This is a genomic window from Pseudomonas sp. RT4P38 (assembly GCF_054897765.1).
This window is the reverse complement of sequence record NZ_CM142703.1, coordinates 4975220-5032890: the sequence shown is the minus strand read 5'-3', so window position 1 is coordinate 5032890 and position 57671 is coordinate 4975220. Positions and strand designations below refer to the sequence as shown.

At 59.1% G+C, this 57671-nt stretch carries 36 protein-coding genes, 2 tRNA genes, 3 rRNA genes and 5 pseudogenes (2 of these 46 running past the window's edge); 29 read left to right on the top strand and 17 right to left on the bottom strand.

The genetic code is table 11. From position 1 onward, the window contains the following. A protein-coding gene (soxR, locus tag ACYZT7_RS23305; protein WP_462038394.1) for a redox-sensitive transcriptional activator SoxR crosses the window boundary here: on the bottom strand, nt 1-338 show its 5' portion. 109 nt of this gene lie to the left of the window's left edge; 338 of the gene's 447 nt are visible here — the first part of the coding sequence; its start codon is at nt 336-338; its stop codon lies off the left edge, out of view. A 95-nt stretch (nt 339-433) separates the two neighbouring features. Here soxR and ACYZT7_RS23300 point away from each other — a divergent pair, with 95 nt between their 5' ends. Continuing rightward, nucleotides 434-799, top strand: coding sequence for an antibiotic biosynthesis monooxygenase (locus ACYZT7_RS23300; protein ID WP_462038393.1), 366 nt, complete (start codon nt 434-436; stop codon nt 797-799). On the opposite strand, the gene ACYZT7_RS23295 is transcribed toward ACYZT7_RS23300, so the two are convergent. From ACYZT7_RS23295 to ACYZT7_RS23285, 3 genes and pseudogenes are all read right to left on the bottom strand, one after another. Further along, nucleotides 796-1899 (bottom strand): sigma-54 interaction domain-containing protein, encoded by a 1104-nt coding sequence (locus tag ACYZT7_RS23295; protein ID WP_462038392.1) that lies wholly within the window; start codon nt 1897-1899, stop codon nt 796-798. The two genes, ACYZT7_RS23300 and ACYZT7_RS23295, sit on opposite strands and share 4 nt — an antisense overlap. 14 nt (nt 1900-1913) lie before the next feature. After that, a pseudogene (locus ACYZT7_RS23290) lies at nt 1914-1985 on the bottom strand (hypothetical protein); the annotation flags it as partial. An 81-nt stretch (nt 1986-2066) separates the two neighbouring features. Next, a pseudogene (locus tag ACYZT7_RS23285) lies at nt 2067-2156 on the bottom strand (NAD(P)H-dependent oxidoreductase); the annotation flags it as partial. 326 nt (nt 2157-2482) lie between these two features. On the opposite strand from ACYZT7_RS23285, the gene ACYZT7_RS23280 reads away from it, so the two are divergent. The 4 genes from ACYZT7_RS23280 to ACYZT7_RS23265 all read left to right on the top strand — a co-directional run bounded on the left by ACYZT7_RS23280 (nt 2483) and on the right by ACYZT7_RS23265 (nt 6696). Beyond that, nucleotides 2483-2752, top strand: coding sequence for a hypothetical protein (locus ACYZT7_RS23280; RefSeq protein WP_462038391.1), 270 nt, complete (start codon nt 2483-2485; stop codon nt 2750-2752). A gap of 94 nt (nt 2753-2846) precedes the next feature. Next, complete coding sequence (locus ACYZT7_RS23275; protein ID WP_462038390.1) at nt 2847-3461, top strand: LysE family translocator; 615 nt, start codon at nt 2847-2849, stop codon at nt 3459-3461. A 203-nt stretch (nt 3462-3664) separates the two neighbouring features. Beyond that, a complete protein-coding gene (locus tag ACYZT7_RS23270; protein WP_462038389.1) occupies nt 3665-4822 on the top strand; it encodes a cysteine desulfurase family protein in 1158 nt (385 codons plus the stop codon). A gap of 65 nt (nt 4823-4887) precedes the next feature. After that, nucleotides 4888-6696, top strand: a complete 1809-nt coding sequence (locus ACYZT7_RS23265; RefSeq protein WP_462038388.1) for an aminopeptidase P family protein — start codon at nt 4888-4890, stop codon at nt 6694-6696. 54 nt (nt 6697-6750) lie between these two features. Here ACYZT7_RS23265 and ACYZT7_RS23260 read toward each other — a convergent pair whose 3' ends face one another. Continuing rightward, a complete protein-coding gene (locus ACYZT7_RS23260) occupies nt 6751-7341 on the bottom strand; it encodes a 2-hydroxychromene-2-carboxylate isomerase (RefSeq protein WP_462038387.1) in 591 nt (196 codons plus the stop codon). 36 nt (nt 7342-7377) lie between these two features. After that, the gene (locus ACYZT7_RS23255) at nt 7378-8106 is read right to left on the bottom strand and encodes an SDR family oxidoreductase (protein WP_462038386.1); all 729 of its coding nucleotides are present in this window, start codon (nt 8104-8106) and stop codon (nt 7378-7380) included. A 92-nt stretch (nt 8107-8198) separates the two neighbouring features. Here ACYZT7_RS23255 and ACYZT7_RS23250 point away from each other — a divergent pair, with 92 nt between their 5' ends. Then, a complete protein-coding gene (locus ACYZT7_RS23250; RefSeq protein WP_462038385.1) occupies nt 8199-8759 on the top strand; it encodes a TetR/AcrR family transcriptional regulator in 561 nt (186 codons plus the stop codon). A 15-nt stretch (nt 8760-8774) separates the two neighbouring features. Here ACYZT7_RS23250 and ACYZT7_RS23245 read toward each other — a convergent pair whose 3' ends face one another. After that, complete coding sequence (locus ACYZT7_RS23245) at nt 8775-9056, bottom strand: hypothetical protein (RefSeq protein ID WP_041069802.1); 282 nt, start codon at nt 9054-9056, stop codon at nt 8775-8777. Nucleotides 9057-9223: 167 nt separating this feature from the next. Then, nucleotides 9224-10111 carry a threonine/homoserine exporter RhtA gene (rhtA, locus tag ACYZT7_RS23240; RefSeq protein WP_462038384.1) on the bottom strand — a complete coding sequence of 296 codons (888 nt, stop codon included), beginning with the start codon at nt 10109-10111 and terminating at the stop codon, nt 9224-9226. 660 nt (nt 10112-10771) lie between these two features. On the opposite strand from rhtA, the gene ACYZT7_RS23235 reads away from it, so the two are divergent. The 6 genes and pseudogenes from ACYZT7_RS23235 to ACYZT7_RS23210 all read left to right on the top strand — a co-directional run bounded on the left by ACYZT7_RS23235 (nt 10772) and on the right by ACYZT7_RS23210 (nt 17614). Next, nucleotides 10772-12310 (top strand): 16S ribosomal RNA (locus tag ACYZT7_RS23235). A 161-nt stretch (nt 12311-12471) separates the two neighbouring features. After that, a tRNA-Ile gene (locus ACYZT7_RS23230) sits at nt 12472-12548 on the top strand. A 30-nt stretch (nt 12549-12578) separates the two neighbouring features. Then, a tRNA-Ala gene (locus tag ACYZT7_RS23225) sits at nt 12579-12654 on the top strand. Nucleotides 12655-12903: 249 nt separating this feature from the next. Next, a 23S ribosomal RNA gene (locus ACYZT7_RS23220) occupies nt 12904-15795 on the top strand. Between the two features lie 173 nt (nt 15796-15968). Further along, a 5S ribosomal RNA gene (gene rrf, locus ACYZT7_RS23215) occupies nt 15969-16084 on the top strand. The 16S, 23S and 5S rRNA genes sit together here with 2 tRNA genes alongside, the layout of an rRNA operon. A gap of 448 nt (nt 16085-16532) precedes the next feature. Further along, nucleotides 16533-17614: pseudogene (locus tag ACYZT7_RS23210) on the top strand (penicillin-binding transpeptidase domain-containing protein). A gap of 12 nt (nt 17615-17626) precedes the next feature. On the opposite strand, the pseudogene ACYZT7_RS23205 reads toward ACYZT7_RS23210, so the two are convergent. Together ACYZT7_RS23205 and ACYZT7_RS23200 are read right to left on the bottom strand one after the other, a co-directional pair. After that, nucleotides 17627-17875: pseudogene (locus ACYZT7_RS23205) on the bottom strand (LysR substrate-binding domain-containing protein); the annotation flags it as partial. 35 nt (nt 17876-17910) lie between these two features. Next, nucleotides 17911-18819 (bottom strand): LysR family transcriptional regulator, encoded by a 909-nt coding sequence (locus ACYZT7_RS23200; protein ID WP_462038383.1) that lies wholly within the window; start codon nt 18817-18819, stop codon nt 17911-17913. Between the two features lie 116 nt (nt 18820-18935). Here ACYZT7_RS23200 and ACYZT7_RS23195 point away from each other — a divergent pair, with 116 nt between their 5' ends. From ACYZT7_RS23195 to qhpG, 7 genes and pseudogenes are all read left to right on the top strand, one after another. After that, nucleotides 18936-19121: a hypothetical protein gene (locus tag ACYZT7_RS23195; protein WP_462038382.1), complete on the top strand. Its 186-nt coding sequence runs from the start codon at nt 18936-18938 to the stop codon at nt 19119-19121. 3 nt (nt 19122-19124) lie between these two features. Continuing rightward, a complete protein-coding gene (locus ACYZT7_RS23190) occupies nt 19125-20213 on the top strand; it encodes an SDR family oxidoreductase (RefSeq protein ID WP_462038381.1) in 1089 nt (362 codons plus the stop codon). Nucleotides 20214-20230: 17 nt separating this feature from the next. Continuing rightward, nucleotides 20231-20805, top strand: a pseudogene (locus ACYZT7_RS23185) (histidine phosphatase family protein). A gap of 490 nt (nt 20806-21295) precedes the next feature. Next, nucleotides 21296-23200: a sigma-54-dependent Fis family transcriptional regulator gene (locus ACYZT7_RS23180; RefSeq protein ID WP_462038380.1), complete on the top strand. Its 1905-nt coding sequence runs from the start codon at nt 21296-21298 to the stop codon at nt 23198-23200. Then, on the top strand, nt 23200-24918 hold the full coding sequence (locus ACYZT7_RS23175) for an ABC transporter ATP-binding protein (RefSeq protein ID WP_462038379.1): 1719 nt from the start codon (nt 23200-23202) through the stop codon (nt 24916-24918). Before ACYZT7_RS23180 ends, ACYZT7_RS23175 begins: the two co-directional genes overlap by 1 nt. Beyond that, nucleotides 24908-25585, top strand: coding sequence for a subtilisin-like serine protease QhpE (qhpE, locus tag ACYZT7_RS23170; RefSeq protein ID WP_462038378.1), 678 nt, complete (start codon nt 24908-24910; stop codon nt 25583-25585). The genes ACYZT7_RS23175 and qhpE overlap by 11 nt, the downstream gene beginning before the upstream one ends. Further along, nucleotides 25582-26907 (top strand): flavin-dependent monooxygenase QhpG, encoded by a 1326-nt coding sequence (gene qhpG, locus ACYZT7_RS23165; protein ID WP_462038377.1) that lies wholly within the window; start codon nt 25582-25584, stop codon nt 26905-26907. Before qhpE ends, qhpG begins: the two co-directional genes overlap by 4 nt. A 134-nt stretch (nt 26908-27041) precedes the next feature. Here the strand turns inward: qhpG and ACYZT7_RS23160 are convergent. Both ACYZT7_RS23160 and ACYZT7_RS23155 read right to left on the bottom strand, forming a co-directional pair. Then, nucleotides 27042-28222, bottom strand: a protein-coding gene (locus tag ACYZT7_RS23160; RefSeq protein ID WP_462037539.1) for an IS3 family transposase whose coding sequence is annotated in 2 segments (ribosomal slippage) — nt 27042-27958 and nt 27958-28222 — 1182 coding nt in all. Because the reading frame shifts where the segments join, the coding sequence is not laid out codon by codon here. Nucleotides 28223-28353: 131 nt separating this feature from the next. Beyond that, a complete protein-coding gene (locus ACYZT7_RS23155; protein ID WP_462038376.1) occupies nt 28354-29844 on the bottom strand; it encodes an aldehyde dehydrogenase family protein in 1491 nt (496 codons plus the stop codon). Between the two features lie 478 nt (nt 29845-30322). Between ACYZT7_RS23155 and peaA the strand changes: the two genes are divergently transcribed. From peaA to peaD, 4 genes are all read left to right on the top strand, one after another. After that, complete coding sequence (peaA, locus tag ACYZT7_RS23150) at nt 30323-31903, top strand: quinohemoprotein amine dehydrogenase subunit alpha (RefSeq protein ID WP_462038375.1); 1581 nt, start codon at nt 30323-30325, stop codon at nt 31901-31903. 80 nt (nt 31904-31983) lie between these two features. Then, nucleotides 31984-33414 carry a quinohemoprotein amine dehydrogenase maturation protein gene (gene peaB / locus ACYZT7_RS23145; RefSeq protein WP_462038374.1) on the top strand — a complete coding sequence of 477 codons (1431 nt, stop codon included), beginning with the start codon at nt 31984-31986 and terminating at the stop codon, nt 33412-33414. Nucleotide 33415: 1 nt separating this feature from the next. Next, nucleotides 33416-33739, top strand: coding sequence for a quinohemoprotein amine dehydrogenase subunit gamma (gene qhpC / locus ACYZT7_RS23140; protein WP_462038373.1), 324 nt, complete (start codon nt 33416-33418; stop codon nt 33737-33739). 23 nt (nt 33740-33762) lie between these two features. After that, nucleotides 33763-34881 (top strand): quinohemoprotein amine dehydrogenase subunit beta, encoded by a 1119-nt coding sequence (gene peaD / locus ACYZT7_RS23135; protein WP_462038372.1) that lies wholly within the window; start codon nt 33763-33765, stop codon nt 34879-34881. A gap of 140 nt (nt 34882-35021) precedes the next feature. Here the strand turns inward: peaD and ACYZT7_RS23130 are convergent, their stop codons facing one another. Together ACYZT7_RS23130 and ACYZT7_RS23125 are read right to left on the bottom strand one after the other, a co-directional pair. Then, nucleotides 35022-35423, bottom strand: a complete 402-nt coding sequence (locus ACYZT7_RS23130) for a lysozyme inhibitor LprI family protein (RefSeq protein ID WP_462038371.1) — start codon at nt 35421-35423, stop codon at nt 35022-35024. Between the two features lie 60 nt (nt 35424-35483). Continuing rightward, entirely contained in the window at nt 35484-35882 is a 399-nt protein-coding gene (locus ACYZT7_RS23125; protein ID WP_462038370.1) for a GFA family protein, read from the bottom strand. A gap of 218 nt (nt 35883-36100) precedes the next feature. Here ACYZT7_RS23125 and ACYZT7_RS23120 point away from each other — a divergent pair, with 218 nt between their 5' ends. Continuing rightward, entirely contained in the window at nt 36101-36589 is a 489-nt protein-coding gene (locus tag ACYZT7_RS23120) for an SRPBCC family protein (RefSeq protein WP_462038369.1), read from the top strand. Between the two features lie 585 nt (nt 36590-37174). Here ACYZT7_RS23120 and inhA read toward each other — a convergent pair. Next, a complete protein-coding gene (inhA, locus tag ACYZT7_RS23115; protein ID WP_462038368.1) occupies nt 37175-37870 on the bottom strand; it encodes an isonitrile hydratase in 696 nt (231 codons plus the stop codon). Between the two features lie 92 nt (nt 37871-37962). Here inhA and ACYZT7_RS23110 point away from each other — a divergent pair, with 92 nt between their 5' ends. Beyond that, nucleotides 37963-38946, top strand: coding sequence for a GlxA family transcriptional regulator (locus ACYZT7_RS23110; RefSeq protein WP_462038367.1), 984 nt, complete (start codon nt 37963-37965; stop codon nt 38944-38946). Nucleotides 38947-38985: 39 nt separating this feature from the next. Here ACYZT7_RS23110 and ACYZT7_RS23105 read toward each other — a convergent pair whose 3' ends face one another. After that, nucleotides 38986-39375, bottom strand: a complete 390-nt coding sequence (locus tag ACYZT7_RS23105) for a hypothetical protein (RefSeq protein WP_462038366.1) — start codon at nt 39373-39375, stop codon at nt 38986-38988. Between the two features lie 333 nt (nt 39376-39708). After that, nucleotides 39709-41535 (bottom strand): glycoside hydrolase family 15 protein, encoded by a 1827-nt coding sequence (locus tag ACYZT7_RS23100; RefSeq protein WP_462038365.1) that lies wholly within the window; start codon nt 41533-41535, stop codon nt 39709-39711. Between the two features lie 336 nt (nt 41536-41871). Between ACYZT7_RS23100 and ACYZT7_RS23095 the strand changes: the two genes are divergently transcribed. The 4 genes from ACYZT7_RS23095 to ACYZT7_RS23080 all read left to right on the top strand — a co-directional run. Next, nucleotides 41872-43044 (top strand): MFS transporter, encoded by a 1173-nt coding sequence (locus ACYZT7_RS23095; protein WP_462038364.1) that lies wholly within the window; start codon nt 41872-41874, stop codon nt 43042-43044. A 60-nt stretch (nt 43045-43104) separates the two neighbouring features. Then, nucleotides 43105-43839: a thioesterase II family protein gene (locus ACYZT7_RS23090; protein WP_462038363.1), complete on the top strand. Its 735-nt coding sequence runs from the start codon at nt 43105-43107 to the stop codon at nt 43837-43839. A 241-nt stretch (nt 43840-44080) separates the two neighbouring features. Continuing rightward, entirely contained in the window at nt 44081-55072 is a 10992-nt protein-coding gene (locus ACYZT7_RS23085) for an amino acid adenylation domain-containing protein (protein ID WP_462038362.1), read from the top strand. After that, nucleotides 55072-57671: the beginning of an amino acid adenylation domain-containing protein gene (locus tag ACYZT7_RS23080; protein ID WP_462038361.1), read on the top strand. Its footprint extends 9163 nt past the window's final position; the window shows 2600 of its 11763 coding nt (coding positions 1-2600); the start codon lies at nt 55072-55074; the stop codon falls past the right edge of the window. Before ACYZT7_RS23085 ends, ACYZT7_RS23080 begins: the two co-directional genes overlap by 1 nt.

The following is a 57671-nucleotide window of genomic DNA, read 5'->3' as shown; positions in this document are numbered from 1 at the left end:
TCCCGCAGCAAGGTCAGCTGATTGATCCGCTCATCCAGATCCCGACTCCATTGCGCCGACAACACTTTCCAGTCCGCTGCCGTCGGCGCCCGATTGTCTGGCAGCGATTTCAATGCCTCGCCAATCTCCGCCAACGGAATACCCAATCGCTGAGCCACTTTGATCAACGCCACCCGCCGCAACACTTCCCGTGGATAACGCCGCTGGTTGCCTTGGTTGCGATTGCTTTTGATCAAGCCCTTGGACTCGTAAAAGTGCAGCGCCGTGACCGCGACGCCGCTGCGCGCAGCCAATTGGCCGACGGTGAGTTCCTTATGCAGATTTTCCGAGGTGATCATTTAAAAAATGCCTCTTGACCTCTAGTTAACTCAAGGTTTTACCCTGCAGGCCTTCGGATCGCAAGATCCGGCTTACACGTAAGTGGGGACTATTCATGCAACCGCTAGAGAAAAATCGCAGTTTCACCCAACTGATCGAATTCGAGATCGAACCCCATCAACAGCCCGCGCTGGTGTCGGCGCTGTCGAAGCAGACCGAGCGTCTGGCTCAGGACTTCATAGGGTTTCTGAGCGCCAGCATCCAGGCCAGCGACGATGGCCGGCGAGTGCTCAACTACCTGCAATGGCAAACACGCGAGGCGGGAGAAGCCGCGTTTCAAAGCTTTGAAAGCGGCGAGCATGATTTTTGGCAGCTGATCCGCGCCCATCAGGCGAAAACCGTGACCTTCGGCTCGTTCCAGGTGCTGCACAGCCTGGAACGCAGCCACGACAATGCACTGCACTGCAATCTGGTGGGTTAGATCGACAACTGCATGACACGCTCGCCCTGGCGGTTTTCCGTGGGGCGGCGCTTGTTCACCGTCAGCTCGCCGATCTTGATAAGTCGCGTGCGCGTTACGTTGCGGCTCAATCCCAGCAACGTAGCGGTGTGCACCTGGTTGTAATGGCTGAAACGATAGGCCGCTCGCAGCAAAGCGTCTTCGACTTTTTCGTGCAGCGCCCCGGCCTGTTCTTCGAAGAGCTTTTGAAAGGCTCGATCAAGCAGGGCTTCCGGTGAGTCATCGACGTTGCTGTGGTAATCGTCCTGACGCTCGATGCGTATGTTCGACAGGCGCAAGTCGTCGCGTTCGATTGCACCGTTTCGGCAGATCAGCAGGGTGTGGTGAATGACGTTTTCCAGTTCGCGGATGTTGCCCGGCCAGCTGTAGCTGCGCAGTTTCAGTTCGGCTTCTTTGCTGAGGGTGATGGTGCCGTAACCGAGGCGCTGGCTGTAGGCGTCGACGAAGTGTCGGGTCAGCGGCAGGATGTCGCCGGGGCGGTCGCGCAAAGGGCTCAATTCCAGGCTGACCACGTCGAGGCGATAGTACAAGTCCTCACGGAAATGCCCGGCGTTGATGGCTTTCTCCAATTGCACGTTGGTCGCTGCCAGCACGCGCACATTGATAGGAATGCTCTTGCGCGAACCCAGTCGCACCACTTCGCGCTCCTGCAACACCCGCAACAACTTGACCTGAATCGCCATCGGCAAATCGCCGATCTCATCGAGGAACAACGTGCCGCCGTCGGCCTCTTCGAACCAGCCGGCCTTGGCGCTCAGCGCACCGGTAAAGGCGCCCTTTTCATGGCCGAACAACTCGGCCTCCACCAGGGATTCAGAGAACGCGCCGCAGTTCACCGCCACAAATGGCCGGTTGCGCCGGGCGCTGAGGTTGTGGATATGCCGCGCCACCAGCTCCTTGCCGGTGCCGGTTTCACCGATGATCAGCACGCTGGCTTCACTCGGTGCTACTTGTCGAATGTGTGCGAGCAAGGCTTGGGATTTAGGGTCTTCGAACACCTGCGCCGTGGCGCGGATCGAGGTGGCCAGGGCGGGTGAGGGCGGTGAGGTCAGCAGTTGCATGGGCAGGCTCCATGCGGGCGTGTGCCCTGAGTGGTGCCCAGGTAATGGCCGTCGCCGTGAGTCGGCAGAAACCAGAAAACATCCATGAAGAAATCCTTTTGCGATTCTCAGCAGATTTTTGGGGTGCACGCCGAACAACGGTGCGGCGCGTTGTGCAGCAAGACGTTCAGATGCTTGAGCAGTCCAGGGTAGGAGTCGCGATAAATCGGCGCGGCGACGATCAGCAGGTCGGCGTTCTCGATCGCTTGCAGCTCGGCTTCTGTACCAATCCCTCGGAGCCCAGATTTACCGGCTTTCAGCGCGTTGGCCGGTAGACGCTGTTCGATTAGCAGAACTGTTTGTTGAATGACTGTTGCCTGGCGAACAGTTGTGCGTGAAGCGCTGGCGTTGTTATAAAGGCTCTGTGTTATTCCGTAAAAGACTAAAAATTAATATTTATAGATCATTTTGAGCTATAAAATGGTCTGCCTGAGCGGAGTGAACCAAAGTCGATAGCCACTATCGAGAGCGTTGATTTCTGCTGTTCGGATACCCGGCGTAGCCTGTGTTCATTGCCCCCAACCCAGTTGCCAGGACGTCAACCATGAAACCTCTAATTGCCACTTTCTTGCTGCTTGCAGTCTCCGTTCTCGCCGGATGTGCCAGCCATGTTTCCCCGGAACTACGGCCCTACACAGCGGAAGAAACCAGGGAACTGGCACTTGAGGACTTGAATCGTCGCGGTCTGTCTTTCGAGGAGTACCACGCGAAGAAAGCCGAATTGCTCGGCCAACCGCAGAAATCGTTCAATTTTGACAAGCAAGGGGAAATGAACGCTGAACGTGCTGTACAGCTTCACGGACGTCCTAGCTGAAACTGTACGGCTCGAAGTTTTACGTAACTGTCCATGGGTTTCCCTCAAGGCGTGCGATAGGGTCAACACCTGACTGACCTGATGGACCGCTGCCATGACGCTCTCGCTCGATTTGCTGCTGGGCTTCGCCCTGTTTGCGCTTGTTACCTCGATTACTCCCGGCCCCAACAACACTATGTTGCTGGCATCGGGTGTGAACTTCGGCTTTAACCGCACCATTCCCCACATGCTTGGCGTCACCTGCGGGTTCTTCGTGCTCGTGGTGGCGGTAGGTTTCGGGTTGGGCGCAGTGTTTCAAACCTATCCGTTGCTCTACACCGTGTTGCGTTACGTCGGTGCGACGTATTTGCTGTACTTGGCGTGGAAAATCGCCCATTCAGGGCCGGTCTCCGAGAGCGAAAAGGGCGAGAGCAAGCCGATCAGTTACTTGGGCGCGGCGGCGTTTCAGTGGGTCAATCCCAAGGCCTGGATCATGGCCATCGGTGCCATCAGCACTTACACGCCGATGCAGGGCTACTTCACCAACGTGATCGTGATTGCGGCAGTGTTCGCCTTGATCAACCTGCCGAGCGTCGGTGTCTGGGCAGGTTGCGGCACGTTGTTGCGCAACGTGCTGAAGGATCGCCGCTGGTTGCGGCTGTTCAACTGGGGCATGGCCTTGCTGCTGGTGGCTTCGCTGTATCCGTTGTTGCTCGAAAGCTTTGACTGACGCATTGCTTCAACCGGTTGCCCGATGCCTGTTAAGCTCGACTTCAGGAGCGTTCCTACGCACTTTTAAATGAAGTTGTTCTTCTTTAACGGCCTCCGATCAGGTATTTCTAACGCTCTGAACGATCGGCGCAGCTCACGAGGCTGCGTTTGACGTTTCAGTGACGAGCTTCCTGATCCCGGAACACGCTCTGCGAGTCTTTCATGAATAAACGTCCGTTGTATTTCGACTACGCCGCCACCACGCCGGTGGATGAGCGAGTCATCAAGGTGATGGTCGAGTGTCTAGGTTTTACCGGCAATTTCGGCAATCCGGCGTCCAGCTCCCATGCGTTCGGGCAACAGGCCCGGCAATCGGTCGAGCAGGCGCGGCGACAGGTCGCCGAACTGGTCGGCGCTCAGGCGCAACAGATCGTCTGGACCTCCGGCGCCACCGAATCGAACAACCTTGCCCTTAAGGGCGTGGCCCAGGCCCGCGGCGTTTCTGGCGGCCACATCATCACCAGCCAGATCGAACACAAAGCGATTCTCGACACGGCAAAGCAGTTGCAGGACGCCGGTGTTGCGGTGACTTATCTGGTGCCTGACGCCGAGGGTTTGATTACCCCGCAAGCGGTCAGCGAAGCGATGCGCGAAGACACCTTTCTGGTCTCGCTGATGCTGGTCAACAATGAGCTTGGCACCCTCAACGACATCCCGGCCATTGGTCAGGTAGTGCGTGATCGCGATGCGTTATTCCATGTCGACGCCGCTCAGGGCGCGGGCAAAGTGGCGATCGATCTGGCCAAGTGGCCGGTGGATCTGATGTCGTTTTCCGCCCACAAACTCTATGGCCCCAAAGGCATCGGCGCGTTGTATGTCGGGCCTCGCGCGCAACAGCGCTTGCAAGCGCAGATCCATGGCGGTGGTCACGAGGGTGGTTTGCGTTCCGGCACCCTGGCGACTCACCAGATCGCCGCCATGGGTGTGGCGTTCGCGTTGGCGGCGGCCTCGTTCGATGAAGAGAAGGCCACGATCGTGCATCTGCGTGAACGCTTGCTTGAGCACCTGCTGAGCATTCCCGGGGTTCGGCTCAACGGCAGCCCGACCCAACGCATTCCCCATACCCTGAGCCTGACCTTCAACGAAGGCGAGTTCAACTCTGCGGTGCTGAGCCATTCGATTGCGTTTTCCGCGACCTCGGCCTGCAACTCCGCCAGCAATGCTCCCTCCCATGTGCTGCTGGCCCTGGGGCATGACGCCCGCTCGGCGAGTCGCACCATTCGCTTGAGTCTCGGCCGGTTCACTACCGAGCAGGACATCGACCAAGCGGTACACCTGATTCAAGCGGCCTGCGCCAGTGCTCCGGCATTCTGGCAATAAGGTCTGAAAGTGCCGGCGTTGATCGGCACTCAACAATAATGATGAAGTGATTAGCAGGAGACACGATGAGTACGCAGCCTTCAATCAATGGATCGGTGCCCCAACGCCTGGCGCAAACCCGCGAACTGATGAGCCGGGAGGGCATTCACGCTCTGCTGGTGCCGTCGGCCGACCCGCATCTTTCGGAATACCTGCCGGGTTACTGGCAAGGGCGGCAATGGTTGTCGGGCTTCCATGGGTCGGTCGGCACGCTGATTGTTACGCCGGACTTTGCCGGTGTCTGGGCCGACAGCCGTTATTGGGAACAAGCGACCAAGGAACTCAAGGGCAGCGGTATCGAACTGGTCAAGCTGCAACCGGGTCAACCCGGCCCGCTGGACTGGCTGGCCGAGCAAACCCCTGAAGGCGGCGTCGTCGCGGTAGATGGTGCAGTGATGGCCGTGGCTTCGGCGCGTACTTTGGGCGGCAAGCTCGAAGAACGCGGCGCACGCCTGCGCACCGACATCGACTTGTTGAGCGGAGTCTGGAGCGACCGTCCGACGCTGCCGAATGAACCGATCTATCAACACCTGCCACCTCAGGCGACTGTCAGCCGCGGCGAGAAACTGGCCAAGCTGCGTGAGGTTTTGAAAGATCGCGGTGCCGACTGGCACTTTATCGCCACCCTCGATGACATCGCCTGGCTGTTCAACTTGCGCGGCGGCGACGTGTCGTTCAATCCGGTGTTTGTTTCCTTTGCTTTGATCAGCCAGCAGCAGGCAACCCTGTTCGTTGCCCTGAGCAAGGTCGATGCCGAACTGCGTGCAGTCCTCGAACAGGACGGCGTGACCCTGCGCGACTACAGCGAAGTGGCTGCCGCCTTGCGCGCCGTACCGAGCGGGGCGAGTCTGCAAGTCGATCCGGCGCGCGTCACGGCAGGCTTGCTGGATAACCTGGATAGCGGCGTGAAGTTGGTCGAAGGCCTGAACCCGACGACGTTGGCCAAATCGCAAAAAAGCCTGGCCGATGCCGAGCACATTCGTCAGGCCATGGAGCAGGACGGCGCGGCGCTATGCGAGTTCTTCACCTGGCTGGACACTGCACTGGGTCGTGAGCGCATCACCGAATTGACCATCGACGAACACCTGACGGCGGCGCGTACCCGACGTCCGGGATATGTATCGCTGAGCTTCAACACCATTGCCGCATTCAACGCCAATGGCGCGATGCCGCACTACCACGCCACCGAAGAAGAACACGCGGTGATCGAAGGCGATGGTCTGTTGTTGATCGACTCCGGCGGCCAGTACCTGGGCGGCACCACCGATATCACTCGGATGGTGCCGGTCGGTACGCCGACCGATGAGCAGAAGCGCGATTGCACGCGGGTGCTCAAAGGCGTGATTGCGCTGTCCCGTGCGCAATTCCCGAAAGGCATTCTGTCGCCCTTGCTGGACTCCATTGCCCGCGCGCCGATCTGGGCTGAAAGCGTTGATTACGGTCACGGCACCGGTCATGGCGTCGGCTACTTCCTCAACGTGCACGAGGGCCCGCAGGTCATCGCCTACCAAGCCGCCGCCGCGCCACAAACTGCAATGCAGCCGGGCATGATCACCTCCATCGAGCCGGGCACTTACCGTCCGGGACGCTGGGGTGTGCGGATCGAGAACCTGGTGTTGAACCGCGAGGCGGGCACAAGTGAATTCGGTGAGTTTCTGAAGTTTGAGACCCTGACGTTGTGCCCGATCGACACTCGTTGCCTGGAGCCGTCGCTGCTGACGGATGACGAAAAACAGTGGTTCAACGCCTACCACGCCGAGGTGCGCGAGCGCTTGAGCCCGTTGCTCGACGGTGCAGCCCTTGAGTGGTTGATCACCCGCACTGCGGCTATTTGATCGGTTGGAGTGCAGGCGCTTCATAGGGCGCCTGGCTCATGTGGTCGTCGAATTTTAACTCAGGGCTTCAAGGACGAAGTCCAGGCGATCCTGACCGAAGAACAGCTGATTATCGACAAACATGCTCGGGGCACCAAATACGCCTCGTTGCACGGCTGTCTCTGTGTTGTCCTTGAGAGTGGCTTTGACTTCCTCATCGGCAGTCAGGGCCAGCACCTCATTTGGATCGAAACCGTTCTGTGTCAGAACTGTCGCGACAGTCGCCGGATCAACAAGGTCGCGGCCTTCAACCCAAAGCGCGTGAAACAGGCAATCGATGAACGCCTGAAAGCGTTCGGGATGGCGCAACTGCATGCCGGTGATGGCGCGCATCAACATCAGGGTGTTGATAGGGAAGTGCGGATTGAACTTCAGCGGCACGCCGTAGCGCTTGGCATAGCGATCCAGGTCCTGAAACATGTACCTGCCCTTGGTCGGGATGGTTGCCGGAGACGCGTTGCCGGTGGCTTTGAAGACCCCACCCAGCAACATCGGCTTGTAGATCAGCTGGCTGTCGGTCTGCTCGCAAATCTTCGGCAGTTGGGTATAAGCCAGGTAGGTGGCTGGGCTGCCGAGGTCAAAATAGAACTCCACGGTTTTGCTCATGGTCGATGCGCTCTGCTTATTATTTTAGGGGTGGGTTTACCAGCGTTCGCTCCAGGGGCGCAGGTCCAGCTCGAAGGTCCATGCGTCACGGGGCTGGCTGTGCAGGTACCAATAGTTCTCGGCGATGTGCTCAGGATTGAGAATGCCGTCCTGGTCCTTGGTCGCGTACTTCTCGGGGAAACTCTCGCGGATAAAATCGGTATCGATGGCACCGTCGACTACGACGTGGGCGACGTGAATGTTCATTGGCCCCAGTTCTCGAGCCATGCTTTGCGCCAGGGAGCGAATCCCGTGCTTGGCGCCGGCAAAAGCCGCAAACCCTGCTGCACCACGCATGCCTGCGGTGGCACCGGTGAACAAGATAGTGCCCCGTCGACGCTTGGCCATGCGCTTGGCCACTTCACGAGCGTTGAGAAAACCTGAGAAGCAGGCCATTTCCCAGATCTTGAAATATTTGCGCGCGGTTTCTTCGAGAATGCTGCAAGGCACATTGGCGCCAATGTTGAAAACGAACGCTTCGATTGGGCCAATCTGGCTTTCGATCTGCTCAACCAACGCAATCACGTCCTCTTCCTTGCGCGCATCGCAGGCAAACCCGTGGGCTTCACCGCCATCGGCGTTGATGGCATCCACCAGCGGTTGGAGTTTGTCCGCGCTGCGGCGGGTGACACAAGCCACAAATCCTTCCTGCGCAAAGCGTTTTGCAATGGCGCCGCCTGTGGCATCCCCTGCGCCTACAACCAGTACGACCTTCTTGTTATTCATGGGTAGATCCCTTTGCTAAACGATCGTTAACTAAACGTACGTTATGCTACGATTCGGCAAGCGTCAAGGCGATCAATCCTGAGGGCAAGGCAATGCGTTACTCGGCCAATCACAAACTTGAAACCAAAGAGAAACTACTTGAAAGCAGTGCGGTGTCGGCCAAGAAGTCAGGTTTTTCAACGGTAGGTGTCGACGGTTTGATGAAGGCGATCGGCTTGAGTGGCGGAGCTTTCTACAGTCACTTTTCTTCAAAGGATGAACTGTTCGCCTCAATCGTCGAGCGTGAGCTGTGCCAAAGCCTGGAGCGTTTAGGGGCGGACCAGAATCGTGACAAGCTCGAGCGCTGCCTGAAACACTACCTGAGCATGGCCCATGTCGAGCACCCGGAATCCGGTTGTGCTTTGCCGGCATTGGGGGCTGAGATTGCCCGCTCAGACGTGATGATTCGTCAGCAGGCGGAGAACTGGATTTGTCGGCTTCAGGAGAGTTGGGCGCGAGTTCTGGAAAGCGACAGCCTGGCCTGGGCGATTCTGTCGCAATGTATTGGTGCGTTGGTCGTGGCACGGATGCTGGCCACGCCAGACATTCAGCGCGCGGTGCTGAAGTCCAGTTACGATGAGATTGGCCGCCAGATTGCGGTTCCACGAACCTGACAAGGCGGTATCAACCTATTTGCAGATGACAATCATGCTGCGGCTGGTATAGCCGGCAGGGTTGAGGCCGAACGGGTAGTCGCCTGGTTCTTCCACGGCGTCCCCTGACTTGGCGATGACCTTGTAACCTTTGGGTGCGCACGAGTTGGCAGCGCTGGTGTAGCACTTGTCCCAGGATGACGAGAGTCCGGAACAGTTGATATGCAGCCCTTTCTTGCCGTGTTTTACCTGGGTTTTCGATGTCGCCGCGCAGCCCGCAACCGCAAGTACGGCGATCAGTATCAAAATTCGTTTCATTGGTGTCCTTATAGCGTCCCGGATCTTTGCGCCCGGGTCTGGCTGCATTCGCTTTCGCTTGAAGCGTTCTGATATCCCTATCTGAAAAATCCATGTTTGACACTGGGTTACGGGCCTAAACATGGCCTAATTGCGATGCAAATACCAGACCCTCGTCAAATCCTGTCTCAATCTGCAACGACCGCAGGCTTTGCCGCACTCCCCATCGTCATGGTTGCGCCTATGGAAGCCAGAATGATGCACATGATGGCCATCCATTGTGACAGTGAGAGGTACTCATGGAGAAACAACAGGCCTGACAGTGCGCCGAACGCAGGTTCAATGCTCATCAACGTGCCGAAGGTCCGGGTCGGGATTCGGGTGAGGGCGACCATCTCCAGCGTATAGGGGAGGGCGGTGGACAGAATGGCGACACCGATGGCAACGGGGATCAGTGACGGAGTGAGCAGCGCGGCGCCAGCATGGACGATGCCAATAGGGGCTACAAAAAGTGCTGCAATCATCACCCCCAGTGCCGCGGTCTGCACGCCATTGTCGGCGCCGGCCTTTTGGCCGAACAGAATGTACAGCGCCCAGCAGACACCTGCGCCCAATGCATAACCGGCACCTACCAGATCGATTCCCGTCGTCGTTTCTCCCGTAGGTATTAACAGCAGCAAACCGATGGCGGCCAGGGCAATCCACAAAAAGTCGATCGCGCGACGTGACGCAAAGATGGCTACCGCCAGTGGGCCGGTGAATTCCAGTGCAACCGCGATCCCCAGGGGGACGGTTTGCAACGACATATAGAAGAGGAAGTTCATGCCGCCTAACGCCATCCCGTAGACGATGACGGTGCGCAGGGATTTTGCGGTGAGCTTCGCTCGCCAGGGGCGCAGTATCAGCATCATGATCACGCTGGCGAAGATCAGTCGCAGGGTGGTGGTCCCTTGCGCGCCGATAATGGGGAACATACTTTTAGCAAGGGAGGCTCCCGACTGGATCGACGCCATGGCTATCAATAGCAGGCCAACCGAAAACAGAGTCGAGGCAAAGCTGCGGGGCTGGTCTTTCATTGCGTGGCATCGTCCGAAGTAGAAAGCGAGAGTGTTGTTGGGCAATATACTGCGCATTCGTTGCAGGCGCGTCTATATATAGCAGCGATTTTGAACATCCTTATAGAAAAGCGTAATTAGGTGTTGACGGCAGATTCTGGACGTCTATAATTCGCCCCACTTCCGGCGCAGTCGAAACGGAAAACTCCTTGGTAAACAATGAGTTGCGCAGTTTTCGACAGCGAGTTGCTTCAGGTCATCGAAGCCCAGAAGGAGTTGAAAGAGCGGGGTTGTTTGGCTCTTTTAACGGTTCGATCTTCTCGGTCGAAAGCGGTGTAAAAGAGGTGTTGACAGCAGCGAGTAACGCTGTAGAATTCGCCTCCCGCTAACGAGAGATCGAAAGCGCAAGTGGTTGAAGTTACAAAGGAAACTTTGAAAACTTCTGAAAATAACCGCTTGACAGCAACAGAGGCTGCTGTAGAATGCGCGCCTCGGTTGAGACGAAAGATCTTAACCAACCGCTCTTTAACAACTGAATCAAGCAATTCGTGTGGGTGCTTGTGGAGTCAGACTGATAGTCAACAAGATTATCAGCATCACAAGTTACTCCGCGAGAAATCAAAGATGTAACCAACGATTGCTGAGCCAAGTTTAGGGTTTCTTAAAAACCCAAAGATGTTTGAACTGAAGAGTTTGATCATGGCTCAGATTGAACGCTGGCGGCAGGCCTAACACATGCAAGTCGAGCGGCAGCACGGGTACTTGTACCTGGTGGCGAGCGGCGGACGGGTGAGTAATGCCTAGGAATCTGCCTGGTAGTGGGGGATAACGCTCGGAAACGGACGCTAATACCGCATACGTCCTACGGGAGAAAGCAGGGGACCTTCGGGCCTTGCGCTATCAGATGAGCCTAGGTCGGATTAGCTAGTTGGTGAGGTAATGGCTCACCAAGGCGACGATCCGTAACTGGTCTGAGAGGATGATCAGTCACACTGGAACTGAGACACGGTCCAGACTCCTACGGGAGGCAGCAGTGGGGAATATTGGACAATGGGCGAAAGCCTGATCCAGCCATGCCGCGTGTGTGAAGAAGGTCTTCGGATTGTAAAGCACTTTAAGTTGGGAGGAAGGGCATTTACCTAATACGTAAGTGTTTTGACGTTACCGACAGAATAAGCACCGGCTAACTCTGTGCCAGCAGCCGCGGTAATACAGAGGGTGCAAGCGTTAATCGGAATTACTGGGCGTAAAGCGCGCGTAGGTGGTTCGTTAAGTTGGATGTGAAATCCCCGGGCTCAACCTGGGAACTGCATTCAAAACTGTCGAGCTAGAGTATGGTAGAGGGTGGTGGAATTTCCTGTGTAGCGGTGAAATGCGTAGATATAGGAAGGAACACCAGTGGCGAAGGCGACCACCTGGACTGATACTGACACTGAGGTGCGAAAGCGTGGGGAGCAAACAGGATTAGATACCCTGGTAGTCCACGCCGTAAACGATGTCAACTAGCCGTTGGGAGCCTTGAGCTCTTAGTGGCGCAGCTAACGCATTAAGTTGACCGCCTGGGGAGTACGGCCGCAAGGTTAAAACTCAAATGAATTGACGGGGGCCCGCACAAGCGGTGGAGCATGTGGTTTAATTCGAAGCAACGCGAAGAACCTTACCAGGCCTTGACATCCAATGAATCTGCTAGAGATAGCGGAGTGCCTTCGGGAGCATTGAGACAGGTGCTGCATGGCTGTCGTCAGCTCGTGTCGTGAGATGTTGGGTTAAGTCCCGTAACGAGCGCAACCCTTGTCCTTAGTTACCAGCACGTAATGGTGGGCACTCTAAGGAGACTGCCGGTGACAAACCGGAGGAAGGTGGGGATGACGTCAAGTCATCATGGCCCTTACGGCCTGGGCTACACACGTGCTACAATGGTCGGTACAGAGGGTTGCCAAGCCGCGAGGTGGAGCTAATCCCAGAAAACCGATCGTAGTCCGGATCGCAGTCTGCAACTCGACTGCGTGAAGTCGGAATCGCTAGTAATCGCGAATCAGAATGTCGCGGTGAATACGTTCCCGGGCCTTGTACACACCGCCCGTCACACCATGGGAGTGGGTTGCACCAGAAGTAGCTAGTCTAACCTTCGGGAGGACGGTTACCACGGTGTGATTCATGACTGGGGTGAAGTCGTAACAAGGTAGCCGTAGGGGAACCTGCGGCTGGATCACCTCCTTAATCGACGACATCAGCTGCTCCATAAGCTCCCACACGAATTGCTTGATTCATTGAAGAAGACGATAAGAAGCAGCCCTAAGGGGTTGTAGCTTGGTTGGTTAGAGCGCACCCCATGCTCTGTGGTAGAGAGCAGGGTGAGGTCGGCCTTGTAGCTCGAAATTGGGTCTGTAGCTCAGTTGGTTAGAGCGCACCCCTGATAAGGGTGAGGTCGGCAGTTCGAATCTGCCCAGACCCACCAATTTTGTGTGGGAAACGCCTGTAGAAATACGGGGCCATAGCTCAGCTGGGAGAGCGCCTGCCTTGCACGCAGGAGGTCAACGGTTCGATCCCGTTTGGCTCCACCACTAACTGCTTCTGTTGTTGAAAGCTTAGAAATGAGCATTCCATCGTGACGATGGTGAATGTTGATTTCTAGTCTTTGGCTAGATCGTTCTTTAAAAATTTGGGTATGTGATAGAAAGATAGACTGGACGTTACTTTCACTGGTAACGGATCAGGCTAAGGTAAAATTTGTGAGTTGCTCTTTATGAGCAAGAATCGAATTTTCGGCGAATGTCGTCTTCACAGTATAACCAGATTGCTTGGGGTTATATGGTCAAGTGAAGAAGCGCATACGGTGGATGCCTTGGCAGTCAGAGGCGATGAAAGACGTGGTAGCCTGCGAAAAGCTTCGGGGAGTCGGCAAACAGACTTTGATCCGGAGATGTCTGAATGGGGGAACCCAGCCATCATAAGATGGTTATCTTAAGCTGAATACATAGGCTTAAGAGGCGAACCAGGGGAACTGAAACATCTAAGTACCCTGAGGAAAAGAAATCAACCGAGATTCCCTTAGTAGTGGCGAGCGAACGGGGACTAGCCCTTAAGTGGCTTTGAGATTAGCGGAACGCTCTGGAAAGTGCGGCCATAGTGGGTGATAGCCCTGTACGCGAAAATCTCTTGGTCATGAAATCGAGTAGGACGGAGCACGAGAAACTTTGTCTGAATATGGGGGGACCATCCTCCAAGGCTAAATACTACTGACTGACCGATAGTGAACTAGTACCGTGAGGGAAAGGCGAAAAGAACCCCGGAGAGGGGAGTGAAATAGATCCTGAAACCGTATGCGTACAAGCAGTGGGAGCCCACTTTGTTGGGTGACTGCGTACCTTTTGTATAATGGGTCAGCGACTTATTTTCAGTGGCGAGCTTAACCGAATAGGGGAGGCGTAGCGAAAGCGAGTCTTAATAGGGCGTCTAGTCGCTGGGAATAGACCCGAAACCGGGCGATCTATCCATGGGCAGGTTGAAGGTTGGGTAACACTAACTGGAGGACCGAACCGACTACCGTTGAAAAGTTAGCGGATGACCTGTGGATCGGAGTGAAAGGCTAATCAAGCTCGGAGATAGCTGGTTCTCCTCGAAAGCTATTTAGGTAGCGCCTCATGTATCACTGTAGGGGGTAGAGCACTGTTTCGGCTAGGGGGTCATCCCGACTTACCAAACCGATGCAAACTCCGAATACCTACAAGTGCCGAGCATGGGAGACACACGGCGGGTGCTAACGTCCGTCGTGAAAAGGGAAACAACCCAGACCGTCAGCTAAGGTCCCAAAGTTATGGTTAAGTGGGAAACGATGTGGGAAGGCTTAGACAGCTAGGAGGTTGGCTTAGAAGCAGCCACCCTTTAAAGAAAGCGTAATAGCTCACTAGTCGAGTCGGCCTGCGCGGAAGATGTAACGGGGCTCAAACCATACACCGAAGCTACGGGTATCACTTAGGTGATGCGGTAGAGGAGCGTTCTGTAAGCCTGTGAAGGTGAGTTGAGAAGCTTGCTGGAGGTATCAGAAGTGCGAATGCTGACATGAGTAACGACAATGGGTGTGAAAAACACCCACGCCGAAAGACCAAGGTTTCCTGCGCAACGTTAATCGACGCAGGGTTAGTCGGTCCCTAAGGCGAGGCTGAAAAGCGTAGTCGATGGAAAACAGGTTAATATTCCTGTACTTCTGGTTATTGCGATGGAGGGACGGAGAAGGCTAGGCCAGCTTGGCGTTGGTTGTCCAAGTTTAAGGTGGTAGGCTGAGATCTTAGGTAAATCCGGGATCTTAAGGCCGAGAGCTGATGACGAGTTACCCTTTGGGTGACGAAGTGGTTGATGCCATGCTTCCAAGAAAAGCTTCTAAGCTTCAGGTAACCAGGAACCGTACCCCAAACCGACACAGGTGGTTGGGTAGAGAATACCAAGGCGCTTGAGAGAACTCGGGTGAAGGAACTAGGCAAAATGGCACCGTAACTTCGGGAGAAGGTGCGCCGGTGAGGGTGAAGCATTTACTGCGTAAGCCCATGCCGGTCGAAGATACCAGGCCGCTGCGACTGTTTATTAAAAACACAGCACTCTGCAAACACGAAAGTGGACGTATAGGGTGTGACGCCTGCCCGGTGCCGGAAGGTTAATTGATGGGGTTAGCTAACGCGAAGCTCTTGATCGAAGCCCCGGTAAACGGCGGCCGTAACTATAACGGTCCTAAGGTAGCGAAATTCCTTGTCGGGTAAGTTCCGACCTGCACGAATGGCGTAACGATGGCGGCGCTGTCTCCACCCGAGACTCAGTGAAATTGAAATCGCTGTGAAGATGCAGTGTATCCGCGGCTAGACGGAAAGACCCCGTGAACCTTTACTATAGCTTTGCACTGGACTTTGAATTTGCTTGTGTAGGATAGGTGGGAGGCTTTGAAGCGTGGACGCCAGTTCGCGTGGAGCCAACCTTGAAATACCACCCTGGCAACTTTGAGGTTCTAACTCAGGTCCGTTATCCGGATCGAGGACAGTGTATGGTGGGTAGTTTGACTGGGGCGGTCTCCTCCTAAAGAGTAACGGAGGAGTACGAAGGTGCGCTCAGACCGGTCGGAAATCGGTCGTAGAGTATAAAGGCAAAAGCGCGCTTGACTGCGAGACAGACACGTCGAGCAGGTACGAAAGTAGGTCTTAGTGATCCGGTGGTTCTGTATGGAAGGGCCATCGCTCAACGGATAAAAGGTACTCCGGGGATAACAGGCTGATACCGCCCAAGAGTTCATATCGACGGCGGTGTTTGGCACCTCGATGTCGGCTCATCACATCCTGGGGCTGAAGCCGGTCCCAAGGGTATGGCTGTTCGCCATTTAAAGTGGTACGCGAGCTGGGTTTAGAACGTCGTGAGACAGTTCGGTCCCTATCTGCCGTGGACGTTTGAGATTTGAGAGGGGCTGCTCCTAGTACGAGAGGACCGGAGTGGACGAACCTCTGGTGTTCCGGTTGTCACGCCAGTGGCATTGCCGGGTAGCTATGTTCGGAATAGATAACCGCTGAAAGCATCTAAGCGGGAAACTAGCCTCAAGATGAGATCTCACTGGGACCTTGAGTCCCCTGAAGGGCCGTCGAAGACTACGACGTTGATAGGTTGGGTGTGTAAGCGCTGTGAGGCGTTGAGCTAACCAATACTAATTGCCCGTGAGGCTTGACCATATAACACCCAAGCAATTTGCAGGCTTCGAGCTGAAAAGCGAAAGAGCACCAGATTGCGGTGTGTGAAGACGAACCGAACCGAAAGTTCGAGATACTCACAAAACACCAAACTATCGCATACCCATTCGCTGGAGCGTGAACCTGCAAAGGCCCACGACCTGGCTCCCGAATTTCTTGACGACCATAGAGCATTGGAACCACCTGATCCCATCCCGAACTCAGCAGTGAAACGATGCATCGCCGATGGTAGTGTGGGGTTTCCCCATGTGAGAGTAGGTCATCGTCAAGATTAAATTCCGAAACCCCTATCTGCGTATGCAGGTAGGGGTTTTGTTTTGTCTGCAAGAAAAGCACGATCGGGCTACAGCACAAATTTGCACAGTTATTTTCGCCCCATGACACTAGAATAGGTTCAACTGGCAACGCCTGAAGCTCATCGATCAATGCCAACCTCCCGCAGCTGCCACCGAAACGCACACGGCGCATCGGTGGGTGAGCATTGGCCACCACATCCAGGTGCACAAAGCTAATGTAGGGTTCTTCGCCACCGACCTCCCGCCACAACCCCACTCGACGAAGATGTTTTTCATCTGGATTTGGCTTTCAAGGACAACCGTTAGAGGAAATCGCACTAAAGTGACCGCACAGTTTTTGGTATGTTGCAGCTCGTTTTTTAACGGACTGATTTCAAACCTACGGATCGGCACCCCCTTTACAGTCAAAGAGCTGCTGCAGAAATGCCCCAACCGATACCGATCAAGGACCACGAAAAAGAGACGCGCCTGGTCAACAAAAGACTGATGGCTTGCGCCCTTTTCGTTGTCGCCATTACCTGCGCGCTGGTAGTGCGCATGTATGTCCTGCAGGTGGTCGAATTCGACTATCACTCGACGATCTCAGAAAACAACCGCGTCCATGTCCTGCCGATCACCCCAACCCGCGGGCTGATCTACGACCGCACGGCGTGGTTCTGGCGGATAACCGGCCCAGCTTCAACCTGACCATCACCCGCGAACGCGCCTCCGATGTCAAAGAAGAACTGGATGAGGTGGTCAACCTCCTGCACTTGCCGACAGAAGATCGAACGCTGTTCGACAAGGCAATGAAGCAGGCCCGGCATCCATTCGTGCCGGTCACCTTGTTCTACGAACTCAGCGAAGAACAAATCGCCGTGTTGGCGGTCAACGAGTTCCGTCTGCCGGGGATCGACGTAGAGCCACAATTCGTTCGCCACTACCCGATGGGCGCGCACTTTGCGCATTCGATTGGCTACGTCGGCCGCATCAACGAGAAAGAATCCAAAGCCCTGGACACGGTGGAGTACCGTGGCACTCAATCCATCGGCAAGACTGGCATCGAAAAATTCTACGAGTCGCAGTTGCACGGCCAAGTGGGTTACGAAGAAGTCGAAACCAACGCTCAGGGCCGGGTCCTGCGAGTGCTTAAGCACACCGATCCGATCCCCGGTAAAAACATCGTACACGCGCGCGGGATTGCCCGGGCGGCAGCGGCGGGGGCTCAATACCGCATCGCCGGCAAGAGTGGTACCGCGCAAGTGGTGGCGATCAGGCAGGGCGAGCGCTACAACCGAGCGAAAACCCTGGAGCGTAACCGCGACAACGCCTTGTTCGTCGGTTTCGCCCCGGCCGAACATCCGAAGATTGTCATCTCGGTGATGATCGAAAACGGCGAGGCCGGCGGTCGAGTCGCCGGTCCTGTGGTGCGGCAGATCATGGACGCCTGGTTACTCGATCAGGACGGTCACTTGAAGCCGCAATACGCTACACCGAGCAAAGTGCCGGGCGACCCTCACGTCTAAGCGATCAAGGCTTCACAGCACAGGCTCACGGATGCTGAGCATGTGCTGGAAGCTTTCGAGGAACACGGCTTTTGCCTGACTCATTTTCTGCTCACGACTCCATTACAGCTGGATATCGAAATCCACCACCCCATCTTCCGGTGGCAAACGCCAGAGCAAACCTTGCTCGACATCCCTGCGAACCCAGTGCGTTGGCAGACAGCCAATGCCGAAACCTGCGCAGATCAATCGATACATCTCTTCGAAACTCGTCGATGAAGCGTTGTTCTGATCGGCGGGTGCATGGGCCCACGGGCTCAGCTGCGGAGAGAAGGCCCCAAGAGGTAACCTTCGACATTTTCTATGGAAAGGGATTCCAGCAGCACCTGCTCCAGGAGGGCAAAAAAACATTTGATGTGAGCCTGTTTCAATGCCTGAGGACGAGTCACCAGATAGACCTCCATATCTGGAAGTTGGAGATCCGGGAACACCTCGATCAGGTCCTTCGCCAGAATACGGGGCAGTACGGCCACACCCATTCCTCGCCTCACCGATTCGAGCTGAACCGCGAACGAGTTCACGCTGATCTGCGCGCGTTCCAGACCCGCGGCCCTTGCCGCACGCATTTGCGGCAACATGTCCAGCGGAGGAAGCAAGGCAATATTGACCGCAGTGGCCGGAGTCACCCCTGGATACCGCTTCAGATAACCTGCATCAGCGAAGACACCGTAAGCGAGCCTGCCTATTGGTCGATAAATCAGCGACGGCTCGCCCAGATGAGCTGTGCGTACCGCAATGTCTGCCACGCCGCGGACGATCTTGTGAAAGTCGGCTGTTACCAGCAACTCCACCGAGCAACGCGGGTGAAGAGAGGTGAAGCGACTCACGGCCTCCAGCACGCAAGACGAGAATCCCTCTCCTGCGCTGACCAGGACACTGCCCAATAGCTCTGTGTGTAGCCCGGACATGCCAGCAACGGTTTGACGCCTCAAGCCCGCTTCCGCAGCCAGGGCGACTTCCACGAGGGATTGGCCCCGCGAGGTCAACCAGCATCCTTCAACCCCCCGCTCGACAAGAGGCTCGCCCAGGGCGCCCTCAAGTTGGGTCAACCGGCGGGACACGGTAGACGCCGCGATACCCAGCAACTGTCCAGCTTGAAGAAAGCTGCCACGCCACGAAACTGCCAACAGCAGACGAAGATCATCCCAATTTGCTTGCAACGCCATGCTTCATATCCTCCCTGATCTGCATATGTGCAAATCCATTATGCAGTAGTCGCTGTTTTTCGGGAGAGGCCTCAAAGGTATATCTACAGCCCCTCGAAACGAATGGAATGGACTGTATGACTACTGGCCCCAAAGACTATGCGGAACGCGCTGCCAGCGCCTTCAATCGCCGTGATGTGGAGGCGATGCTTGCGGCGCACTGCGCCGCACACTTCACCTTCAGAGACGGGCTGGCCATCCGTGAAGAGGCCTTCTTCGACAGTGCGGTGCTGATGCCGTTAGCCTATCCGGCTGAGGGTTGAGCCATGCACAGTGTATTCGTTACTGGCGCGACCGGTTTGTTGGGCAACAATCTGGTGCGTGAACTGGTCGCTCGTGGCTGCGTGGTCAAAGCCCTGGTCCGTTCAAGAGCCAAAGGTGAACAGCAGTTCAACAATTTGCCGGGTGTGGAACTGGTCGTTGGGGACATGGCCGATGTCGACGCATTCGCAGCGTCGCTGCAAGGCTGCGATACGGTGTTTCACACCGCCGCATTCTTTCGCGACAACTACAAGGGCGGCAGCCACTGGAAGGAACTCGAAAAGATTAATGTGTCAGGTACGCGGCGCCTGCTTAACCAGGCCTACCGCGCCGGTATACGACGGTTCATCCATACGTCTTCCATTGCCGTGCTCGACGGCGCACCAGGCACGTCCATCGATGAGACATGTCTGCGGGCCGACGCCGACGCGGATGACTACTACCGTAGCAAGATCCTCGCTGACCGTGTCGTCTTGTCGTTCCTGGAACTCCATCCCGAGATGCATGCCTGCATGGTCCTGCCTGGCTGGATGTGGGGCCCTGCCGACATTGGCCCGACCTCCTCGGGACAGTTGGTTAACGATGTCGTGCACGGCAAATTGCCCGGACTGATCCCCGGTAGCTTCTCCGTTGTCGATGCCCGCGATGTGGCATTGGCGCAGATTGCCGCAGCCAAACATGGGCGACGAGGTGAGCGCTATCTCGCGGCGGGCCGGCACATGACAATGCGTGAGCTAGTGCCTATTCTCGGACGCATAGCGGGCGTCAAGACACCCGTTCGACAACTACCGCTCCCCTTTCTATACACCTTGGCGGCTGTGCAGGAGATCTATGCGCGTATTTCCGGCAAGCCCATTCTGCTGAGCATGGCCACGTTGCGCCTGCTGGTACGAGAGAAGGACCGCACCTGTTTCAACCACAGCAAGAGTGAACAAGAGCTTGGCCTGAGTTTCCGGGCGCTAGAGCTGACAATCACCGACACGGTGGCGTGGTACCGCGATCATGATTGGTTTGAGAGTCAAACCTTAAGTTCCCGGAGCCGCATTCCTTCCACATTGACCGCACACCTGAACAAGGACGTAAACATACTGTGAGTAGGGAAATAATCCTGATGCGTCACGGCCAGCCAAAGCTGGTCACAACCGACAAAATGTCAGCGCTCGAAATGAAAGACTGGATCGAGCACTACAACCGGTCCGAAATAACCAACCAACCAACCAACCAACCAACCAACCAACCAACCAACCCGTCCCGGATGCCAGCATGCAGCTTGCCGCAACCGCCACGGTGATCGTCTCAAGCAGCGCGCCTCGTGCGCTCACCTCCGTCCAGGCTCTTGGCCTGAAGCCCGCCCTCGTCGACGCGCTTTTCTGTGAAGCGCAATTGCCTTATGGCCACTGGAAACTGCCACGGCTATCGCCGTTTACCTGGGCATTTATCCTTCGAGTCTTATGGTTGTGCGGTTACTCACGCAGCGTCGAATCCGCCGGCACTGCGAGGATGCGCGCCAGCACGGCAGCTCGACGACTTCAGTCCCTTGCCAGCGAAGGACCGGTTCTGCTGCTTGGTCATGGTTTTATGAATCGAATGATCGCCAAACAACTGGTAGCAGATGGATGGATTCGCCAAAAACGTAATGGCAGCCAGTATTGGAGTGCGACGGTGTATCAATATGGCGGTGTTTAAGAGGTGCCGATCGAGCGACAGAGCTGCCGTCCATAATCTCGTGCTAAATGCAGCACTGCGTTCATCGTCATCCGAATAAGCCGGGGGAGGAATATGATTAACATTCGTGAGCTACTAAAGCCGACCTCGATGCTCTACGTGAAATCGGCTGTGAGACCGGCCGATCGCATTTTTCCGCCATCTGGCCTCTCGCCGGCATGCAGAGTTTCCTCAATCAAGACCTCTCACCCTGCGCGCTGAGGTGTGGAGCATCTGACCGTGGCGAGGGGACTTGCTCCCGTTCGTTCGGTCCGCGCTCGGGCGAAGCGCCCTGAAATCAGCGACCGCATGTTTTAAGAAGCACTACGTTCGTCGTTTTACGACTGCTGCGCAGCCGAATGGGGGCAAGCCCCCTTGCCACAGGACTTGCCATCGCCCTGACGTTAACGTAAAGATTGCGGCAGGGCGCTGAACTTCAATAAGCGCAGGGCGGACCGATCCGGAGCGCTTGATGACGCTAATAAAAACAACTCCTCCCAAACTGCACCGCGAAGCCCGGCTGGCCCGGGAAAAACTTCACCTCGAGGGCGAAGTCCCCGATGGCGTGTTGCGGGCGGAAATCGATGCGTCGTGGCGGCGCAGCCTCAGCCATGGCGTGCATTTCAACGCCAAGCACGAGCTGGCGCTGGAATCGAGCGCGAGCCTCGACGTGCTGTTGGCGAGCAATCGGCTGCTAATCGACGCGGCATTGCCGGCCATCGATTACCTGGCCGAGCGTCAGGGCAAGGAAGGGCTGATCATCCTCGCCAATTCCGACGCCACCATCCTCGCCGTCGAAGGCCGCGCCGATCGCCTCAAGGGCAGCGGCCTGCAAGACATCACTCTCGGTGCCTGCTGGAGCGAAGCCGCTCGCGGCACCAATGCACTGGGCACCGCACTGGTGGAAGCCCGGCCAACGATGATCGATTGCGGCGAACATTACCTCGATCGCCTGAGCGATTTCTCCTGCACCTCGGTACCAATTTATTGCCCACAAGGCGACATCCTTGGCGTACTCGATCTGACGCGCGAAGGCCCGCTCGGTCGTGTTCACGACAGCACCGCATTGCTGGCCATGGCGGTCAGCCAGATCGAAAGCCGCGTCTTTAACTCAAGCTATCCGGACGAGATCGTCCTGGCCTTCCATAGCCGTCGGCAATACCTCGAATCCCCTTGGCAGGGCCTGTTGGCGGTGAGCCTTGGCGGGCAGATTCTCGCGGTCAGCGCCCAGGCCTGTCAGTTGCTCCACGCCGAGCGTTCGGCCTTGGTCGGGCGACGTTGCGAAGAGTTTCTGGGCGTCGATGGCCTGCAGCTTCTGTCGCGTCTGCATCAGGGCGGTGTTGGCAGTCTGCAAACGGCCAAAGGCGAGTTCTTCTACAAAACCCTGCGTGCGCCGCAGCGCTCGATCAACGTCAGCACGCCACCACGCAGCGTTGCCAAAACTACCAAGCCACAACCGGATCTGGAGTCCCTGGCCGGCAGCAACGTCCGTTATGCCCGAGCCTTGCGCATGGCCCGTCAAGGCCTGGCCAATGAGCTGCCGGTGTTGCTGCTGGGTGAAACCGGTACCGGTAAGGAAGTCATCGCCCGCGCCCTGCACATGGCCGGAACCCGCTGCGACAAACCCTTCGTCGCGGTGAACTGCGCGGCGATCCCCGAAGGCCTGATCGAGTCGGAACTGTTCGGCTACCGCGAAGGCGCGTTCACCGGCTCCCGTCGCGGCGGCATGATCGGTCGCCTGCAACAGGCCCATGGCGGCACCTTGTTTCTCGATGAAATCGGCGACATGCCGCTGGCCTTGCAGGCTCGTCTGCTGCGAGTGTTGCAGGACCGTAAAGTCGCACCCCTGGGGGCTGGCGAAGAACAAGACATCGACGTCGCACTGATCTGCGCCACCCACCGCGACCTCAAGCGCCTGGTGGAAGAAAAACACTTCCGTGAGGACCTGTTCTACCGGGTCAATGGCATCAGCGTGATGCTCCCGGCGCTGCGCGAGCGTGAGGATTTCAGCGATTTGGTCGCTCGTCTGCTGGCCAAGCTGGATGCTCCGGCGATGGTCCTGCATGACGATTTGAACCGCTTGCTCGGCGGCTATCACTGGCCGGGCAACATCCGCCAACTGGAAATGGTCCTGCGCACCGCGCTGGCCATGCGCGAGCCGGGCGACACCGTACTCACGCTCGACCACTTGCCCGACAGCATGCTCGACGAGCTGACCGCCACCGAACGCCCTCAGGCCGGCAGTATTCGCGAAAATGAACTGGAGCTGATTCGCCAATCCCTGGATAACCATCAGGGTAATGTCTCAGCCGCGGCCGACGCCTTGGGCATCAGCCGCGCGACCTTGTATCGCAAGCTCAAACAGTTGCGCTCGTGATGCAGCGCTTGATCGTTCGGCTGATCGACAGCCAGAACCCCGAAGCCCTGCAAGCAGCATTGCGCTGGCTCTACAGCTTCGTGCGTCCGCATCGTCTGGCGATTGCCGGGCTGCTCGGGTTATCGGTCTGCGCCTCGTTGCTGGTGTTGGTCCAGCCCTGGCTGACCAAGCTGCTGATCGACGATGGTTTGCTCGCCCGCAATTTTTCCATGCTGGTGCTGATTGCCGGGTTGATGATCGTGGCCGGGCTGCTCGGAACGGGGCTGTCGGGGATCAATCGTTATCTGCATACGCGGTTGTCCGGGCGGATTCTGTTTAGCTTGCGCGATGACCTCTACCGGCATTTGCAGACGTTATCGCCGAGTTTCTATGGGCAGCGGCGCATCGGTGACCTGATGTCGCGCCTCGATGGCGATGTCGCGGAGATCCAGCGCTTTGCCGTGGACTCCTTGTTCTCGGCAGTATCGAGCGTGATCGGTCTGGTCTGCGCCGTGGCGATGCTGCTGACCCTATCTTGGAAACTCTCGTTGCTGGCGCTGGTGCTGATTCCCCTCGACGTGCTCTGGCTGCGCTGGATGCGACGCAAGGTCGAACGGGATGTGAGGCAGTTACGCGAGCGTTCGGCGGACATGTCCTCGTTCATGGTCGAGACCTTGCCGGTGATGAAATTCATCCAGTCTGCCGGCCAGCAACAGCGTGAATCGCGGCGTCTGGAGACGCTGGGCCAAGGCTACATGAGCCAGTTGCTGCGCCTGCAAGTCACCGAATTTTTCACCCAGGCTGTACCGGGCACACTGACGTCTCTGTCCCGGGCCTGCGCGTTCCTGATCGGCGGATATTGGGTCGTGCAGGGGACTTGGCAACTGGGCGCGCTGATCGCGTTTTCCACCTATCTGGGCATGGCCGTCGGACCGGTACAGAGTCTGCTTGGCCTCTATGTCGCGATTCAGCGGATGACCGTCAGTCTCGGGCGCGTGATGGAATTGCGCGGCGAAGAACCGACCGTTTTCACGCCAGTTACGCCGCAGCCGATGCCGACTTCCGGTGAGCTGCGTTTCGACAACGTGCACTTCAGCCATCCCGGTCGCCCGACAACCCTGCGGGGCATCGAAGCGCGAATTCCCTACGGTTTGAAAGTCGCCCTGAGCGGCGGCTCCGGTGTCGGTAAATCGACCCTGATCGACCTGCTACAACGGCACCACGACCCGCAGTCCGGTCGGGTGCTGCTGGGAGAGGTCGATCTGCGTGAACTTGACCTGTTCCAGCTGCGCCGGCGGATAGCCGTGGTCAGTCAGGACATCGTGTTGTTTCGCGGCAGTCTCGCCGACAACCTCGCCTACGCAGTGCCGGACGCCAGCCGTGAAGCGATTACCGAAGTGGCGCGGCTGGCGCAACTCGACAGCTTGATCGAATCCTTGCCCGAAGGCCTCGACAGCCCGTTGGGCGAGCGCGGTCAGCAGTTGTCCGGCGGGCAGAAACAGCGCATCGCCATCGCCCGGGCGCTGTTGCAGGATCCGCTGATTCTGGTGCTGGACGAAGCGACCTCGGCGGTGGATGAAGCCACCGAACGTGACGTCATTGAGGCCATTGATCGACTGTTTGCCGGGCGTACGCGGATCCTGATCAGCCATCGTCCTTCGACGCTGGCCGATGCCGATTTGCGCTTTGAATTGCTCGACGGCGTTCTCACTTCAAAAACGGTGCTGCATGAAGTCTGAGCTGCGGATTGGCGTGGTGGACAGCGGTCACTCGGCGGCCCAGCGGGTGCAAGTGGTTGCCGGACGGCGCTTCTCCTTGCTGGAAGATGGCTTGGCCGAAAGCGACTTGCGCGATGATCCGCTGGGCCACGGCAGCGCGGTGGTCGAGGCCATCGGTCGGCGGGCGCCTTCGGCGGTATTTTGCGTGGCTCAGGTGTTCGACCAGCGTGGGGTCACCAGCGCCTTGCAGATCGCCACGGCGATGGATTGGTTGGTGGCGCAGGACGTTCGGCTGATCAATTTGAGCCTCGGTCTGCGTCAGGATCGCAGCCTGTTGCGTGAAGCCTGTGCGGTGGCGGTAGCTCGAGGTGTTTTGCTCTGTGCGTCCAGTCCGGCTCAGGGCGAGGGCGTGTTTCCAGCGAATTATCCACAGGTGCTGCGAGTCACCGGCGATGCGCGTTGTGCCGAACAGGAATGGTCGTGGCTCAACAGTGCTCAGGCAGATTTCGCCGCGTGTGTGCATGGCACCTATCCGGGGCAATCAGGCGCCAGTCTCGGCTGTGCGGCGTTGAGCGGGCACATTGCGGGTTTCCTGGTTGCACATCCCGAGGCGAGCAACGAACACGTCGTCGAGTGGCTGCGCGAGAATGCCCGCTATCGCGGCCCTGAACGGCGCTTCGGGCCATGATTTTCATTCTTGGCGCAGGGCCAGCGGGGGCTGCGGTTGCCTTGGGTTTGCGGCGACTCGGTTATCCGGTGACGCTGGTCAGCGAGTGGCGCCGGTTTGCGGCGCTGGAAGGCGTGTCGCTGCGGGTGCTGGATGCGTTGCGCGGCGCTGGCTTACATCACGCGCTGGCGGATGCTGCGCTGCCGTCCCAAAGACAGGTGTCATGGAACGGCCAGCAGCACGCGCAGAACATCGAATTTCTACTGGATCGCCCGAGCTTTGATCGAGGCCTGCGCGAGGATCTGCGCCTAGCTGGCGTTGAGTTGATCGAAGGCCGTGTGCTGACGGTGCAGTCATCGAATTCGGGGCATCGGATCGAGGTCGAAGGGCGCGAGGCGCTGCTGGCGGATTTTCTGGTCGAGGCGCGTGGACGTCAGGCACCTGCGCTCGGCAAGGGCCTGCGCGGGCCAGAGACGGTCAGCCTGCTCAATGGCTGGCAAGGCGCGCCTGGCAGCACTGCCAGCGCGGTGGAAAGCCTTGAGGGCGGCTGGGCCTGGCTCGCCCGGCGAGCCGACGGACAGTGTTACTGGCAATGGACGGTGGACGTGGCCAGTGCCGAATTGCCGGGCAAGGCGCAGTTGCTCGACTACTGTCGTCAGCGGCGCCAAGGCTCGGTGTTGGCACGGGCGTTTTTCGGTACCGAACCTGAGACCGATCTACAACTGCATGCGCGCAGCAGCACGGCGATTCTGTGCCCGCAGGTGTGTGGCGATAGCTGGATTCGGGTAGGGGATGCGGCGATGGCGGTGGATCCGCTGTCGGGTAATGGCATCTTTCAGTCCTTGTCCTCGGCGTTACAGGCACCGACGGTGATTAACACGTTGTTGCGTAAACCCGAGCGAGCGGCGCTGGCTCAGCGTTTTCATCAGCAACGGGTGGAGCAGTTGTTTTTGCGTTTTGCGCGGATCGGGCGGGATTTTTATGCTGATGAGCAGCGTTGGTTGCAGCAGCCATTCTGGCAGGCGCGGCGGCAGTGGCCGGATGCTGAATTGGCGCATGCCGAGGCGGATTTTTCCTCGTTGAGGATTGAGCGCGCGCCGGTGTTGAAAGAGGGTTTTGTGGATGAGGCTGAGGTGGTGATTACGGCGGATCAGCCGCTGGGGATCTGGCATGTGCAAGGGGTTGAGTTGGCGCCGTTGGTGCGGCGGTTGGGCTGCGAGCCTGCGGATCAGGTTCTGGCGGGGTTGACGGTGGAGCAGGGAAGGGTGGTCAGGAGTTGGTTGTTGAGTCAGGGATATCGACCCCTCACCCTAACCCTCTCCCCAGAGGGTAGAGGGGACTGACCGAGGTGTACTCAGGAGATATTGCGACCGAGGAAATTGAGTCGTACTCAGGTTCGAAAACCATGAAGATCGGCCCCTTTCCCCCTTTCCCCCTCTCCCCATTGGGGAGAGGGCTGGGGTGAGGGGTGTAGTGGTCAACTAATTCCGGACACCTCGATAGGTGGTTTTGATGCCATCACCCGTTCGTAAACGGTTGGTGGCAAATAGCCTAGTTTCGAGTGCAGCCGTTTGTTGTTGTAAAACCCAACGATGTACTCAGTAATGTCGCGGATTGCTTCGCCGTGGTTTGCGTAGTCACGTCGCCACACTCGCTCCATTTTCAAGCTGAGGAAGAAGCGTTCCATTACCGCGTTATCCCAACAGTTACCTTTGCGGCTCATGCTTTGCTGCATGTCATTTCGCGCCAGCAACGCTCGATAGCTCGCGCTGGCGTATTGGCTGCCACGGTCTGAGTGAGCGATCAGGCCCGGTGGCGGTTGACGTTGCGCGATGGCCAACTGCATTGCGCTACACACCAACTCCGCCGGCATGTTCGGGGCCATGGACCAGCCGACGATTTTACGGGAGTACAAGTCCAACACCACCGCCAGGTATAACCAGCCGCTGCGGGTCCGGATGTAGGTAATGTCAGCCACCCAAGCCTTGTTCGGCGCCACGGGGTCAAACTGACGGTTGAGCACATTTTCGGCAATGGGCAGGTCATGGTTGCTGTCGGTGGTATGGACAAACTTGCGCTTCCAGGCCGAGCGCAGACCGTTGGCACGCATCAATCGGCGGATTTTATAAAGACCCACCACCATGCCCTTGCCACGCAACGCATTGCGTAACGGGCGGCTGCCGAAGCAGCCTCCACTTTCCTCAAACGAAGCCCTGAGCTGAACCGTAACCGGACAAATAGATGCCGGCGCAGCAACACGCTTGCGAGCCTCATAGAAACCGGATCGACTGACGTTGAGTACACGACAGACATGCGCTACGGAGTAAGCCTTCTGTTGCAACTGTTTGACCAGCCGATAAGTCACTTCAGCTCGCGGGCAAAGAAGGCTGTAGCCTTTTTTAAGATGTCATTGTCCATCTTGAGCTGGCGGTTTTCCTGCTCCAGCTGGCGAATACGTTGTTGCTCGGCGGTCAATGGCTTACCGATGCCGGTCTCTCCCAGTATCTCCGCATCGTACTGACGCACCCATCGGCGCACAGCCGTCTCACCAAGATTGAGATCCAGGCAGACCTGCGGAACGGTCACGCCTTGGTCCTTGATCATCTTCACGACTTGTAGCTTGAAGCTCTCGTCGAATGTTCTGCGTTTGTCGGTCATGAAAAACTCCTCGGTAGATGTATTTTCCACCTATCGGGGTGTCTGGGGAAATTAGACCACTGCAGGGTGGATCTTGAACCCACCCCAAAATCAAAAGATCGCAGGCTTCGCCAGCTCCTACAAAAGCTGATTCACAGCTTGATCAACACCGACTTCAACTCGGTGTAATGCTCAATCGCCGCATACCCCATCTCCCGTCCAACCCCGGACATCTTGTACCCACCAAACGGCAACGCCGGGTCCAGCGCACTGTGGCAATTGACCCACACCGAACCCGACTTGATCCGCGGAATCATCCGGTGCACCGCCGCCAGATCGTTCGACCAGATACTCGCCCCCAGCCCATAGGGACTGTCGTTGGCCATGCGCAACGCATCGGTCTCATGATCAAACGGAATCGCCACCAGCACAGGCCCGAAGATCTCCTCCTGCACCAGCGAGTGCTTCTGATCGACATCCACAATCACCGTCGGCTTAACGAAGAACCCCGGCCCGAACTGCTCACCACCACAGACGATCGTCGCACCACTTTCACGTCCTTTTTCGATATAACCGTAAACCCGTTCCTGCTGGCGCGCCGAGATCAGCGGCCCCATGTCCACCGTTGGGTCCAGGCCATTGCCCAGTTTCATGGCATTGGCGATGTCAGCGATGTCCGCCACCACATTGTCGAAATGCTTGCGCTGCACGTACAGCCTGGAGCCTGCGCAGCACACCTGCCCCTGATTGAAGAAAATCGCGCTGGCGGCACCGGCTGCGGCGGTCTTCAGGTCGGCGTCGGCCATGACGATGGTTGGTGATTTGCCGCCCAGTTCCAGGGTCACTCGGGTCATGGAGTCCATGGCGATCTTGCCGATCTGCTTGCCCACGGCGGTAGAGCCGGTGAAGGTCAGCTTGTCGACCAGCGGATTGTGGGTCAGGGCGGAACCTGCGGTGATGCCGGTGCCTGTGACCACGTTGAATACACCTTCGGGATAACCGGCTTCGAGCACCAGCTCGGCGAGTTTCAACGCGGTCAGCGGGGTTTCGTCGGCAGGTTTGAGTACCACGGTGCAACCGGTGGCCAGGGCCGGGCCGAGTTTCCAGCAAGCCAGCAACAGCGGGAAGTTCCAGGCGACGATGGCGCCGACCACGCCCACCGCTTCGCGGCGGATGAAACTGTGGAATTGATCGTTGGGCATTAACGGCAACGACACTTCAACGCTGGAGCCTTCGATTTTGGTCGCCCAACCGGCCATGTAGCGCAGGAAATCGATCGACAGTTGCACGTCCATCACCTGGGCCACCGCCGCGCTTTTGCCGTTGTTCAGGCATTCCAGTTGCGCCAGCAGTTCGGCGTCGCGTTCCATCAGATCGGCGAGTTTCCACAGCAGGTTCTGCCGCTCCCGAGGTCGGGTGCGGGTCCAGGACGAATCATCGAAGGCCTGGCGGGCGGCGAGCACGGCGCGGTCGACATCTTCGGGCGTGGCCCGTGGCACCACGCACAGCACTTCGCCGGTGGCCGGGTTGTGCAGGGGCATGGTCTGGCCGTCGGCGGCCTCGACCCAGTCGCCACCGATCAGCATGCGCGGGGCGCGGTGGATGAAGGCCGAGGTGGCGGGAAGCAGATAAGGGAGGGACATGTGAAAACCTCTTGTTGTTCGTGTGAAGAGGTCTTTGGCAATGGTTGTGCCAGTTACATTTTTTGCGATGAAAGGCCGATGTGACGGGGTTCTCAGGTGTTTTACCAGCAACCTTGCGAAGGCCGAACGTCGCAATTTGCGACGCAGTGAGACGGTGGTGATGCAGGGGGAAATCAAAAGATCGTCCGAAGGCTCGGGCCGCTTTCGGACGATCTTTTGATCTTGGTTGCCTATGCTTGTCTCAGAGTGAAACAACTGTCGCGATTTTGGACGTCAGGTTCGACGCGAGCTGTGCTTGAAATGCTGTTCTATTCAATCAACTCATTGATCTATAACACTATTAATAAGCTGGCACGCTCCGTGTATTGCTCATCGCAGACGTTTCTCTTGCCTCCGTCAGCGGTGCGCCGCCGACGGCAGAAACCATAAAAACGATAAGCCACAAAAATAAGAAAGCACCGTGCGAGGTTCGACGTTGATGAAGAGAAAACTCCGATCAGGCCTGAGTGTCAGTCTGCTGGCCGTGGCGGCCTGTGTGGCGCTGCATTCGCCTTACAGCCTGGCAGCTCGCGATGCCCAGACCATCCTCAAGGAAACCTGTCAGGGCTGCCATACCCCTGAAGCCGATAACGCCTTGAGTCGAATCAGTCACCAGCGCAAAACCCCGGAAGGCTGGCTGATGAGCATCGCCCGCATGCAAACCATGCACGGTTTGCAGATCAGCGATGACGACCGCCGGACCTTGGTCAAATACCTGGCCGATACGCAGGGCCTGGCACCGAGCGAAACTGAAGGCGTGCGTTACGCGCTGGAGCGTCGACTCAATACCGTCGAGAAGTTCGACGACCAGACCAGCCAGATGTGCGGTCGCTGTCACTCCGGTGCACGGGTCGCGCTGCAACGGCGCCCGGCCCAGGAATGGGAACGTCTGGTGAACTTCCACCTCGGCCAATGGCCGTCCCTGGAATACCAGGCGCTGTCTCGTGACCGCGACTGGTTCGACCTTGCTCGAAAAGAAATGGTGCCGTTGTTGGCCAAGCGTTATCCACTGGACAACCCGGCCTGGAAAAAATGGCTGAGTACCGCGCCGAAAGCCGACGCGCTGGTCGGTGACTGGAGCTTCAGTGGCCACTTGCCCGGTAAGGGCGAGTTGGCCGGCGTGATGAGCGTCACGGCCGATGGCAGCGACACGTTCAAGGTCAGCGTCAAAGGCCAATACGCCGACGCTAGCCCGTTCAACGGTGACGGCAACGCGATTCTCTACACTGGCTACGAATGGCGCGGCAACGTGACCATCGACGGTGTGACCATGCGCCAGGTGTTCGCCGCACAAGGCAATGCCATGCAGGGCCGGATGTTCGAGGCGGAGCACGATGAGCGTGGTCTGGACTTCGTCGCCACCAAGCAGGGCAGTAGTCGATTGCTGGCGGTGCAGCCGGGTTATCTGAAGGCTGGCTCCGAGACTGAAGCCACCTTGATCGGCAGCGGACTCACCGGCAAACCGAACTTCGGCAAAGGCGTGGAAGTGGTCGAAGTACTGGAGCAAACCCCTGATCGCATGCGGGTCAAACTCAAGGCTTCTGCCAACGCACAACCGGGTCTGCGCAACGTCACCGTCGGCACGCTGAAAGGCCCAACCCTGTCGGTCTACAGCAAAATCGCTGAAGTCAAAGTCGTGCCCGGATTTTCGGTGGCGCGGATCGGTGATGGCGGTGGTTCGACGCCGAAAGTCCAGGGCCGGTTCGACGCCGAAGCCTGGGGCAAGGGCGCTGGCGGCAAGCCGTATCGCATCGGCGTGTTCCCGGCGCAGTGGTCGGTCGAAGCCTTCGACGACCGCGCCAAGGAAGACGAAGACGTCAAGTTTGCCGGCACCATGCAGGCTGACAGTGGCGTGTTTACACCGGGCGATGCCGGGCCGAACCCGCAGCGCAAAATGTCCACCAACAATGCCGGCAACCTCAAGGTGATCGCCGCCGTCGACGACGCAGGGAAATCCCTGACCGGCGAAGGCCACATGATCGTCACCGTGCAACGCTGGAACAATCCACCCATTCCATGAGTTGACTGAACGCACACGTTTTCGGACATTTTCTGGAATGACCGCAAGCCTCGAAACCGGGGTTTGCACAGGAGGTTGCAATGGGCGCTATTTTGAATCTGGTCGAGCGGAACCTGCACGAAGTGCACGTCGATGCAGACCGCATGCTGTTTCACATTCCCAGCAGTTCGCTGTTCGCCAGCGATGAACTGACGGGCACCATCATCGATACCTTGCGCGGTCCCGGCTGTTCGTCGGACGACCTGATCCAGCGCCTGGCCGCTCGCTTCAACGGCGAAGAAATCACCGAGACCTTACGTGAGTTGATGTCCCTGGAGTTGGTCAGCGACGGCTCGCCGCTGACCCCCGACATCGGCACCAAACGAGTCGATCGCACAGCGATCAATACCGTGGTGCTGAACGTCAACACCGGCTGCAATTTGAGCTGCACCTACTGCTACAAGGAAGACCTGGACAAGCCGTCGGCCGGCAAGAAAATGGACGTCGAAACAGCGGTCGCCTCAGTGGAAATGCTGCTGCGCGAATCGCCGGATGAGGAGCGTTTTACTGTCGTGTTTTTTGGCGGTGAGCCGTTGAGCAATCGCAAGCTCATCGAGTACATGGTCGACTATTGCGAGAAGCGTTTCCGTGAGGCGGGCAAGTTCGTCGAATTCGTCATGACCACCAATGCGACGTTGCTCACCGAAGAGACCGTGGATTATCTGAATGCCCACCGTTTCGGGCTCTCGGTGAGTATCGACGGGCCGAAAACCGTGCATGACCGCAATCGCATCACCGTGGGCGGGCAGGGCACTTACGACGTGGTGCGGCGCAAGGCCGAGATGCTGCTGTCGCGCTACAACAGCCGTCCGGTCGGTGCTCGCGTGACCCTGACCACCGGCGTCACCGACGTCGAAACCATCTGGGATCACCTGTTCAACGAACTGGGTTTTGCAGAAGTCGGTTTTGCCCCGGTGACCTCCGGCGACATCAGCACCTTCAACCTGTCCAGCGACGAGTTGATCGAGGTCTTCGCCAACATGAAGAAGCTCGGCCGACGTTATCTGGAAGCAGCGCTGGAGCACCGCAATATCGGTTTCTCCAACCTGCACCAGTTGATCACCGACATTCACGAAGGCCACAAAAAAGCCCTGCCATGCGGCGCGGGCCTGAAGATGCTGGCGGTGGATCACAAGGGTGAACTGAACTTGTGCCACCGCTTTACCGGTTCGAGTCTGCCGACGTTCGGCAACGTCCACAGCGGTGTAAAGCAGGTCGAGTTGAACGACTTTCTGTCCCAGCGCCTGGACCGTACCAACACCGGCTGCGAGGACTGCCAGATCCGCAATCTCTGCTCCGGCGGTTGCTACCACGAGAGCTACGCCCGTTACGGCGACCCGACCCACCCGACCTATCACTACTGCGAACTGATGCGTGACTGGGTCGACTTCGGCATCGAGGTCTACACCCGGATCATGGCCCACAACCCTGCGTTTATCAGCAGCTACATCACTCCGCGCAAGGCTCACTGATATGAAACATCTCAAGGCAATCAATAACAAAGCGCTGAAACTCGATGAGGCCGCGGCGCAAAACCGCATTGAAGAAGTGGTGGCGATGAGTTCCGTCGCCGGCTGCGCCTCGACCACCGACCCCGGCTGGGAAATCGATGCGTTTGGCGGTGTGTCGTCGCTGTGCCAGCCGATGGAAGCCGACCTTTACGGTTGTTCCGACCCTTGCTGGTGGCCGGCCCAGGTGCCCGACATGATGAGCACCTACCCGGACTGGAACAAGGATGCCCAGGCGTCCAACGAAAACTGGCGCAACCTCGGGACTGTCTTTCCAAAAGACAAGTGACCGGACCTCAGAAGGATTTCAGCATGCTGACTGTCAAAGCCTGCGGCCTGGCCGCGTTTGCCGTCCTGAGCGTTTGTTCGCTCACTGTTCAGGCCGATGAAAATACTGCCCTCCAAGACGGTCACGAGTACATGGTGACCACCAATTACCCGAACAACCTGCATGTCATCGACCTGGCCACGGACACCGTGCTCAAGACCTGCAAAATGCCGGACGCCTTCGGTCCCGGCAGCGTCCAGCTGTCGCCGGATCGCAAGACTGCTTATGTGCTGAACAACCACTACGCCGATGTCTATGGCGTCGAACTGGACAGCTGCAAGCAAGTGTTCCACGCCAGCATCACCCAGAAACCGGGGGAGAAAGCGAAGTCCATGTTCGCCTTCACCCTCAGCCACGACGGCAAGGAGCTGTTCGCCATCGCCAACCCGACGTTGATGCAGAGCGACCGCTACGAAGTGCAGCAACCTCGGCTCGATGTGTACGCCACCGACGCCGGCCTGGACGCCAAGCCCGTGCGCAGTTTTCCGGCACCAAGGCAATTGACGATCATGCAGAGCGGTGACGACGGCACGCTGTATGTGGCAGGGGCGGACGTCTACAAGGTCGATGTGAAAACCGGCAAGTTCGATGTGCTGATCCCCAGTCGTCACTGGAAACGGGCGAACTACAGCGCGCCGGACGTGCTCTACGTGTGGAACCAGCAGACCTACCGTCATGACTTTTCGCTGCTCTACACCGCGGCGAAATTCAAGGACAAGAAGCAGGATCCAGCGACCGCCGAATACCTCTACGGGCTGTTCAGCATCGATCTGAAAACCGGAAAGACTGAAACCACCGACTTCGGTCCTCTGACGGAAATCTACTTCAGCGGTATGCGCTCGCCGAAGGATCCGAACCTGATGTTCGGTGTGCTCAATCGTCTGGCGAAGTACGACATCAAAGAGAAGAAAATGCTCAAGGCGGCGACGCTGGATCATTCCTACTACTGCATTTCGTTCAACAAGGACGGCAACAAGATCTACCTGGCGGGGACGTTTAACGATGTGGCGATTTTTGATCCCGAGAGCATGAAGCAGATTGGCAGCATCAAGTTGCCGGGTGGGGATATGGCGATTACGACCGCGCAGATATTTGTTCGGTAATTTGCGGCGTCTGAACTGACGCCATCGCGAGCAAGCTCGCTCCCACAGTGGTTTTCGGTCGTACACAAAATAGGTGTTCACTGAAAATCCAATGTGGGAGCGAGCTTGCTCGCGATGAGGCCCTCAAGATCACACAATCATCAAGCCCCAGGCACCGGACAACTCATATCCCCCTCCTGACACTTCAGATAATTCTTGAAAGTCTCCACCCGCGCCTTGGTCAATTCAGTGACACAGTTGCTGTAGATCGCCGGATACACACTCCCGCCTTCCACCCCGGCGCTCGAGAACTTGCACTCGGCATCGCGAAACGCAATCCACGAACGCTGCGCCTTGATCAGCAGCTTTTGGCTTTCGGGGTTGCTCTTCAAACGCGCGTTGATCTGCTGGTAAAGCGTATTCAACTCCTTATCCGCAGCCTTGTGCTGCTGCGCCGCGCACTGATTCATCGTGGCCTGATCGGCAGCGTTGTCGCAGTCCACAGCATAAGCAGCGGTGGTGAACAGCAAAGGCGTCAGCGCCAGAAGAAAGCGTCGGGGCATGGGGATTCTCGCTGTGATGTGGAAAGTTGAGGTGCAGTGTAGCGCTACGTATCGGCCTGGCTATGCCTGCCATTCAAGGTGATTTCCGATCGATTCGTAGTTGAGCCACGGTACTTCATGTGACGTCCAGATATGGGCCTGCGGCGTCATTTTCGGGTCATCATCCAGTGTCGCCACACGAACAATGACGTGGGGTTGGGCCAAGCGCTCAGCCATCAAATGTGAACCGCAGACCGAACAGAAATGCCGAAGCTTGCCCGGCGACGATTCATAGCGGCTCAGATGGTCCTGACCTTTGGTCCAGCGAAAATGTTCGCGCATGACCCCGGCTGTCGAGGCGAATGCCGCAGCGTGTGCCTTTCGGCAGGTTTGACAGTGACAATGACTGATGGGCATGTCGAGACAATCGAGTTCGTATTCGATGGCTTTACACAAGCAGCTGCCGTGAAGGCTATTCATGATGTTTCCCCGAGAGCATGAGTGTGGGGCTTATCTTTTTGTCTGGTTTGCAAACGTTAGCAGCTTCAGTCCGCTGACTCTTGTCTTCAAAGCGGTGCTCTGGGGGCAGAAATGCAGCCGAATATTTCGTACAGGGTTGATTGCGATACCCGATTGATACAACTTTAGGGTTGGTCTTGTGGTCTTACAGGCCTACTGTTCAGTACAGGAGGTGACTTATGAATCCAGCATCAGATCGCATCGAAAGGAAGATCCTGCTTAAAACGCCGCGTTCGCAGGTCTGGCGCGTGCTGGCCAATGCCGAAGCCTTCGGGCAGTGGTTTGGCGTGGCGCTGGAAGGCAAGCGTTTTGTCGCCGGTGAATGGACCCAGGGGCAGATTACGTATAAGGGTTATGAGCACTTGCTGTGGAATGTGCTGGTGGAGCGGGTCGAACCGGAACGGGTATTTTCGTTTCGCTGGCACCCGTATGCGATTGAGCCCGAAATCGATTACTCCCAGGAGCCCACCACGCTGGTGAAGTTCGAGCTCGAAGACATGGATGAAGGCACGTTGCTCAAGGTCACCGAGTCCGGTTTCGATCACATTCCTCAGACGCGCCGGCTCAAGGCGTTCCGCATGGACAGCCGCGGTTGGGATGAACAGATGAACAACATCGAAGAGTTTCTCAAAGTCAGGTCCAAGGACCGCGAGCGCCAGGAAGAGTGATGCTGCATGTTCAAGCCTTGGCTGAAACGCTGGGCGCTGGTGCTGCCGAAGGTCAACTGCAGGCCGCTAAACTCGTGGCTTCTATGCTTGATCCCTGACCTGTCTAAGGGTTTTCGGAAGGCTGGGTATAGCGAATGTCTTACGCGCGATGGTAGCTATGACGTCTATTGCACATTGGATCCGAAGCGTAATCTAGCTTCATCAACCGAAGCACAGGAAGTGCTCGGGATCACGGATGATCGGCCATCAGCAAGGAACGCTATCGACAGGGAGTCGACATGGTCTTGGGGAAAACCCGCTTCGGCGGGTTTTTTTTCGTCTGTTGAAACCTGCTCCTAGACCCGAGTGGTCAAAGGCTTACATCCGCTGACGGGTATGTCGTCTTTTGATGCGTCACCGATGTGTTTAATCTGGGTCCATCAACTGAGTCGCAGGATGCACTCAGGATCACGGATGATCGACCATAGGCCCGGATGGCTGGTGACAGGATGTCGCAATGGTCTTGAGAAACCCGCTTAGGCGGGTTTTTTGTGGGCGATGGAAAGTCCTCGGTGCAGCCGGGCGCTGGCAGCACCGAGGAACGGATCAACGTACTGACGCCCGATCAAGTTTTGCCGCAACACGCTCGGTAATTTCCCAGCGCAGTTTCAACGATCCGGCAGCACGTTTCCGTGCTTCCTCCAGCACGCTGACTGGAGCCGTCTCAGGGCTGCCCGAAGTAAACGGCGGCGCCGGGGCGTATTCGAGCTGCAACTGCACCAGCTCTGCCGTGTCCTTATCGAACAATTCCGCAGCCAGCGCCAGGGCAAAATCGATGCCCGCCGTGATCCCGCCACCGGTCAGCAGATTGCCGTCGCGCACCACTCGATCCTTCACCGGGATCGCACCCAAAGGCGCCAGCAATTGGTGATAGGCCCAGTGAGTGGTGGCGCGCTTGCCTTTCAACAGACCCGCCGCGCCGAGCACCAGCGCGCCGGTGCAGACCGACGTGATGTAACGCGCGCTGGCGGCCTGAGCCTTGATGAAGGCCAGTGTCTGTTCATCCTCCATCAACGGCCCGACGCCGCTGCCGCCGGGGATGCAGATCACATCCAGCTTCGGGCAATCGTCGAACGTGGTGGTCGGTTTCAGCACCAGTCCCGTGCTCGCGGTGACCGGCACCAGGTCCTTCCAGATCAAATGCACCTTCACGTCCGGCAGCGAGGCCAGTACGTCGTAAGGGCCGGTGAGGTCCAGTTGCTGAACCTGTGGAAACAACAGAAAACCGATCTGCAACGTCATGGCATTTTTCTCATGAAGTGGGGGTAGACGCCTTCACTGTAGGCTCGTAGGATTTGGCGTATACGCCAATAACCCCACGAATTACGCCAATCATGCCCAAAACCATTCACGTGCTCGTCTTTGCCAATGTGCAATTGCTCGACGTCACCGGGCCGTTGCAGGTGTTTGCCTCGGCTAATGACATTGCTCACCAGAAAGGCTTGCCGCCGCCTTACGCGCCGACGGTGATTGCCAGCGGCGGCGGGGCGGTCATGTCGTCGGCGGGGTTGGCGCTGGTCTCCGAACCGTTGCCCGAGGAGGGCAGTGACACGTTGATCATTGCCGGTGGCTGGGGTGTTTACGACGCGGCGCAAGACCAACCGCTGGTGGCGTGGGTACGTGAACATGCGACCGGGTGTCGGCGGGTTTCGTCGGTGTGCACCGGGGCATTTTTGCTGGCGGCCAGCGGCTGGCTCGATGGCCGGCGGGTGGTCACTCACTGGACCCGTTGCGAGCAGTTGGCGCAGAAACATCCGCTATTGCGGGTCGAACCCAATCCGATTTTCATCAATGACGGCCCGGTCTGGACCTCGGCCGGGGTCACCGCCGGCATCGACCTTGCGCTGGCGATGGTTGAAGAAGATCTTGGCCGCACGATGGCCCTGGAAGTCGCCCGGCAACTGGTGGTGTTCCTGAAACGGCCCGGCGGCCAGTCACAGTTCAGCGTGACCCTCTCTTTGCAAAAGGAGGGCAACCGTTTCGACGAACTTCACGCCTGGATCAGTGAAAACCTCACCAAGGATTTGGGCATCCCGACCCTGGCCTTGCAGGCGGGCATGAGCGAACGCAGCTTCGTGCGCCACTACCGCGCCGACACCGGCCAGACGCCAGCCCGGGCCATCGAACTGATTCGGGTCGAGACCGCCCGACGCTTGCTCAGCGACACCGGTGTGCCGATCAAACGGGTGGCGGTGCAATGTGGATTCGGTAGCGAAGAGACGCTTCGGCGCAGTTTTCTGCGGGCCATGGGCGTGACCCCGCAGGCCTATCGCGAGCGTTTCAGCGTCAGCCCTCCAGCAGATCCAGTAACGCTCTGAGCGTCGCCTCGGGCGCTTCTGATGGTTCTTGCCGATTTCCTAGACTTCGGTTTCCGCCACCTGATTAAAGTACTTCGACCGATCCGGCGTAAAAGTCACCACCATTTTGGTCCGCGAACAGGTCAACGCCCGCTCTTCACTCAGGTCGATATCCAGATCTTTCCCGCGCAACCCCTGCCATTGGGCGAGGTATTTGAGGGATCCGTATTTTTCGAGTTTCTTCAGGCTACGGCTGACGCCACCTTTCCAGCCGAGCACCGGCAGTTCGCCGGCAAGGCATCGTTGGGCGAGTTCGGGGAAGCGGGCGGCGCGTTGGCGGCCGATCTCCCAGCATTTGATCAGGCCTTTGTCGTGGGCTTCCCACAATTCGTCGCGGTTCAGGCCGGACCTGAGTGAGGTGTCAATGCTGCGGTGGATGCGCTGGGTCATTCTGGTTCCTTGAATTCGGGTTTTGTTGGACAGCTCCGCTGTACCCGTTGACGGTCGATGGTAGGGGGGGATGTAACGGCTGGCAACAAACGTTTTCAGGCTATAGAAATGAGGTGCTTTGTACGATTAAACAGGTCCGTTTAGCGGTTGTAGGAGCTTGGCCTATACCGGCCACCGTTTCTTTCGCCGGTATTCAGTCGGCCTTGTGTTGTGGCTGATGGCCCCATCGCGAGCAAGCTCGCTCCCACATTTAATCTCGGTCGAACACAAATTTCGTGGCCACTAAAGATCCAATGTGGGAGCGAGCTTGCTCGCGAAAGGGGCAACTCGGTCTCAAGGCTGCCAGAAACTCTTCTCGCCACTCAATTTCCGATCCAGAAAACACGCCGCACTGATCAGTGCCAAATGCGTCAGCGCTTGCGGCGTATTCCCCAAATGCCGCGCATGGCTGTCGAACTCTTCGGCGTACAACCCCAGTGGGTTGGCGTACCTCAGCAACTGTTCAAATTCCAGATGCGCTTTTTCCACCCTCCCGGCGCGGGCCAAGCATTCGACGTACCAGAATGAGCACGCGGCGAAGGCACCTTCGGTGCCGTCGAGGCCGTCGATTCGGGTGTCGTCATTGCGATAGCGGTAAACCATGCCGTCGCGCACCAGATTCTTTTCGATGGCGTCGAGGGTCGCGAGCCAGCGCGGGTCTTTGGCGCTGACGAAGCGCACCAGTGGCATCAGCAGCATTGAGCCGTCGAGGGCGGTGCCGCCGATGTGCTGGACGAAGTGCCCGCGTTCTTCGTTCCAGAAGTTTCCCCAGATGTCAGCGTAGATCGCCTGTCGGGTCTGGTCCCAGCGGGCGAAAGGGGCGGGCAGTGAGCGTTTTGAGGCGAGGCGAATGGCTCTATCCAGTGCCACCCAGCACATCAGCCGCGAGTGCAGGAAGTGATGCTGTTCGCCGCGCATTTCCCAGATGCCGACGTCCTTTTGCTCCCAGGTTTCGCAGACTTGATCGACCACTTCCACAGCGTGTTTCCAGCCTTCATGGGAAATGGCGTCGCCGTACTTGTTGACCAGGTACACCGCGTCCATCAGCTCGCCGAAGATATCGAGCTGGACCTGTTCGTAAGCCTGATTGCCGATGCGCACCGGTGTTGCACCGCCATGGCCGGACAGGTGCGAGAGTTCGGATTCTGGCAGTTCCTGACGGCCATCGATGGCGTAGAGAATGTTGAGTTTCATCGATTTGCCGTGGCAATCACTGACTCTGCCACGTAGCCAGCGCATGTAATCGTTGGCTTCGTGAACGAAACCCAGGCGCATGAACGCGTAAACCGTGAACGATGCGTCGCGGATCCACGTGTAGCGGTAGTCCCAGTTGCGCTCGCCGCCAGGCGTTTCCGGCAGGCCGAAGGTCGCGGCGGCGAGGATTGCGCCATGTCTGCGCGAGGTCAGCAGCTTCAGCGCCAGGGCCGAACGATTGACCATTTCCCGCCAGCGACCGCGGTAGTTGGACTGGCCGATCCAGTCGCGCCAGAACTTCAGGGTACGTTCCAGGCATATCGCGGCGGCACCTTTCTTGAACCGCGGGTCGTCGATACCGCCCAGCATGAATTCGGCGCTCTGGTCCTGTTCAAGGGTGAACTCTGCGACCGCCGCATGGCCGTCGATACGTAAAACCTGGTCCGAAGACAGGCGCAGGGACGGCTGACCGGCGGCCTCGAAGGTCACGTCCCCTTCATCCATGCGCGCGCGGGTCTTGGCGCGAGCGTAGTCATGACGCACGGCGCAGCGCATGTGAAACGTTGCCTGGCCACTGACCACTCGAACCCGGCGCATCAGCACCGACGTGTCATCTTCGCTGTCGCCAATGGGCAGCAGGTCGGTGACTTCGACGACTGCGCGGTCGCTGAGCCATCGGGTTTGCAGCACATTGGTGTCGGGCAGGTAAATCTGTTCGCGGCGAGCGCCGGGTAAATCCGGGGACAGTTGGAAAATCCCGGCCTCAGGCGTGTCCAGCAGCGAACAGAAGATCGACGGGCTATCGAATTCGGGCCAGCAGAAAAAATCCACGCTGCCCTTGTCGTTGACCAGTGCCGCGCTGCGCATGTCGCCGATGATGCCATGGGCATCGATAGCGCTTTGTCGTTCGGGATGATGATCAGCCATTGCCGCGAAACTCCGGATAAAGGCTCAGGGCGACTTGTTGGTCGAGGGAAATCTGCATGAGGGTTAAGGCCTCGAGTAAAGGGCTTAACTAGCTGACTGGTTTGAGCGGTAGAGAGTTCAGTTACCCGGCACAGCAAGGTGACTGTGCCGGCCTTATCGCGAGCAAGCTCGCTCCCACATTGATTCTCGGTAATACACAAAATTTGTGTTCAGCGAAAATCTATTGTGGGAGCGAGCTTGCTCGCGATGAGGGCTTCACATTCAACCAACAATTAGCTGCTTTCCCCTTGATCAGCCATTGTGGCAACTTGCAGGCCCTTGTAGAGACCAGCACCTATGGCAAACCCCTACCGCGAGCTGTTCAAAGCCCCAGGAAGTAGCGCTTTTGTGATGGCCGGGATGATCGCGCGCATGCCGATTTCCATGACCGGCATCGGCTTGATCACCATGCTCTCTCAATTGCAGGGTGGCTACGGATTGGCCGGTGCGGTGGCGGCGACGTTTGCCTTGGCCACGGCATTTTGTGCACCAATGGTTTCGCGGCTGGTGGACCGTTTCGGGCAGAGCCGGATCTTGCCGGTATCGGCGCTGATCGGTGGCGGGGCGTTGTTGCTGGTGTTGCTTTGCACTCGCTTGCAGGCGCCGCAGTGGACGTTGTTTTTGTTCGCAGCGCTGGCCGGTTGCATGCCGAGCATGTCGGCGATGGTGCGGGCACGCTGGACCGAGGTGTATCGCGGCAAGCCTGAACTGCAAACCGCCTATGCCCTGGAGTCGGTGCTGGACGAAGTCTGCTTTATTGTCGGGCCGCCCTTGTCGGTAGGGTTGTGCGTGGTTGCGTTTCCCGAAGCCGGGCCGTTGGCGGCGTTGCTGATGCTGGCGATCGGGGTCACGGCGTTTGTGCTGCAACGTGACACCGAGCCGGCGATTCATCCTCATGAAGAACATCATCAGGGTTCGATCATTCGTTCTGGCGAGATTCAGTTGCTGATGCTGTTGATGGTCGCGATGGGCACCATCGTCGGTGTGGTGGATGTGGTCAGCGTGGCGTTCGCCCAGCAGCAGGGCCAGCCGGCGGCGGCGAGCATTGTGTTGTCGGTGTATGCCATCGGCTCGTGCCTGGCGGGGTTGGCGTTCGGGGCGTTGCGCTCGAAACTGCCACTGCCGCGACTGTTTCTTTACGGTGGAGTGGCGACAGCGTTGACCACGTTGCCGTTACTGCTGGCGACGAACATTCTCGGGCTGTCGCTGGCGGTGTTTGTCGCCGGGTTGTTCTTTGCGCCGACGCTGATTGTTGCGATGGCGTTGGTGGAGCGGATTGTGCCGCCGGCCAAACTCACCGAAGGCCTGACCTGGCTGGTGACCGGGTTGAGCATTGGCGTGGCGATTGGTGCGGCCAGTTCCGGGTGGCTGGTGGATGCGTTCGGGGCGCGTAGCGGGTTCTGGGTGGCGATTGCGGCCGGTGCTGTGGTGCTGGGCTCGGCGGTGCAGAGCTTTCGCCACCTTAAGTGAGACTAATTCCCGCCGCGCCTCATCCGTTCTCTTAACAGACAACTTTTCGAGGTAAACCCGGTGACCCAGCTGACATTGCTCTGCCTGCCCTATTCGGGCGCGAGTGCCATGGTCTACAGCCGCTGGAGGCGCAAACTGCCGGAGTGGCTCAAGCTGCAGCCGGTGGAGTTGCCGGGCCGAGGCGCGCGGTTCGGCGAGCCGTTGCACACGGACATGCGACGCTTGGCGCTGCAACTGGCGCAAGAACAAAAAGCCTCGCTCAAGACGCCATACGCGCTGTTTGGTCATAGCCTTGGCGCGCTGCTGGCCTGTGAGATGGCCCACGCGTTTCGCTCGCTGGGCTGCCCGGAACCGGTGGCACTCTTCGCTTCGGGCACCGCCGCACCGACCCTGCGTGCCGACTACGACCGGGGTTTCGCCGAGCCCAAAACCGATGCGCAATTGATCGATCAATTGCGCACCCTCAACGGTACCAGCGAAGAAGTGCTGGCCAATGAAGAGCTGATGCGTCTGACGCTGCCGGTGCTGCGCGCGGATTTTCTATTGTGCGGACGTTTCGAGCCGCAACAGCGTCCGTTGCTCAAGTGCCCGATCCATGTGCTCGGCGGCAAGGCTGATCGCGCCACCACCGAACAGTTGATCGGCTGGAGCAAGGAAACCCACGGTAGCTTTTCGGTGGACATGCTCCCTGGCGGACACTTCTTTATCCACGAGCATGAAGCCAAGGTGTTGCGGGTGATCAAGGATCAGCTGGAAGTTCATCATCGGCGGCATGCCATGGCGGCCAGCGCCTGACCCAATACCTGTGGGAGCGAGCTTGCTCGCGATAGCGGTCTGTCAGTCACATCCATGTTGAATGTGCCGCCGCCATCGCGAGCAAGCTCGCTCCCACATTTTGAATTGCTACAACCTGACTTTCCTCGCTAGAACCTTCCTTTCTGATACTTGTTCTCATTCGCTAATTTTTCCGGTCTGCATTCGTTTTATAGGGACGACGTGCCTTTGTGCTTCCCGCCACTGATCCGGATGCTAAGAAATGAATGCTGAAGACTCCTTGAAACTTGCTTGCCGGTTTATCGGGTTGCCCCTGGAAAAGCGCCAGATGTTCCTTGCGGCCTTGCACAAGGAGGGCGTTGATTTCGCCCGTTTTCCGATTCCTGCCGGCGTTGAAGCCGACGATCGCCAGGCGTTGTCGTACGCCCAGCAGCGTATGTGGTTTCTTTGGCAGCTGGACCCGCAAAGCGGCGCCTACAACCTGCCCGGCGCGGTGCGTCTGACCGGGCAGTTGAACCTGCTCGCGCTGGAGCAAGCCTTCGCCAGCCTCGTTGAACGCCACGAAACCCTGCGCACGGTGTTCCAGCGTCAGGCCGACGGCAACCTGCTGCAAGTGCCGGCCAGCGCGCCGCTGGTGATCGATCAGGTGGATTTCAGCGCATTGCCGGCTAATGAACGTGAGCAAGCAGTCGCCCGCGCGGCCGAGCAGCAATCCGTGCTGCCCTTCGATCTATCGGCCGGCCCGCTGCTGCGCGTCACCTTGCTCAAACTCGCCGAGCAGGAACACGTCCTGCTTCTGACCCTGCACCACATCGTTTCCGACGGCTGGTCGATGAACGTGCTGATCGACGAATTCATCCGCTGCTACGACGCCTTCGAGGCGGGCGCGCAACCACAACTCGCTCCATTGCCGATCCAGTACAGCGACTATGCCCTGTGGCAACGCCGCTGGCTGGAGGCTGGCGAACAGGCGCGCCAACTCGACTATTGGCAGGCGCAACTGGGCGCTGAGCATCCGGTGTTGGAGCTGCCCACCGATCATCCGCGTCCGGCGATGCCGAGCTATCGCGGCACCCGTTACGAATTCGCGGTCGACGGTCAACTGGCCGAGCAACTGCGGGCCACGGCGCAGAAACACAACATCACCCTGTTCATGCTGTTGCTCGGCGCGTTCAACGCGCTGCTGCATCGCTACACCGGGCAGATCGACATCCGCGTCGGCGTGCCGATTGCCAACCGCAACCGCGCCGAAATCGAAGGGCTGATGGGCTTCTTCGTCAACACCCAGGTGCTGCGCACGAAGCTCGACGGCCAAACCCGGGTCGACGATTTGCTGCGCGCCATCAAGGAAACCGCCCTCGGCGCCCAGGCCCATCAGGACTTGCCGTTCGAGCGCCTGGTCGAAGCGCTGAAGCTGGAACGCAGCCTCAGCCACACGCCGCTGTTTCAGGTGATGTACAACCATCAGCCGCAGGTTGCGGACATTTCTACGGTCAGCACCGCGTCCGGTCTGGCGCTGGGCGTGATCGAGTGGGAAGGGCGCACAACTCAGTTCGATCTGACGCTGGATACTTACGAGAAGCGCGGCAAGCTGCACGCCGCGCTGACCTACGCCAACGACCTGTTCGACGCCGCGACCATCGCGCGTATGGCGCAGCACTGGACGCATTTGCTGCAAGGCATGGTCAGTGATTCGCAACAACGCATCAGTGATTTGCCGCTGCTTGAGTGGGCGGAATATCAGCGCATCGTGCATGACTGGAATCGCCCTGACGAAGGTTTCGCCCAGGACCTGTGCATTCATGAGTTGATCGCCCGGCAAGCCGCCGCGCGCCCGGATGCATTGGCGGTGACCTTCGGCACGAAGCAGCTGACTTACGCCGAGCTCGACACTCGGGCCAATCGTATGGCCCACAAGTTGATCGAACTGGGCGTAGGCCCGGAAGTCCGGGTCGGCGTGGCGATGCAGCGCTCCGAAAACTTGCTGGTAGCGTTGCTGGCCGTGCTCAAGGCCGGTGGCGCCTACGTGCCGCTGGACCCGGATTACCCCGCCGAACGCGTTGCCTACATGCTTGAAGACAGCCGCGCCCTGGTGCTGCTGACGGAACAGGCTGTCGCCGCGACATTGACCGTCGCCGCCGACACCCAAGTCCTACTGATGGAAGGTATGGAGTGGGCTGATTACGCAAGCAACGCGCCGGTGACCCGCGTCACGCCGGATAACCTCGCCTACGTCATTTACACCTCCGGCTCCACCGGCAAACCCAAAGGCGTGGCCATCGCCCATCGCAACGTGCTGGCGCTGATCGACTGGTCGACATCGGTCTACAGCCGCGAGGACATTCAAGGCGTGCTGGCCTCGACGTCGGTGTGTTTCGACCTGTCGGTGTGGGAGCTGTTCGTCACGTTGGCCAACGGCGGCTCGGTGATCATCGCCCGCAATGCCCTGGAATTGCCGCAACTGCCGGCCCGGGATCAGGTGCGTCTGATCAACACCGTGCCGTCGGCGATCAATGCGCTGCAGCGCGACGGGCAGATCCCGCCGAGCGTGCGCATCATCAACCTCGCCGGCGAGCCGCTGAAACAGAGCCTCGTGGACACGCTGTATCAGCAGCCGACCGTCGAGCATGTCTACGATTTGTACGGTCCGTCCGAAGACACCACCTATTCCACCTGGACCCGCCGCGAAGCCGGTGGCCGCGCGAACATCGGCCGGCCGCTGAAACACACCGCCAGCTATTTGCTCGATGCTGACTTGCAACCGGTGCCGCAAGGTGTGTCCGCCGAGCTGTACCTGACCGGTGCCGGCATCACCCGCGGTTACCTGGCGCGACCGGGCATGACCGCCGAAAAGTATGTGCCAAACCCGTTTTCCAGTAATGGCGAGCGCCTGTACCGCACCGGCGACCTGACCCGTTATCGGTCCGACGGCACGCTGCAATACGTCGGTCGCATCGACCATCAGGTCAAGGTCCGTGGCTTCCGTATCGAACTCGGTGAAATCGAAGCGCGGCTGTTGCAGCAGGACGCCGTGCGTGAGCTGGCGGTGTTGGCGCAGGACGGCGTCAACGGTCAACAACTGGTCGCCTACATCGTGCCGACCGATCTGGCGTTGCTGGGCGATATCGACGCTCAGGCAACCCTGCGTGAAACCCTGAAAGCTGCACTGCGCCAACATTTGCCGGACTACATGGTCCCGGCGTTTCTGCTGTTCCTCGAACAGCTGCCGCTGACTCCCAACGGCAAACTCGACCGCAAGGCCTTGCCGGCGATTGACGGCTCTGAGCAACAACGCGAACACGTCGCGCCGCGCACTGCGATGGAAAAATCCCTCGCGGCGATTTGGCAGGACGTTCTGGCTATCGACAACGTCGGTCTTGAAGACAACTTCTTCGAACTGGGCGGCGACTCCATCGTTTCCATGCAAGTGGTCAGCCGCGCGCGTCAGGCCGGGATCGTGTTGAGCCCGAAAGATCTGTTCCAGCACCAGACCCTCCGCAGCCTGGCCCAGGCCGCTCGCAGCGGCGAGCAGCCGTTGATCGAACAAGGTCCGGCCATTGGCGCAGTGGCGTTGGCGCCGGTGCAACAGTGGTTCTTCGAACAAACCATTCCCGAGCGTCAGCACTGGAACCAGTCGCTGCTGCTGGTGCCGCGCGAGGCGTTGAACGTCGAGACGCTGGATCGCGCGTTTGAGCAATTGCTGACCCATCACGACAGCTTGCGCCTGCGCTACGAACAGACCGCCGAAGGTTGGCAACAAACCTACACCGCGCCGACCACGGAGTCGGTGTTGTGGCAACGTCAGGCGCAATCGCTAGAAGAACTCAACGCTCTGTGCGACGAAGCCCATCGCAGTCTCGATTTGCAAAATGGTCCGCTGATGCGTGCGCTGCTGGTGGCAATGAGCGACGGCACTCAACGCCTGCTGCTGGTCATTCATCACCTGGCGGTGGACGGTGTTTCCTGGCGCGTGTTGCTCGAAGACCTTCAGCAGTTCTATAGCGGCGGTAATGTGTCGCTGGCGAAAACCAGCAGCTATCAACACTGGGTCGCTCGCTTGCAGGGTCATCTGCCAGTCTTTGAAAACAGCCTCGAACACTGGCAGACCCAACTGAAAAACGCGCCGAGCGATCTGCCGTGCGATCGCCCAACCGGCGCACTGGAAAACCGCTTCGAACAAAAACTCGAACTCAAACTCGACGCCGAGCAAACCCGCAAACTGCTGCAACAGGCCCCGGCCGCGTATCGCACGCAAGTCAACGACCTGCTGCTGACCGCCCTGGCGCGAGCGGTGTGCCGCTGGAGCGGGCAGGGCAGCACGCTGATCCAGCTTGAAGGCCATGGCCGTGAAGACCTGTTCGATGACATCGACCTGACCCGCACCGTCGGTTGGTTCACCAGCCTTTTTCCGGTCAATCTGATGCCGTCCAGCGATCTCGGCGCGTCGATCAAATCCATCAAAGAACAACTGCGTGCCGTGCCGGACAAAGGCCTCGGCTACGGCGCACTTCGTTATCTCGGCACCCCGGCAATTCGCGCCGAACTGGCGGCGTTGCCGCAACCGCGCATCACCTTCAACTATCTGGGGCAGTTCGACCGTCAGTTCGACGATGCCGCGATGTTTGTGCCGTCCACTGAAGGTAACGGCGTGGCGCAAGACCCCTCGGCACCGTTGGGCAACTGGCTGACGGTCGAAGGCCAGGTCTACGGCGGCGAGTTGTCGCTGAGCTGGGGCTTTAGCCGTGAGATGTTCGACACCGCGACTATTCAGCGTCTGGCGGACGATTACGCACAGGAACTCAACGCGCTGATCGAGCATTGCTGCGCGCTTGAGGCAAACCAGGCCACACCGTCGGACTTCCCGCTGGCGCGCATCAGGCAGGCGCAACTCGACGCATTACCGGTCGCCCTCTCGACCCTCGAAGACCTTTATCCGCTGTCGCCGATGCAGCAGGGCATGCTGTTCCACACGTTGTACGAACCGGCAGTCGGCGTCTACATCAGTCAGCTGCGCCTGGACATCCAGGGCCTCGATCCGCAGCGATTCGCTCAGGCCTGGCAAACCGCGCTGGAGCGACACGACATCCTCCGTAGCAGTTTCCACTGGCAAGGTCTCGACACCGCGCATCAAGCGATTGTCCGCCAAGTGGCGCTGCCGCTTGAAGTGCTTGAAGCGACCGACTCCGATGCGCTGGCCGACGCCGAACGCGCCCAGGGTTTCGAACTGGGCAGCGCGCCGCTGTTCCGTTTGAAACTGGTCCGCACGGGCGCCACTGACTGGCACCTGATCTACACCAGCCATCACATTTTGATGGACGGCTGGAGCAACGCGCAGTTGCTCGCCGAAGTGATCCAGCACTACGCCGCCGGGCAATCGCTGCCGGCACCGACCGGGCAATACCGCGACTATCTGGGCTGGCTACAGCAGCAATCGACCGCCGCGGGCGAGCAGTTCTGGAAAGCGGCATTGGCACCGCTGGAAGCGCCGACGTTGCTGGCCGAAGCCTTGCGGCCGCCGGTGGGCGCCGAAGGTAGCGAGGAGTACCGCGTCGCCCTCGACAGTCGCGCGACCCAGCGTCTGGCCGAGTTCGCCCGTCAGCAGAAAGTCACCCTCAACACCTTGCTGCAAGCGGCCTGGAGCCTGTTGCTGCAACGCTACACCGGCCAGGATTGCGTGGTCTTCGGCGCTACCGTTGCCGGTCGATCCGCGCCGCTGCCGGGGATCGAAGAGCAGCTCGGCTTGTTCATCAACACGCTGCCGCTGGTGTGCGCGATGAAACCGAATCAAACCGTCAGCCAATGGCTGGGCGAGTTGCAAGGGCTGAACCTGGCCATGCGCGAGTTCGAGCATGTGCCGCTTTACGACATTCAGGGCTGGGCGGGGCAGCAGGGTTCGGCGCTGTTCGACAGCCTGCTGGTGTTCGAAAACTTCCCGGTGGCCGAAGCGCTGAAACAGGGCGCGCCGGCCGGGCTGTCGTTCGGCAACCTGCACAACCACGAGCGCACGCACTATCCGCTGACGCTGGGCATCGAACTGGGCGAAGGCCTGAGCCTGGACTTCAGCTACGACGCGGCGCGGTTCAGTGCGGCGCAGGTCGCTGAGTTGTCGGCTAATCTGCAGCACTTGCTGACGCAACTGGTGGCGCAGCCGGACGCGGTACTCGGCGCGCTGGAGCTGCTCGATGTCGATGGCAAAAACGCGATGCTCGCGATCAGTCAGCCGGTGACGGTTGAGTTATCCACAACGCTTTTGGTCCACGAACAAATCGCCGCTCAGGCCGCCACCACCCCAGACGCGTTGGCGTTGCAGGTTGACGGCCAGTCCCTGAGCTACGCGCAGTTGAACACCCAGGCCAACCGCCTTGCTCATCGTCTGATTGCCAACGGTGCCGGTCCGGACAAGCGAGTCGGTCTGGCGCTGCACCGTGGCCCTCAGCTGATTGTCAGTCTGCTGGCGGTGCTTAAAAGTGGCGCAGCTTACGTGCCTTTGGACCCGAAATACCCGGCCGAACGCCTGGCGTACATGAACGATGACAGCCGTCTCGACGTGCTGCTGTGCGAGTCAGGTCTGCTGGAAAATGTGCCCGGCGTGCGACGTCTCAGCCTTGAAGACAGCACCGACTACCCCGACAGCAATCCGCAAAACCATGCAGTCGCCGACGATCTGGCCTACATCATCTACACCTCCGGTTCCACCGGCCAACCCAAGGGCGTAGCCATCGCCCATGCCGCGCTGCGCGAGTTCTGCCAGACCGCCGCCGACTATTCGGTGCTGTCGGCGTCCGACCGCGTGTTGCAGTTCGCGACCTTCAGTTTCGATGGCTTCGTCGAGCAGTGCTTCCCGGCGCTGTGCGTCGGCGCGGCGTTGATCATGCGTGGCGATGACGTGTGGGATGCCGGCCGACTCGCCGCCGAAATCGTCCAGCAGGGTGTGACCGTGGCGGACTTGCCGGCTGCCTATTGGTATTTGCTGGCCCGCGAATGCGCGAGCGGCGCGGTGAGTAACCTGGGTGATTTGCGCCAGGTTCACGTTGGCGGCGAAGCCATGTCGGTCGAAGGTCTGCGCTTGTGGCACCAGGCCGATTTGAGCCACGTGCGTTTGCTCAACACTTACGGCCCGACTGAGGCGACCGTGGTGTCCAGTGTTCATGAATGCCATCTCGAAGATGCCCGCGACGCGTTTGGCATCCCGATTGGTCGAGCCATCGCAGGTCGGGCGCTGTACGTGCTGGACGCGGCCGGTCAATTGTTGCCAAACGGTGGCGTCGGCGAATTGTGCATCGGTGCTCCGGCCAGCCTGGCGCAAAGCTACTTTGATCGCCCGGCGCTGACCGCTGAACGTTTCCTCCCAGACCCTTTCGCCCGTGAGCCGGGCGCGAGGCTGTACCGCAGCGGCGATCTGGCGCGCTACAACGCTGAAGGGAATCTGGAATACGTCGGCCGCATTGACCATCAAGTGAAGATTCGCGGTTTCCGCATTGAAATGGGCGAAATCGAAGCGTGCCTGCAAGCGCGGGATCAGGTGCGCGAAGCGGCCGTGATCGCTCAGGACGGCACGCAACTGGTGGCGTACATCGTGGCCAGCGACGACACACTTATCCACAGCGCTGCGGTGACTCAGGCTGACTATCTGGAAACGCTCAAGGCCGTTTTGCGCCAGTCGTTGCCGGAATACATGGTGCCAAACCAGCTGATCCTGCTGGCCCAATTGCCGCTTAACAACAACGGCAAGCTCGACCGCAAAGCCTTGCCTCGTGCGCAAGCCGCCGATGCACAACGGGCGTTCGTGGCTCCGACCGAAGGGCTTGAAACGCAACTGGCGCTGATCTGGCAAGCAGTGTTGGAGGTCGAGCGTGTGGGCCGCGACGACAACTTCTTCGAGCTGGGCGGGCACTCGTTGCTGGTGCTTCAGGTGATCTCCCGCGCGCGCCAGCAACTGCAGCTCGAACTGTCTGTAAGCAGCCTGTTCTCCGCGACGAATCTGGCGGAATTTGCCGAGCGTTCAGCACTGGCGAACGTCAGCGGCCAACCGTCCCTGCAACGTGCAACGGTCGATCAGCCGCAGATCCTGTCTTACGCCCAACAGCGCCAATGGATTCTCTGGCAGCTGGACCCACAGAGCTCGGCCTACAACATTCCCGCCGCGCTACGCCTCAAGGGATCGCTGAACCGCGCAGCCCTGCGCGAAGCCTTCGCCCAGTTGCAGGCCCGTCATCAAACCCTGCGCACAACCTTCGAACAGGATGGTCAACAGGCGCGTCCGGTGCTGCACAACAATCTGGCGCTGCAACTGGAAGAAAGCACGCTCGACCAGTCCTCGATCGACAATGCCGTAGCCGAAGAAATCGCCCGTCCGTTTGACCTGCGCAACGGTCTGCTGTGGCGCGTGTTGCTGCTGCAAGTGAACACTGACGAACACGTGTTGGTGCTCACCGTGCACCACATCGCCGCCGATGGCTGGTCGATGCAGGTCATGGTCGATGAGTTCAGTGCGCTGTATCAGGCAGCCGTCGAAGGCAAGGCTGCAAACCTGTCGAGCCTGCCAGTGAACTACAGCGACTACGCCCGCTGGCAGCGTGACTGGCTGGAGGCCGGTGAGGGCGCACGCCAACTGGCGTGGTGGCGCGAGCAACTGGATGGCAGCCAGGCACCGCTTGAATTGCCGAGCGAACTGACCCGTCCGGCCCGTCGCACCGAGCGCGGCGCCAGTCTGGTATTGAACGTTGATCGTGAGTTGCTGGCGGGTCTGCGTCAGCGCGCCCAAGAACAACAAGTGACGCTGTTCATGCTGTTGCTGGCGAGTTTCCAGACCTTGCTGCATCGCCAGAGCGGGCAGTCGAGCATCAGTGTCGGCGTGCCGAGCGCCGGTCGTTCGCGCCTCGAAACCGAAGGCCTGATCGGTTTCTTCATCAACACCCAAGTACTGCGTGCCGAGATCGACGGGCAGCAGACGTTCAGCACTTTGCTGCAACAGGTCAAACAGGTCGCATTGGGCGCTCAGGCGAATCAGGACTTGCCGTTCGAGCAGTTGGTCGACGCCTTGCAGCCCGATCGCAGCCTCAATCACAGCCCATTGTTCCAAGTGCTCTACAACCACCAGCAACAGTTGGGCGCGAGCGTCGAGCGCAGCGTTGCCGACTTGCAGGTCGAGCGTCTGCACTGGCAGCAACGCACCACCCAGTTTGATTTGGTACTCGATACTCAGGAGCAGGGCGAAGCGCTGGACGCCAGCCTGACCTACGCCACGGATTTGTACGACGAGGCGTCGATGAAGCGTCTCGCCGAACAGTGGCTGAACCTGCTGCGAGCGGTGGTCGCCGATCCGCAGCAGCGCGTCGCCGAACTGCCACTCATTGACAGGTCGCAACGGGATGCTTTGGTGCAGCACTGGAATCCCGCATTCGAGGCACAAGCGACGTCACCAACCTTGCATCAGTTGTTCGAAGTTCAAGCCGCACAACGGCCGAACGCAATCGCACTGGTCTACGAAGGCGAGCAACTGACCTACGCCGCGCTCAACGCCCAGGCCAATCGACTGGCGCGCAAACTGCGTGAACAGGGCGTCGGGCCAGAGGTGCGGGTCGGCATCGCCACCGAGCGGGCGATGCCGCTGGTGGTTGGCTTGCTGGCGATTCTCAAGGCGGGCGGTGCCTACGTGCCGCTGGACCCGCATTACCCGGCCGAGCGCCTGAGCTACATGATCGAAGACAGCGGCATCACGTTGCTGCTGACCCAACAACACCTGATCGATGGCTTGCCGGCTCGCGACGGCGTGCAGGTTCTGAGCCTGGAATCGTTGCAACTGGATGGGTTCAGCGACGACAACCTGCCGGCGCTGGCGACTCCGGACAACCTCGCCTACGTGATCTACACCTCCGGTTCCACCGGCCGCCCGAAAGGCGCATTGCTCAGCCACGGCAACGTCGGGCGCCTGCTCACGGCCACCGCTGCCGAGTTCAACTTCGGCCCGGACGATGTCTGGACGCTGTTCCATTCCTACGCCTTCGACTTCTCGGTGTGGGAGCTGTTCGGTTCGCTGTGCACTGGCGGGCGTCTGGTGATCGTGCCGTATGACATCAGCCGCGAGCCGCAAGCGTTCCACCGCTTGCTCTGTGATGAGGGCGTGACGGTGTTGAACCAGACCCCGACCGCGTTCCGTCAGTTGTTGCCGATTGCCTGCGCCAGCGAACGAAACCTGGCGCTGCGTCAGGTGATTTTCGGCGGCGAAGCCCTCGAAGTCGCGAGCCTGCGTCGATGGTTCGAACGCTTCGGCGACCAGCAACCAACCCTGGTGAACATGTACGGCATCACCGAAACCACGGTGCACGTGACCTACCGCGCCATCCGCCTCGCCGACCTTGATGGCAAGGCGCAGAGCCCGATTGGCCTGCCGATCCGCGACCTGCGCTGGTACCTGCTCGACAGCCAGTTGCAACCGGTGCCGGTGGGTGTGGCGGGTGAGTTGTACATCGCCGGCGCCGGTCTGGCGCGCGGTTATCACGGACGTTTCGGCCTCACCGCCGAGCGCTTTGTGCCAAGCCCGTTCGATACCGCGCAACGCCTCTATCGCAGCGGCGACCTGGCGCGTCAGCGTGCCGACGGCAGCATCGATTACCTCGGGCGGATTGACCAGCAAGTGAAGATTCGCGGTTTCCGCATCGAGCTGGGCGAAATCGAAGCCGCGTTGCTGGCGCAGCCGGGCGTGCGCCAAGCGGTGTTGAGCGTGCATGCAGGCGAAAGCGGGCCGCAGCTGTGCGCCTACGTGGTGGCCGAGCAAACCCCGCATGACCCGATTGCCTGGCGCGACAACCTGCGCGCCGCGCTCAAGGTGGATCTGCCGGATTACATGGTGCCGAGCCACTGGTTGCTGCTCGATGCCTTGCCGCTGACCGGTAACGGCAAGCTCGACCGCAAGGCGCTGCCGGTGCCCGAAGCTCAGGAATGGCAACGACCGTTCGAAGCCCCCGAGGGCGACCTCGAACGGCAACTGGCAGACATCTGGGCCAACGTGCTGGGCGTGGCGCAGATCGGTCGGCGCGACAACTTCTTTGAATTGGGCGGGCATTCGTTGCTCGCCGCCCAGGCCAGTGCCCGTGTGGAACTGGAGCTGGGCATCGAGCTGCCGCTGCGCGCGCTGTTCGAATCCACCGACCTGCAGGCTTATGCCGCCATGGCCGGGCAACATGCCCCGGCTGACAACGATGCACGTCTTGATGCGCTTGAGTCGCTTCTCGACGAGATGGAGATCAACTGATGGAACACACCACTGCCCAGCGTATCGCCACCCGCTTCGCCGGCCTGCCGGCTGCCAAGCGCCGCGAGTTTCTGCAACGCATGCAAGAGCAGGGCGTGAGCTTCGGGCAATTGCCGATTCCGCCGGCTGCCGAGCTGCAAACGACCTTTGAACTGTCGTACGCGCAGCAGCGCCAATGGTTTCTCTGGCAACTCGATCCGCAGAGCTCGGCGTACAACATTCCGGCCGCGCTGCGTTTGCACGGGCCGCTGAATGTCGCGGCGTTGCAGCAAAGTTTCGACGTGCTTTTGGAACGTCATCAGAGCCTGCGTAGCCGATTCGTCGAGGACGACGGTCAGGTGGTGCAGACACTGGCCCGGTTCACCTCGCTGCCGATCGAACAGATCGACCTGCGTGCCGAACCTCAGGATCAACGTCTCGATCTGGCGATGAAAACGGTCGAGCAGGAGATCGCCCGGCCGTTCGATCTTCAGCACGGTCCGCTGTTGCGGGTCAGCCTGTTGCAACTGGAACGCGACGACCATGTGCTGTTGCTGACGCTGCACCACATCGTCACCGATGGCGGGTCGATGGGTGTGTTGGTTGAGGAGTTTTCCCGGCTCTACGCCGCGCATTGCCAAGGGCAAAGCGCGGCGCTGGAAGCGCTGCCGATTCAGTATTCCGATTACGCCCTGTGGCAGCGCCGCTGGATGGAAGCGGGGGAGCTGGAGCGCCAACTCAACTGGTGGCGCGAAACCCTGGGCAGCGAACAACCGCTGCTTGAATTGCCGACTGACCGCCCACGCCCGGCGCAGCCGAGCCAGCGCGGGGCGCGTCTGGATTTTGCCCTTGATGCGACCTTGGCCAAAGGCTTGATGAGCCTGGCCAAACAGCGCGGCGTCACACCGTTCATGCTGTTGCTTGCGAGCTTCCAGGCCTTGCTCTATCGCTACAGCGGTCAGTCCGACCTGCGCGTTGGCGTACCGATCGCCAACCGCAATCGCGCGGAAACCCGGGGTCTGATCGGTTTCTTCGTCAACACTCAAGTGATGCGCGCCGAGCTCGATGGGCGTCTGCCGTTCAGCCAGTTGCTCGACCAGACCCGTGCCGCGTCGCTGGATGCGCAGTCCTATCAAGACTTGCCGTTCGAACGTCTGGTGCAGGCGCTGCAAGGTGAACGCAGCCTGAGCCACAGCCCGTTGTTCCAGGTGATGTTCAACCACCAGCAAGCCAAACCGGCAGCGGTCAGCGGCTTGCTCGCCGGCCTGCGAGTCGAAGCACTGAACGCCACGGCGCACACCACGCAGTTCGACCTGCAACTGGACACGCAGGAGGAGGGCGACAAGCTGTTCGCCAGCCTGACGTATGCCACCGATCTGTTCGACGCCGAGCGCATCGAGCACCTGGCTCGTCACTGGCGCAATCTGTTGGCCGGCGTGCTGGCGAATCCGCAATGCCCGCTCGCCGAGTTGCCATTGTTGGACGCCGACGAGCGTCTGCGCATTCTTGATGACCTCAACGACACCGCTCAGGACTATCCCGGTGAAGTCTGCGTGCAGCGGCATTTCGAAGCGCGCGTGGCTGAAGACGGTGAAGCGACGGCGCTGGTGTTCCAGGGCCAGCGCCTGAGTTACGCCGAGCTGAACCGGCGCGCCAACCGCTTGGCCCATCACTTGCGCACCCAAGGTGTCGGCCCGGAAGTGCTGGTGGGAATTGCCTGCGACCGCTCGTTTGAAATGGTCGTCGGCCTGTTGGCCATTCTCAAGGCCGGCGGCGCTTATGTGCCGCTGGACCCGGAATACCCGATTGATCGCTTGAGCTACATGATCGAAGAAAGCGGAATTTCGCTGTTGCTGACTCAGGAACATCTGCTGGCGCAATTGCCGACCCCGGACAACGTGCGCACCTTGTGCCTGCACGCCGAAGGCGATTGGCTGAGCGATTGGCCGGGTACTGATTTACCCAACCTGGCAATCGCTGAAAACCTCGCCTATGTGATTTACACCTCCGGTTCCACCGGCAAACCCAAGGGCGCGGGCAACCGCCATGTGGCGTTGCATAACCGTCTGGAGTGGATGCAGGAAGCCTACAACCTGCTGCCGACCGACCGCGTCCTGCAAAAAACGCCGTTCAGTTTCGACGTGTCGGTGTGGGAGTTTTTCTGGCCGCTGATGAAGGGCGCCACCCTGGTCATCGCTGCGCCGGGCGAGCATCGCGATCCACAACGTCTGGCCGCGTTGATCGTCGAGCAGGCGATCACCACGCTGCACTTTGTGCCGTCGATGCTCTCCGCATTCATCGGTGCCGACGAGGCGTTGGCCTGCACCTCGCTGCAACGGATCATTTGCAGCGGCGAAGCGCTGCCGATGGAGCTGCAACGCCAGACCCTGCGCAGCCTGCCGCGAGCCAATCTCTACAACCTCTATGGCCCGACCGAAGCAGCCATCGACGTGACGCACTGGACCTGCGTGGAAGAGGGGCGCGACAGCGTGCCGATCGGCCGCCCCATCGCCAACTTGCGCACCTGCATCCTCGACAGCGAACTGCAGCCGTTGCCACTGGGCGCGGTGGGCGAGTTGTACCTGGGTGGCGTGGGTCTGGCTCGCGGTTATCACCGTCG

Bases quoted from the DNA above. Each gene is read 5' to 3' on its own strand.
- ACYZT7_RS23195 (WP_462038382.1), top strand. From the start codon at position 18,936: ATGACTACTGGCCCCAAAGACTATGCGGAACGCGCTGCCAGCGCCTTC.
- ACYZT7_RS23300 (WP_462038393.1), top strand. From the start codon at position 434: ATGCAACCGCTAGAGAAAAATCGCAGTTTCACCCAACTGATCGAATTC.
- ACYZT7_RS23245 (WP_041069802.1), bottom strand. From the start codon at position 9,056: ATGAAACGAATTTTGATACTGATCGCCGTACTTGCGGTTGCGGGCTGC.
- ACYZT7_RS23260 (WP_462038387.1), bottom strand. From the start codon at position 7,341: ATGAGCAAAACCGTGGAGTTCTATTTTGACCTCGGCAGCCCAGCCACC.
- ACYZT7_RS23255 (WP_462038386.1), bottom strand. From the start codon at position 8,106: ATGAATAACAAGAAGGTCGTACTGGTTGTAGGCGCAGGGGATGCCACA.
- inhA (WP_462038368.1), bottom strand. From the start codon at position 37,870: ATGACGTTGCAGATCGGTTTTCTGTTGTTTCCACAGGTTCAGCAACTG.
- ACYZT7_RS23280 (WP_462038391.1), top strand. From the start codon at position 2,483: ATGAAACCTCTAATTGCCACTTTCTTGCTGCTTGCAGTCTCCGTTCTC.
- ACYZT7_RS23270 (WP_462038389.1), top strand. From the start codon at position 3,665: ATGAATAAACGTCCGTTGTATTTCGACTACGCCGCCACCACGCCGGTG.
- ACYZT7_RS23175 (WP_462038379.1), top strand. From the start codon at position 23,200: ATGCAGCGCTTGATCGTTCGGCTGATCGACAGCCAGAACCCCGAAGCC.
- ACYZT7_RS23200 (WP_462038383.1), bottom strand. From the start codon at position 18,819: ATGGCGTTGCAAGCAAATTGGGATGATCTTCGTCTGCTGTTGGCAGTT.
- ACYZT7_RS23130 (WP_462038371.1), bottom strand. From the start codon at position 35,423: ATGCCCCGACGCTTTCTTCTGGCGCTGACGCCTTTGCTGTTCACCACC.
- ACYZT7_RS23095 (WP_462038364.1), top strand. From the start codon at position 41,872: ATGGCAAACCCCTACCGCGAGCTGTTCAAAGCCCCAGGAAGTAGCGCT.
- ACYZT7_RS23085 (WP_462038362.1), top strand. From the start codon at position 44,081: ATGAATGCTGAAGACTCCTTGAAACTTGCTTGCCGGTTTATCGGGTTG.
- ACYZT7_RS23120 (WP_462038369.1), top strand. From the start codon at position 36,101: ATGAATCCAGCATCAGATCGCATCGAAAGGAAGATCCTGCTTAAAACG.
- ACYZT7_RS23110 (WP_462038367.1), top strand. From the start codon at position 37,963: ATGCCCAAAACCATTCACGTGCTCGTCTTTGCCAATGTGCAATTGCTC.
- rhtA (WP_462038384.1), bottom strand. From the start codon at position 10,111: ATGAAAGACCAGCCCCGCAGCTTTGCCTCGACTCTGTTTTCGGTTGGC.
- peaD (WP_462038372.1), top strand. From the start codon at position 33,763: ATGCTGACTGTCAAAGCCTGCGGCCTGGCCGCGTTTGCCGTCCTGAGC.
- ACYZT7_RS23100 (WP_462038365.1), bottom strand. From the start codon at position 41,535: ATGGCTGATCATCATCCCGAACGACAAAGCGCTATCGATGCCCATGGC.
- qhpG (WP_462038377.1), top strand. From the start codon at position 25,582: ATGATTTTCATTCTTGGCGCAGGGCCAGCGGGGGCTGCGGTTGCCTTG.
- ACYZT7_RS23155 (WP_462038376.1), bottom strand. From the start codon at position 29,844: ATGTCCCTCCCTTATCTGCTTCCCGCCACCTCGGCCTTCATCCACCGC.
- ACYZT7_RS23295 (WP_462038392.1), bottom strand. From the start codon at position 1,899: ATGCAACTGCTGACCTCACCGCCCTCACCCGCCCTGGCCACCTCGATC.
- ACYZT7_RS23190 (WP_462038381.1), top strand. From the start codon at position 19,125: ATGCACAGTGTATTCGTTACTGGCGCGACCGGTTTGTTGGGCAACAAT.
- ACYZT7_RS23265 (WP_462038388.1), top strand. From the start codon at position 4,888: ATGAGTACGCAGCCTTCAATCAATGGATCGGTGCCCCAACGCCTGGCG.
- qhpE (WP_462038378.1), top strand. From the start codon at position 24,908: ATGAAGTCTGAGCTGCGGATTGGCGTGGTGGACAGCGGTCACTCGGCG.
- ACYZT7_RS23275 (WP_462038390.1), top strand. From the start codon at position 2,847: ATGACGCTCTCGCTCGATTTGCTGCTGGGCTTCGCCCTGTTTGCGCTT.
- ACYZT7_RS23250 (WP_462038385.1), top strand. From the start codon at position 8,199: ATGCGTTACTCGGCCAATCACAAACTTGAAACCAAAGAGAAACTACTT.
- ACYZT7_RS23125 (WP_462038370.1), bottom strand. From the start codon at position 35,882: ATGAATAGCCTTCACGGCAGCTGCTTGTGTAAAGCCATCGAATACGAA.
- ACYZT7_RS23105 (WP_462038366.1), bottom strand. From the start codon at position 39,375: ATGACCCAGCGCATCCACCGCAGCATTGACACCTCACTCAGGTCCGGC.
- peaA (WP_462038375.1), top strand. From the start codon at position 30,323: ATGAAGAGAAAACTCCGATCAGGCCTGAGTGTCAGTCTGCTGGCCGTG.
- peaB (WP_462038374.1), top strand. From the start codon at position 31,984: ATGGGCGCTATTTTGAATCTGGTCGAGCGGAACCTGCACGAAGTGCAC.
- qhpC (WP_462038373.1), top strand. From the start codon at position 33,416: ATGAAACATCTCAAGGCAATCAATAACAAAGCGCTGAAACTCGATGAG.
- ACYZT7_RS23180 (WP_462038380.1), top strand. From the start codon at position 21,296: ATGACGCTAATAAAAACAACTCCTCCCAAACTGCACCGCGAAGCCCGG.